Origin of the sequence: Xanthomonas bromi (genome assembly GCF_900092025.1) — a bacterium.
Lineage (GTDB): Bacteria > Pseudomonadota > Gammaproteobacteria > Xanthomonadales > Xanthomonadaceae > Xanthomonas > Xanthomonas bromi.
The window spans coordinates 1-57352 of the sequence record NZ_FLTX01000003.1 but is presented as its reverse complement, the minus strand read 5'-3'; the positions used below and the strand labels follow the sequence as shown (position 1 = coordinate 57352).

The following is a 57352-nucleotide window of genomic DNA, read 5'->3' as shown; positions in this document are numbered from 1 at the left end:
TCGCGTGCGTTGCCAGAATTCCAAGTCGAATCGGCATGCAGCGCGGTTCAGTAGCACAGCCGAACAGGCCGCGACATGCGCGTTGCTCAGCTTCGTGATTGGCGCCATCGGCATCTTCTCTGACGCGATGGTCCAAGCGCGTCCCAGTGCGACTTTACCGGCGACCCTCCCACTGATTGATCGATCACTCCTGCAGCGAAAGCTGTCACAGCTGCTTACGGCCTCCAATTCGCGTTGCGCTCCCAAAACGCCACGCTTTGCCGGTATGCATCGCGGTTCAGCGGCGTGCCCGAGCCGCCCTCTTCCACACCCAAAGCATTGCGCAACATGGTGATCGGCGCCATCGGAATTTCGTCCGGCTCTGCGGTGTAGAGACACCCCACTACGCCCCAGTCCGCATCGATGGGCGTGCCCTCCTTGGCCAGTTGATCGCGGCTGTAGAGGATGGGCAGCAGATACGCGGCCACGGGTGGCGCGACACCTTCGAACCACCGCACCAGCACGGCTAATTCCTGCGTACTGCGCGCCTCGTAGCCGGAACGCAGCAGGTGCCGGTTGTCATCGGTGATGGGGATCGTAAGGCAGCGGGTCGAGGTCCAGTTGCGATGCACATGCAACTGGCAAAACGGTGCGTAGCCCTCGATCACGCGTCGCGGCGCCTCGTCGTTGAGCCGCTGAATGAACTGCTCGGGCGTACAGTCCTGGATGGCATTGCGACGGCCATCGCGCGGGAACAGGCGGGTGCGGGCGAACCGGGTCAAGACGATCGACATGAGCGGGATAGGCGGCGACAAAGAGTGTCAGGGTAGCGCGCAGGCTGGTGCGCGACTACGTTGCGCAACAACGCATCCCCTACGCGGCGACTAGGCCGGCGCAGGCAATTAGAGCGGCTAACAGAACGTAGCGAGCGGTGGTCAGGTGGGTGCGGACGGCGCGGAGGAACCGGAGTGTACAAGTGATACATGCCGATTCCGAGCACCGGCCGCGCCCGCCTGGCGGCCGCGCAGTAGTTTTGTTAGATGCTCTTAGTCGAAATCGGGTTCCTGCAGGCAGGGAACGCTTGCCAACGACGTGCGAGTCCGCATCACGGCGCGGTGTCGCGCGCACGACAAGGGGAGATCCGTATACCGATCTTCCAATGACCTCGCGCCTCGGCGCTACCAGATCAAATCGTCCGGCACCTTGAATTGGCTGTAATACTCGTCGTCGCTGTCGGCCGCTGCCGGTGCGCTGTTGCGGCCGTGATCGAGCACCACGGTATCGGCATCGCGGCTGTAGACCTTCTCGGCCGCAGCGCGCGGAATCAGCTCGAAGCCCTCGCCGTGACGCACGATCACCAGCGCGCCGCTGGCCAACTGGCTGCGCAGCGTTGGGTTCACCAGCACGCTGCGGATGAGGTTGCCATCGTTGAAACGGTAGTCGATCTCGCCTTCGCGCTTGACCTTGTTGGTCTCCACGATCTGCCGCACCTGTGCCAGTACCTCCTGCCGGCGTAACTGCACGTTGCGCTCTTCGGCCAGCGCACGATCGCGCTCGGCACGCTCGGTCTGCAAGCGCGCTGCATCGACTTTGTCCGCATCCGCCGGCGGCACCGCCGCCCCCTTGGCATGGCGCTGTTTGACCTGTTCGCGCGCCACCTTGTCCACCTGGGCTTTTTTCACCAGGCCGGCCTTGAGCAGCTGTTCTTGCAATGGATTGCGCATCGGGAGGCTTGGCTGTGGACGGGCGGCTAGTTTAACGCGGCCGGCGCCATGCCCCGTCGCGGCCTGGCCGAGCCGCGGGTATCGCCGTTTGTCCAAGTTCCGGGCAGGCACCTGCCCAGGCAGCGGCACTGCCCTTATCATGCGTCACTTTTGCACAATTCAAGGACGAATGATGATCATCCGGGGATCGGGCGGCGACCTGATTGCGTTGGGCGCAGCCGACAACGCGCATTGCGACCAGTGCGCGCAGCAGCGTAGCTTTCGCAACGTGCTGCATTATCGCTACGCGCACCTGTGGTACCTCTTCGGCTGGGTCACCAAGAAGCGATACTTGCGGGTGTGCGACGGCTGCAATCACACCACGGTGTTGGAGACCAAGACATTCGAGGCCAGCCGCGGCAAGCCGCCCATTCCTGCCTACCGCCGTTTCGGTGGGATGGTGCTGCTCGGCCTGATTGCGGTTGTGGCGATATTCGGCGCCTACAGCGCCTCGCAGACCTCCAAGCGCGATGACGTCTGGCTTGCACAACCTGCGCAAGGCGACCTGTATACCGTGGACCTGCAGACGCTGGCGCCCGGGGCGTATGGCGAACACGCTTACGGCGTGGTGCGGGTGGAGCGCGTGAGCGGCGAGACCGTGACATTGGCACTGCCGAACAAGGGTTACGACAAGTGGAAAGGCGCCGAGCGCGATGCTGGCGGCAGCAACGCGAAGCAACCTGCCTACTACACAGATGAGCGTATCGAGATGCCACTGGCCAGACTGAACACGCTGCATGCCAGCGCCTGATCGACAGCCTGCTCGGGGACACCGCTGCATTCAAGCGGATGGTGCAGGCACTGGCCAACAATGGCGTAGAAACCTATGCCGACATTGTGTTCAACCATATGGCCAACGAAGCGGCCTCGCGCTCGGACCTCAACTATCCCGGCAGCGCGGTACTGTCGCAATACGCCGCACATCCTGGCCGTTACGATTCGCTACGCCTGTTCGGCACGCTGCAGTCCAACTTCTTGAGCGCCCGCGATTTCGGCCCGGCGCAGCGCATCAGCAACTACACTGACGCCTATCAGGTGCGCACTTACCGCATTTGCGGCGGTGGCAGCGACCCAGGCTTGCCGGATCTGGTCGGCAACGCATGGGTGGTGCGGCAGCAGCGCGCCTATCTGCAGGCGCTCAAGGAGATCGGCGTAACCGGCTTCCGTGTGGATGCTGCCAAGCACATGAGCTTCGATCATCTCAATCGTGTCTTCGATGCCGGCATCCGCTCGGGTGTGTATGTATTTGGCGAGGTGATCACCGGTGGCGGCACCGGGAACGGTGAGTACGATCAGTTCCTGGCGCCTTATCTGCACTCCACACCGCATGCGGCCTACGACTTTCCGCTCTTCAATGCAGTGCGTAACGCGTTCGCCGTTGGCGTCAGCATGCAGCAGCTGGTGGACCCGGCGGCGTCCGGGCAGGCATTGCCGGGCAATCGCGCCGTGACCTTTGCGGTCACACACGATATCCCCAACAACGCTGGCCTACGCATACCTGGTCGGTCGCAACGGCGGCATGCCGATGATCTATACCGACAACAACGAAAGCGGCGACAACCGCTGGGTCAATGCGTATGTGCGCGACGATCTGCGCCGCATGATCGGCTTCCACACTGGCGTGCAGGGCACCGACATGCAGGTCTTGTCGTCCAGCGCCCGCCACATCCTGTTCCGTCGCGGCAGCCTGGGCATCGTGGGCATCAACAAGTGCGGCAACCCGGTCACCACCACCGTGGGAATGCACAACAGCACGTTGTGCTGGAATGCCGATGACGTGGACGCGTTGGGCTCCGGCAACGTGGTGCGCATTTCCAGCGGGTCCTACACCTTCACCCTGCCCGCGCGCGCTGCGCGCATGTGGCGCCGCTGAGCAATCTCCGGTGCATGGCGATGCCACCGTGCACGACTGTTTTATCGAATCACAAAGTGATTTGAAGCAGCTTGAGACACTGCGGTGCGCCACTGCGGTACACGCATGACACGCCCCCCGACGCGATCAAGCGTGCGGGGGCTTTTTTCTCTATAGCCACGATGCTGATTGACTGCAGCAAGCGTTACATAGCGTATCGCGCACACGTCTGCTCAGATCGATGGGCCACCGCCAGGGACTGTCGTCGGCGCGTACTGGAGTTCGACAAAAGACAGCGAGCGACAGCGCGCCATACCAGCACGCCCAACGCTACTTCACAGAGATAGGGCAGCTGGCTGCAGAACACGGCATGCAGCCAGTCCTATTCAACGCTTAGCCAAGCGGAGGATCGAACTACCAGGCGAACGGTGCGGTGACCTTGCGAGCGCCGAGCATGAACGCATCTGCCACATGCACGAACGGTGCGACATCCACGTCCGAGGTGCCGGCGCGTACCAATTGCACGAAGCGCGCGTACAAGCCGTCGTATTCGCCGGAGCCGGGTAGCGGGTGCTGCTGCCCATCGATGCACAGCTTGGCACCACCTTCGCTGAGCATGAGCATGCCCGCGGTGGTCTCCACCTCGATATCCCAGCGCTGGTGGCCGGTCTGCAGGAAGTCGAATTCGGCCGTGACCGGCACCCCCGCGGTATCGACGAACGCGAGCCTGGCATACAGCGGTGCCTGACGGTTATCCGGGGTATGCAGCTCGGCCTCGCGCAGCGCGAAGCTGCGCGGCAGCAGATGGGTGACGATGGAAAGTGCATTGATGCCGGGGTCGAACACACCCATGCCACCTGGTTCGAGAATCCAGTCCTGGCCCGGATGCCAATGGCGGATGTCTTCCTTCCATGTGATGTGCGCGCGCACGATCTGCTTGTCGGCCAGCCATGCGCGGGCAGGCTCCACACCGGCAGCGCAGCGCGAATGCCAGCTGGTGAACAGGCTGCGTTGCGCACGCTGCGCCACGCCCTGCAGATCGTGGATCTCGGCAAGCGTGGCGGCCGGCGGCTTTTCCAGAAACACATGGCGGCCAGCTGCCAACGCGGTCTGCGCCAACGCATGCCGCCCGACCGGTGGCGTGCACAATGCCACCGCTTCGATTTCCGGCTGCGCAGCAAAGGCTTCTTCCAGCGTGTGATAGGCCGGCACACCGTCGACCGTGCCGTGCCGGCTTACGGTGGCCACCAGCTGCACATCGTCGCGCGCAGCGATGGTGGGCACGTGCTGGTCGCGGGCAATCTTGCCGATGCCGACAAGGGCAATGCGCAATGCGTCTGGATGCTTCATCGAAACCTTCGTGTTGATAGGAGGTGGCAACCGGCGCGAACGGCTACTCACGCACACTGCGTTGCCAGCGCTGCAGCGGCGCGGTGCGTTAGCGCACGCGACGGCGCAGTGTACGGCCAGCGTGAGGCCCACCGCGAGACATCGCTCCTGCTTGTTTTGCTATACCTGCCTGCCAGTCGCTGCGTTCGAACCGGCTCACCTGCGCCACGAAGTAACGCGCAGAGACTGCGGGCGTGCTCAGCGCGGCGGCAGCGCGTGGCGACACTCGACCACAACGGGATAGACCCGTTTTGCAGCCTGCGATTGACGCCAGCGCATGCAGACCAGCATCGCGGCCGGCACGCCGATGTGCCGTTGCCACTGCAGGCTGCATTGATGTTGCATCACGTTTCGCTGGGCGTTCACGCGATCGAGGCATCTGCCGCATTTTACGATGCAACCCTGGGTGCGCTGGGCGATGTCCGGTGTGGTTCGATCTGGAGCCAGGCACGCTCGACCAGGCGGTCGGCTATGGCAGGCCCGGCGGCGAAGATTGCCTGGCATTGAAGCAACGTCGGGCCGTGCAGCGCGCCCCTGGGGCCGGCTTCCATCTTGCATTTGCCGCCGCCAATGCGTCAGCCGTGGACGCCTTCCACCGTGCCGCGCTCCAGCACGGGGGGCGCTGTAATGGCGCTCCCGGATTGCGACCCGCATATGGAGATGACGATTACGCTGCGTTCGTCCTCGACCCCGACGGGCACCACATCGAAGCGGTGGTCGATCACACGCCACCACGCTAGCGGCCACTGCCGCGTGCGTGGCGTTGGGGTCCCAATGGTCCGGGCCGTCGCGACGGCAAGCGCGGCGATACACACCCCAAAAACAGCAAAAGAAGTGAGACAGACGCGCCCCCGCAGATGCAGTGTGCGCGTGTTCCAAACACGCGATCGCCGACACACAGGGGGTCCGTATCAGCGGCCCGGCATGCGTTCGCACTCGCGGGCCACTGAGCGGGCGCCATCACATCTCCAGCACCACCTTGCCCAGATGACTGCCCTGTTCCAGATACCGGTGGGCTGCGGCGGCATCAGTCAGTGCGAAGCGCTTGTCGAGCAGCACACGCAGCTTGCCCTGTTCGATCCACGGCCACACCACGCGCTCCACTTCCGCGGCCAGGCGGGCTTTTTCATCGGCATTGCGTGGGCGTAGCGTCGAGCCGGTGATCACCGCCTGCTTGCGCATCAGCAACGGAATCGGCACCTCGATGTTCGCACCAGCTTGCGAGGCGATGTAGACGATGCGTCCGCGCGGATTGAGCGCTTCCAAGGTGTCGGCGAAGACCGCAGCGCCCACCATGTCGAGCGCGACGTCCACACCACCGTGCGCCTTGGCCACCGCGACAAACGAGTCGCTGGTGGAATCGATCGCTACATCGGCACCCAACTCGCGCGCCTGCGCGGCCTTGCTGGGCGAGCGTGCAGTGGCCAGCACGTGCGCGCCTGCCGCCTTGGCCATCTGGATCGCCGTGACGCCGATGCCCGAGGTCGCGCCGTGCAACAACAGCCACTCGCCCGCGGCGAGCCGGCCGTGTTCGAACAGGTTGGCGTAAGCGGTGAACATGGTTTCCGGCAAGGCCGCGGCATGCACCAACTCCATGCCGGCAGGAATCGGCAGCACGTGCCGCGCATCGACGACGGCGTATTGCGCATAACCGCCCCCGCCTAGCAGCGCGCAAACACGGTCTCCGACGTTCCAACGACCCGCTGGCTCGACGATCTCGCCGGCGATTTCCAGCCCCAGCGTTTCCGGTGCACCAGGCGGCGGCGGGTAGTGCCCGGCGCGTTGCAGCAGATCGGGCCGATTGATGCCGGCCGCGTGCACGCGGATCAGCACCTGCCCGGGCGCAGGACGCGGGCGCGGTTGCTCGGTGGCGTACAGCGCATCGGCGTCGCCCTTGCCACCGCGGATGGCGATGGCAGTCATCGTGGTATCGCTCATGAAGGCGCTCCGTGGAAAGTGCGCCCAGTGTAGGCGTGCACACGTCAACGCTTGGCGCAGACGCAGCTCAGGTCTACTTGCTGGCGTTGCCATCGCAGCGGCAGGCGAACGCGGGTGTGTCGCTGCGTAGAACTGCGCCGCAGTGCTGCAGCGTGTGCGAACGCGGGAATGCGCCAATGGACGCACTGTCGTCGTCGACAGCATCGCCAAGATTCATGCGAGCAAGCGGATGGCCGCTTCGGCACCATGCATCCGGGATGGGGATGTCATCGACGTAGCCTTCGTCGAATCGAGCGCCGCTAGCAACGGATCGCGAACAGTGATCAGGTGACTAACGACTGCATGCCTGAAACGGGAATGCAGGCGTGCTGCAAGCTCCTTCGCAACGTGTTGCCGTCCACGCTGGGCTGCTCGGCCAGCGCAAGCGCAAGGTCGTTGACGCTGCGCGCTAACCTGACCCAGAGGCGGTTCAAGGATTCGGCGATGACTTGCAGTGCCTTGCTTGCCTGTCACACCCCGACTGACTGGCGCGAGAAGCCTGACGCCAGCGTTCGATCGACACCAGTGCCTGCGTCCTGCGCCATTGCACCGAGCGCGTGGCAGGTGACGCACCTGAGCGACGCGCCGCTTCAGCAACGTCGAACCAGAACACGCTGCGATTGCTGCAAGCAATCCCAACCAGGCAAATGCTGCACGTTCGCCCGCATCACAGTGTCCCGGCATATGCTGGCGTCCCGCAGGCCACCAGGACTCGCCATGCAACGGCCATGGAGTGTGCGCGTCATCGCCATCTGCCTGCTCGCACTGTCCGCGAGCACGTCCGCACACGCGGCGCGGGTCCGCATTACGCAGGAGGCAGACGGGTACCGCCTGTTGGCGGATGGCACACCCTTTGTGATCAAGGGCGCCGGCCTGGGCAATGGCAGCATGGAAGCGCTGGCCGCACGCGGCGGCAACGCATTGCGTACCTGGCGCGTGGACCCGGACCCGCAACGCCAGCGCGCATTGCTCGATCGCGCGCAGCATAACGGCTTGAAAGTGGCGGTCGGCATTGAAGTGGGCAACCAGCGGCATGGCTTCGATTACAACGATGCAACTGCGGTGAAGCGGCAGCTGCAGCGCGTCCTTGCGCAGGTGCGGCAATCGGCAACGCACCCGGCGGTGTTGATGTGGGTGGTCGGCAACGAGCTCAATCTGGAGTCCACCAATCCCAAGGTCTGGAACGCGGTCGGCGAGATCGCCGCGGCCATCCATGCCATCGATCCGGATCATCCGGTCACCACCACCCTGGCCGGCTTCGACAAACACCTGATCGACCAACTCAAGACGCGCGCACCGGCACTGGATCTGATCGCCGTACAGCTTTACGGCGATATTGCAGCGCTGCCGCAGAAGCTGCGCGACAGCCAGTGGCGCGGCCCGTACATCGTCACCGAGTGGGGGCCTACCGGCCATTGGGAATCGCCGACCACCGCTTGGGGCGCACCGATCGAGGACGACAGCACGCGCAAGGCGCTGTTGCTGGAACAGCGCTACCGCAGCGACATCGCCAGCGACACCCGTCAGGGGCTGGGATCGTTCGTGTTTCTGTGGGGCGACAAGCAGGAGCGCACGCCCACCTGGTATGGCCTGTTCCTGCCCTCGGGCGAAGCCACGCCCAGCGTGGACACCTTGCAACTGCTGTGGACCGGGCATTGGCCGGCCACGCGTGCGCCTGTGGTCTCGGCGCTTACGCTGGCCGGCCAACGCGCGACCGGCAGCGTGCGTCTTCGCCCGGGCCAGACCGTCACTGCGAGCGTTCACGCCACTGGCGCATCCTGCTGCGCTACGACTGGCATGTCCGCACGGAAAGCACCGCACGCAGCATCGGCGGCGACCCCGAGGCGTTACCAGCCCTGGTGAATGCCGCGCTTGAGCCGAACCGCGCCGCTGGTGAGCGCGACGGCGCAAGTGGCATGGGCAACGAGGTGCGCCTGATTGCGCCACCACCGGGCACCTACCGCGTGTTTGTGGAGGTCCGCGACGACGCGGGCCGCGCCGGCTATGCCAACCTGCCGTTCCGCGTCCTGCCGCCGGATCCGGCATCGGTACCGCGCGAATCGGACCTGCCGCAACCCAATATGCATTCATCGCGATGAAGCGATATTATGCCGACACGCTCTGCCGGACCCACCGCGATGACGCATCTCAGTTTCGAGTTCTACCCGCCCAAGACCGATGACCAGCGCGCGCAATTGGACCGCACCGCAGCCAGGTTGAAGGGCTACGCGCCGGAGTATGTGTCGTGCACCTTCGGCGCCGGCGGCTCCACGCTCAGCTACACCTCCGAAACGGTGCGCCAGCTCAAGCAGAAGCACGGTTTCGAAGCCGCCCCGCATCTGTCCTGCGTCGGTGGCAGCCGCCAGGAGATCCGCGAGCTGCTCGAGCAGTATCGCGCGATCGGCTGTACCCGCATCGTGGCGCTGCGTGGCGACCTGCCCTCGGGCATGGGCCATCCGGGCGACCTACGCTATGCCTCGGACCTGATCGCCTTCATCCGCGCAGAGCACGGCGATGCGTTCCGGATCGAGGTCGGTGCGTATCCGGAAACCCATCCGCAGGCGGCCGACGCATTAAGCGATCTGCGTTACTTCAAGGCCAAGGTCGATGCCGGCGCCGATGCGGCGATTACGCAGTATTTTTATAACGCCGATGCCTATTTTCATTTCCGCGATGCGGTACAGCGCATGGGCGTGGAGATCCCGATCATTCCCGGCATCATGCCGATCTCCAACTTCTCGCAACTGCGGCGCTTTTCCGAACAATGCGGTGCCGAGATTCCGCGCTGGATCGGCAGGAAGATGCAGGCCTACGGCGACGATGCCGATGCGGTCCGCGCCTTCGGTGCCGAAGTGGTGGCCGCACTGTGCGAGCGCCTGATCGCAGGCGGCGCGCCGGCATTGCACTTGTACACGCTCAATCTTGCCAAACCGACCACGCAGGTACTGCAGCTGCTTGGACGCTGAGAGCTAGCTTCGGAGTGCCGTGTGCGCTTGGAGGGGGAAGACGGACGTGCACGGGTGGCCGGCCTTGCACCACCCGCACGTCGCGCAGCACTGCGTCGGTCTTGATTGGCAACGCGGGCTGACGACGTTGACTGCGTCATCGCCGGCCGTCGCACCGCGCCAGCGCGCACGCACGTTTGTCGCCCGCTCACGCGCGCCCGGCTACGCTGCGCCGATGCCTCGCCTTCTGCCCCTGCTGTTAGTGCTCTGCGTCTGTCCCGCCGCGCGCGTGCAGGCGCAGGACATCCACCGCTGCGTCTCGCCGGACGGGCAGACCATGTTCACCGACCGGCGCTGCGAGGACGTCGAAGCGGCAAGCCGCCCGCCGCCCGCCATCCCCCCGCAGGGCAATACCGACCTGTCTCGCTACGGCTGCCCGCGCCGGCTGAGTGAACTGGTGTCGTTACTGCAATTGGCGGTGGACAGCCGCGACGTCAACCGCCTGTCCAGCGTGTATCTATGGAGCGGCCAATCCGATGCCGCCGCCAATCAGGTGCTGAGCCGTCTGGAAGCCATCGTGCAGCGCCCATTGCTGGATATCGTGCCGATGTATCCGCAAAGCGACACCCCAACGTGGGACGCCGACACCCCCGCCCCCGCGCCGCAGCTGGCGGACGGCGCCACCGATGCACCACTTGCCACCCCACCCAGCCGCCCGCGCCCCTGGGGACTCCGGCTGGAACAGAACCTCGCCAGCGGCGCGCCCGCGCGCAGCGTGCTGCGGCTGCGCCGGCAATACAACTGTTTTTGGGTGACGTTCTAGCGCCGCATGCGCGGCATCGGGCCGGACAAGATCGCCGCAGGATGATCCAACACCACCACCATCTGTGTGGTCACTGCGGCCACAGCGAGCGGATCGCGGCGATTCCCTGCGCGCCATGCGACCGCGACTCGCGCACATCCTCGATCTGCATGCCGCCGAGCGCGTAGATCGGCAGCGAGACCTGTTCGCGCAGTGTTTCGAACCCCTCCCATCCGATGGGTGGGGCGCCCGGATGCGACGCGGTGGCCTGCACCGGGCCCAGCACCGCGAAGTCGCAGCCGATCCGTTGTGCGTGGCGCAAGTCCTCCAGCCCGTGACATGAGGCAGCGACCAGTTGCTCCGGCGGCAATGGCCGCTGCTGCAAGCCGGCCAATTGCTCTGCCCCCAGATGCACGCCGATGCCAAGTTCGCTGGCCAGCGCAATATCGCGATTGAGCAGCAGTTGCGCACGCGTGCGGCCACGCAGACGCATGACCTGCTGCAACAGCGCCTGCCACCGCGCAGGCGCGATGTGCCGCGCGCGCAGCTGGATCCGCGTGATCCCGTTCTGCAATGCGAGCTCCAGGCCTTCCAGCCAGCGCGCGTCATCCTCCGGTTCGGGCGTGATCAAGTAACGGTCGGGCTGGCGCAGCACCCCCACCACCGGCACGTCGGCAGGCGGCATCGAGTAGCGGGCCAACTTGTCTGCTGCGACCCAGGTCATGGCCTGGCCTTCGCGGCCACGCGGGCTGCCTTTCCAGGCGGTGATGTGACGCACTTCCAGGCGCAGCCGCTTGTCTGGATACAGCTGGGGCACATCCATGACCCAATCGCCCACCTGTGCCTCGATGCCCAGTTCTTCGTTGAGTTCGCGTACCAGTGCCTGTTCGGAGGTTTCGCCAGGTTCGCGCTTGCCGCCCGGGAATTCCCACAGGCCAGGCATGTCGCGGGTTTCGGTACGGCGGGTGAGCAGGATGCGTCCGCGGGGGTCGGTGATCACGCCGGCGACGACGTGGATGGATCTCAGAGAATCAGGCATGGCACAAGAGTGCCGCGAGTGAGCCGTTCAGCGCAATCGCTTGAGGCTGGGATTGGGGATTGGGGATTGGGGATTCGTCAAAGCGCGGCATGCGTGCTTCTGCCAATCCCGAATTCCCAATCTCCAATCCCGGCCCTACAGCGGATGCCCGATGCGCCAGAGCACGCCGCTGGGATCGTGCAGGGTGAAATCGCGTGCGCCCCATGGACGATCTTCCGGCACGCTGCAGCTCACCCCGAATTGCTCGTCCATGCCGGTGTCGTGCACGTGCTGCCACCAGCCATCGGCATCGTCCACCCACAGGTGCAGCATCAGGTTCTCGGCCAATGCGCGCAGATAGAAATCCTGCAGCAGAAACGCGCAGTGCGTGCCATGCCGGAAACAGGTCACATTACCCACCTCGTCCTCCTGCACGAAGCCCAGCGCGCGATAGAACCGCTGCGACAGCGCATAGTCGCGTGCAGGCACGAACACCTTCAATTGCTGGCTGGACAGCCGTGCCATGACTGCACTCCCACAGGATGTGGATCAAGCATACGCCCCGCCGTGGCGGAGGCGGAGGCGGAGGCGGAGGCGGAGAAGCTTGCCTGCAATGGGCAAAGTTGGCGTCCGCGCGCGATGGACAGGCGTGTAGTGAACCTGCCGAACCGAGGCCCACCGAAAGAACGCTTATCGCGCTGGTCGAACTTTCTGGCGGCTATGCCGCAGTTGCCAGACATTGCCTGGCGACGATGCAAACCAAGTCGCTGCCGGGGAGTTGGCAAAAAGTGGGAGATCCCGGCGGGGCATTGCACCCAGTCGCGGAGACTCCATGCCTGAGCATCAGCAGTTCCAACGAAATCCCCCCGAATGCAAAGCCCCCCTTGGTAAGAGGGGCGCGCCGAAGGCGCGGGGGATCGGAAGCGAGGACCCGTGCACCCAGCGTCCGCTGCGCGGACGCTGGGTGGGCAGCCCGCCAAGCGGGCTGCCCACGGTCAGCTCAGCTGAGCTGACCGTGACAGTGCTTGTACTTCTTGCCGCTGCCACACGGGCAGGGATCGTTGCGACCCACCTTGGGCTCGTCGCGAGTCACCTGCGAGACCGGCACCGGCGCGTTGCCGCCCTGCATCTGCTCCACTTCCTCGTCGGCGCCGTAGCCGCCCGCCTCCTGGTGCTGGAACTGCGAGGCCATCAAGCGCGCCTGCGCCTGAAGACGTTCCTGCTCTTCCAGTTCGGCCACTTCTTCTTCGCTGCGGATGCGCACGCGCGCCAGCAAATTGATCACCTCGCGCTTGACGTTTTCCAGCATCTCGGAAAACAGCTCGAAGGCTTCCTTCTTGTATTCCTGCTTGGGCTGCTTCTGCGCGTAACCACGCAGATAGATACCCTGGCGCAGGTAATCCATCTTGGCCAGATGCTCCTTCCAACCCTGATCGAGCACGGTCAGCATCACGTGCTTTTCCAGCGCACGCATGGTGTCGTTGCCCACTGCCGCTTCCTTCTCGGCAAAGTGCGCATCCACCGCGGCCTGCACCTTGGCGGCAATCTGTTCGGCGTCCAACTCTTCCTGCGTGCGCGCCATTTCGCGCAGCGCCAGCGGCATGCCCAGCTCCGATTCCAGCGTGGCTTCCAGGCCCTGCAGGTCCCACTGCTCGTCCACCGAATTGGGCGGCACGAAGCGGGCGACCAGGTCGTAGATCACATCGCCGCGGATGCCGTCGACGTTGTCCTTCACCGATTCGGCGTCCAGCAACTCGTCGCGCTGGGCGTAGATCACCTTGCGCTGATCGTTGTTGACGTCGTCGAAATCCAGCAGGTTCTTGCGGATGTCGAAGTTGTGCGCTTCCACCTTGCGCTGCGCCTTTTCGATCTGCCGGCTGACCAGGCGATCTTCGATGACGTCGTCTTCCTTCATGCCCATCATGCGCATCGCCTTCTGCACCCAATCGGAGGCGAAGATGCGCATCAGATTGTCTTCCAGCGACAGGTAGAAGCGCGAGGAACCCGGGTCGCCCTGACGACCGGCGCGGCCACGCAGCTGGTTGTCGATACGCCGCGATTCGTGACGCTCGGTCCCGATGATGTGCAGGCCGCCAGCGGCCTTGACTGCGTCATGACGACGCTGCCACTCGGCCTTGGCAGCGGAGCGCTGCTCATCGCTGATGTCTTCGCCCATGCCATGCAGTTCGGTTTCCAGCGAACCGCCCAGCACGATGTCGGTCCCGCGACCGGCCATGTTGGTGGCGATGGTCACCGCGCCCGGCTGGCCGGCGTTGGCCACGATGGTCGCTTCGCGCTCGTGCTGCTTGGCGTTGAGCACTTCGTGCTTCACCCCGGCCTTGCGCAGGTGCTCGGAGAGCATCTCCGAAGTCTCGATCGAGGTGGTCCCCACCAGCACCGGCTGACCGCGCTTGGCGCAATCTTCGATGTCGGCCAGCACCGCATTGAACTTGCCCTTGCGGTTGAGGAACACCTGGTCCGGGTGGTCCTTGCGCACGGTCGGGCGGTTGGTCGGAATCACCACCACCTCCAGACCATAGATGCTCTGGAATTCGTAGGCTTCGGTATCGGCCGTACCGGTCATGCCGGACAGCTTCTTGTACATGCGGAACAGGTTCTGGAAGGTGATGCTGGCCAGCGTCTGGTTCTCGCGCTGCACCGGCACGCCTTCCTTCGCTTCGACCGCCTGATGCAGACCGTCGGACCAGCGCCGCCCGGTCAGGGTGCGGCCGGTGAATTCGTCCACGATCACCACTTCGCCATCGCGCACGATGTAATCCACATCGCGCTGATAGATCGCGTGCGCACGCAGCGCAGCATTGAGGTGATGCACCACGCTCAGGTTCTGCGCGGCGTACAGGCCGTCTTCGGCGTTTTCCAAGATGCCGGCCTGCATCAGCAGTTCTTCGGCGTGGCCCATGCCCGCCTCGGACAGATGCACCTGCTTGCCCTTCTCGTCGACCCAGAAATCGCCCTCGGCCTCTTCGCTTTCCTGCTTGGTCAGCTGTGGCACGATGCGGTTGACGCGGATGTACAGCTCCGGCGATTCATCGGCCGGTCCGGAAATGATCAGCGGGGTGCGCGCTTCGTCGATCAGGATCGAGTCGACTTCGTCGACGATCGCGTAATGCAGATTGCGCTGATAACGGTCGGCGCGCGACAGCGCCATGTTGTCGCGCAGGTAATCGAAGCCAAACTCGTTATTGGTGCCGTAGGTGATGTCGCTGCCGTAGGCCTCGCGCTTGTCACTGTGCGGCATGCCCGGATACACCACGCCCACGCTCAGGCCCAGCCAGTTGTACAACTTGCCCATCTGCGCGGCGTCGCGGCGCGCCAGGTAGTCGTTGACCGTGACCACATGCACGCCCTCGCCCTGCAGCGCGTTGAGGTACACCGGCAGCGTGGCCACCAGGGTCTTGCCTTCGCCGGTGCGCATCTCGGCGATCTTGCCCAGATGCAACACCATGCCGCCGATCAGCTGCACGTCGTAATGACGCATGCCCAGCACGCGGCGGCTGGCCTCGCGGCACACCGCAAAGGCCTCGGGAAGGATCTTGTCCAGGGACTCGCCGGCGGCAAGCCGCTGCTTGAACTCCGGGGTCTTGGCTTGCAGCTCGGCGTCGGAGAGCTTCTCGATCGTCGGCTCCAGCGCATTGATCTGGGCGACGAGGCGGGTGAGCTGGCGCAGCTGGCGTTCGTTACGACTGCCAAAGACACGGGTAAGCAGACTGTTGATCATTGAAGAAACCGGTTGAAAAGGAACGGTTTGACCGACGCCGGTCCCAAGACCCGACCGCCGTAAACGAAACAGGGCGCACTGCGCCCTGTCATGGCAACCCTTATTGTAGCTTGGGGCGAGCCTTCACGAATCAAGCACCTCCGACGGAGCGTGCCTTGCCTTCGTCAACCGCGCCCTCGGCGCCCCACCGGCGTGTTGGTGTCGCCCAGGAATTTGCGCGGATTGACCACGCGCCCGTTCGCCCACACCTCGAAATGCACGTGCGCACCGGTGGAACGACCGCTGGAACCTGCCCTGGCCACCTGCTGACCGGCACGCACCAGATCGCCCACCTTCACCACCAGCCGCGAGTTGTGCGCGTAGCGGGTGACATAGCCATTGCCGTGGTCCACTTCGACCACGTTGCCGTAACCACCACGTATACCGGCGTAGCTGACCACGCCATCGGCCACCGACAGCACCGGGTCGCCCACATTGGCATGGAAGTCCACGCCCTTGTGGAAGGCCGAACCACCGTCGAACGGATCGGCGCGACCGCCAAAGCCGGAGGTGATGTAGGTATTGCGGATCGGCATCCGCGAGGGCACCGAGTTCTGCTCCAGCTGATGATCGAACATCAGCGACGCCAGCACGTTCAGTTGCTGACCGGAGGCGGAGAACTGCTGTTCGACTTGCCCTAGCGTCTGCTTGAGGTCTTTCACCGGCATGTCGCTGACCGGCTCATCGCCGCCACCCACGCCGACCGGCGCGTCGAAATCGAACTCGCCGTCCTTCAACTTACCCATTTCGGTCAGACGCTCGCCCAATGCATTGAGGCGGGTGGCCTGCGCCTGCAGTTCGCCCAGACGGGCGGCCAGTGCATTGACCTGCGCCTGCGAGGCGCGCTGCGCCTGGGCCAGCTCGGCCTGCTGCTGCGCAATCTTGGCCTGCAGCGCGGAATTGGTCACCATGCCGGTGGCGGTGCTTGCACCGACGCCGATCAGCATGCCCAGGCCCAGAACCGCACCAAGCACCACCATCGGCCGATCCGCCGCAAAACCCTGGAACTGTCGGGCCACACGCTGCGCCCGGGTCTGTCGAGATTTGATTACAACTTTTTTCAACGCCATATGAGTGTCATGTCCAAGCCCAAGTCCAACGCACGCAACCCTTCCGCTCCGCAGCAGGCCATCGAGGCCGCGCTGGGGGAAAAGGCTGGCGACCCCTTGCGCCGAGCCTTGTGGCTCGATGCGCTGGACCGGCAGTTGCGCCCCCTGTTACCGCCTCATCTGGCCACCCGTTGCCGGCTGGCGAATGTCCGAGGCGAACAGCTCGTTTTTCTGGTGGATTCGCCGGTCTGGCACGCCAAGGTGCGGCTTGCCGAAACCCAAATCCTGGATGCCGCCCGATCCGTCGGACTGAAAGCCACCACAGTGACCGTCAAGACCGCATCCGCCCCGCTGCATTCCCCAACGCAGCAGAACCGCGAGCGTCCCAAACCCGTGTCCGAGGCGACGCACAAAGGCTTGCGAGACGCATTGGCTTCCCTGCAGGACGTCTTACCGACCAAGCGATAAGGTCATCGCCGCTCCTCCGGAGCGACCGTCGGTGCGTGAATGGGCTGCGAAGACCACGCACGACCCGACGCATCCTAGCGGGCATGCCGCCCCCAGGAGTTAGGGAAGTCTTAAATAAGTGTTAAGAATGACCCAAAAATTCGATGGGATTCACACTTCGGCCGCCAACTAGGGCATTCCCTGACACTATGCGTAGACAGGGCTGGCGTAAGTGACCGGCGGTTGCTCGGTGCCTTCCGGGAAGCTGACCCATTCCCAGGCGGCCTGGTCGGCCAACAGCGCACGCACCAGCTTGTTGTTGAGGGCGTGTCCGGATTTGAAGCCTTCGTAGGCACCCAGGATGGCGCCGCCGGCCAGATACAGGTCGCCGATGGCGTCCAGAATCTTGTGCCGCACGAATTCGTTGGTGTAGCGCAAGCCGTCCTCGTTGAGCACACGGAACTCATCCAGCACGATGGCGTTGTCCATCGACCCGCCCAGGCCCAGATTGCGCTCACGCATGTACTCGAGGTCGCGCATGAAACCGAAGGTGCGCGCGCGCGAGATTTCCTTGACGTACGCCGAGGTGGAGAACTCGATTTCCTGGCGCGATTGCTTGGCCGGGATCATCGGGTGATCGAATTCGATGGTGAAGCCGAGCTTGTAGCCTTGGTACGGCTCGAAGCGCGCCACCTTGTCGCCCTCGCGCACTTCCACCGTCTGCTTGATCCGGATGAAGCGCTTGGGCTTGCTCTGTTCGACGATGCCTGCCGATTGCAGCAGGAACACGAACGGACCGGACGAGCCATCCATGATCGGCAACTCGGCCGAGGACAGTTCGACGATGACATTGTCCACACCCAAGCCCGCCAATGCGGACATCAGATGTTCGACGGTCTGGATCTTGGCACCGTTGCAGGTCAGACCGGTACACAGCGTGGTCTCGGTGACCAGTTCCGCATCGGCGGGGACTTCGACGATCGGTTCCAGGTCCACACGCCGGAACACCACGCCATGATCTACCGGAGCCGGTCTGAGCGTCATGTACACCTTGTCGCCGCTGTGCAGGCCGACGCCGGTGGCGCGAATGGTGTTCTTGAGGGTGCGTTGCTGGGTCATATGCGAAGTCTGGATGAACAATGCAGACAGACGCTGAACCGGCTGTCTAATCCGTTGAGATTATCCGAATTTTAACAAGTCGCGCGTGACGGGAATTGTCATCGCCCGGTCACGTTATGACAAAAGCTGCCGGATCGGCACCGATCCGGCAGAAATGACATGACACGGCATGGCGACCCGAAGCGGACTTCGGGGCAGGACGGGCTGCGTCACCTTAGCGACGCAGCCGCCGACCCTCAGTCGGCCTGGCGGCGCAGGAACGCCGGGATGTCCAGGTAATCGTTGGGCAGGTCTGCCGCCGGCGCAGAAGAGCCGCCGCTGGTATGGTTGCCAGCGCTGCTGCCGGCCGAGTCGCTGCTCGGACGACGCAGGCCCAGGCCCATGCTGCCGCCGACGGCCTTGGACACCGCATCGCCGCTGCTGATGTCGAAGTCGCCGAATTCCGGCTGGCCGGTGGTGGCATTGCGCACCAGCTTGATCGGCGCGCGCTGGTCCGGACGCTGGGTCTGGCGGGCAACCGCACGGTTCAGGCCGGTGGCGACCACGGTCACGCGTACTTCGTCCTGCATGTCCGGGTCCAGCACGGTGCCGACGACCACGGTGGCATCTTCGGAGGCAAACGCTTCGATGGTGCGGCCGATCTCGTCGAACTCGGCCATGGTGAAGTCCGGGCCGGCGGTGATGTTGACCAGGATGCCGTTGGCACCGGCCAGATTCACATCGTCCAGCAGCGGGTTCTGGATGGCGGCTTCTGCAGCGGCCTGCGCGCGATCGTCGCCGCGTGCCGAGCCGGTGCCCATCATGGCCAGACCCATTTCCGACATCACGGTGCGCACGTCGGCAAAGTCGACGTTGATCAGGCCTGGACGCACGATCAGATCGGCGATGCCCTGCACGGCGCCCTGCAGCACGTCGTTGGCAGCGCGGAACGCCTGGATCATGGTGGCGTTGCGGCCGAGCACGGTGATCAGCTTTTCATTGGGAATGGTGATCAGCGAGTCGCAATGCTGGCTCAGTTCCTCGATGCCCTTCAGCGCCACCTGCATGCGGCGACGACCTTCGAACGGGAACGGTTTGGTGACCACGGCCACGGTCAGGATGCCCATTTCCTTGGCCAACTGCGCAACGACCGGTGCCGCGCCGGTACCGGTGCCGCCGCCCATGCCGGCAGTGATGAACACCATGTCCGCCCCCTGCAGCGCATCCATGATGCGCTCGCGGTCTTCCAGCGCGGCCTGACGGCCGACTTCCGGATTGGCGCCCGCGCCCAGGCCCTTGGTGACGTTGGTGCCGAGCTGCAGCTGCAGCTTGGCGCCGCAGTTCTTGATCGCCTGCGAGTCGGTGTTGGCGGTGATGAATTCCACGCCATCGACGTTGGTGTTGACCATGTGCGCAACCGCGTTGCCGCCGCCGCCGCCGACGCCAACGACCTTGATGACCGCGTTGGGAGCCATTTTTTCAATCAGTTCGAAATGTGCCATGTCAGTGTCCTCTTTAGATGCCGTGAATGGGGAGTCGGGAATGGGGAATCGGATTGCTCCGTTCGCCAGCCCAACACCCGCATGTCGGCGAATGTTGTTGTTTGAATGCCGGGAATGGGGAATTGGGAATGGGGAATCGCAACAACGAAACACCTTCACTCCAACCACTGTTTCCTCGGCGGAACCACAAAAAAACTACGCCCTGCCCGCTCTCACCGCTCTCCACTCAACCCTGCTGCAACCGCTTTAGCTTTTGCTTCAACCGATTCTCGAATCCCGATTCCCGATTCAAAATTCGCCGCGATACCAATTCTTCAATTTCTTGAACAAATTTCCTGCGCGTCCGGTCGGGATCGACGGGCGACGCGGATGTTCGATCTGGCTGCCCATCAGCAACAGGCCCACGCCAGAGGCATGTACCGGGTTACCGACGACTTCACCCAGGCCGGTGACGTGCTGCGGAATGCCCACGCGCACCGGCATTTGCAGCATTTCTTCAGCCAGTTCCACCACGCCTTCCATCTTCGACGCACCGCCGGTGAGCACCATGCCGGCGCGCACCATTTCTTCGAAACCGGAACGGCGCAGTTCGGCCTGCACCATTTCAAAAATTTCTTCGTACCGTCCCTGCACCGCCTGCGCGAGCGCGTGGCGCGGCATGCGGCGCGGCGGGCGATCGCCCACCGACGGCACCTGGATGCTTTCTTCGGCGGTGGCCAGCTGCGCCAGTGCGCAGGCGTAGCGCACCTTGATCTGCTCGGCTTCCGGCGTCGGCGTGCGCAGCATGTGTGCGATGTCGTTGGTGACATGATCGCCGGCGATCGGCAGCGAGGCGGTGTGGCAGATCGCGCCCTGCACATACACCGCCAGATCGGTAGTGCCGGCGCCGATATCCACCAGCACCACGCCCAGCTCGCGCTCGTCGGCGGTCAACACGGCAACCGACGACGCGAGCGACGACAGCACCAGGTCGTCCACCTGCAGACCGCACTTCTGCACGCACTTGGTGATGTTGGCGGCGGCCGACTGCGCGCACACCACCAGATGCGCATGCACCTCCAGACGTACGCCGGTCATGCCGACCGGGTTACGGATGCCTTCCTGCGAATCGTCCAGCACGTACTCGCGCGGAATCGCGTGCAGGATGCGCTGATCGGCGGGAATGGCCACGGCCTTGGCCGCGTCGAGTACGCGCTCCAGATCGCTCCAGGTCACTTCACCATCGCGGATCGGCACGATGCCCGGCGAATTCTTGCACTGCACGTGATTGCCGGAAATCGAGGCATACACCGAGCGGATCTCGCAGCCGGCCATCAGCTCGGCTTCTTCCACCGCGCGCTGGATCGACTGCACGGTGGATTCGATATCCACCACCACACCACGCTTGAGACCGCGCGATTCGTGCGAACCGATACCGATCACTTCGATCGGATTGCCGGGCGAGTACTCGCCGACCAGCGCAACGACCTTGGAGGTGCCGATGTCCAGTCCAACGATGAGGGATTTGTCGCCTTTGCGATTCATGTCTTAAAGCCGGGAATAGCGAATGGGGAATGGGAAATGGTCAACAGCGGTGCACGAATGCGGGGAGAATTGAGAACAAGCGCGTGAGGCACAGCATGCGATGCCTGCTTGGGCTTCTTCTCCATTCCCGATTCCCCATTCTCCATTCGCCGTTCAACGGTAAATCCGTTGGTGTAGCGCAAGTCGGCACGAGCGATCGGGCGCTGCGGGTCGGCCAGCTGCGGCAGCACGCGCGCGAAGCGCTGCAGGCGGGCGCGGGCGTCGTCGCGGCCGATCACGATCTGCACGCCGTTGCTCAGGCCCAGCGACCAGCTGCCGCGCGCGTCCATTTCCAGACGCTCCACATCCAGCCCGGTCGGCGCGAACAGCGCGCGCGATTCGTTGTATAGCGCCACCACGTCCTGGGTCTTGCTGTCCGGCCCACCCAGCTGCGGCAACTTGAAATCCTTCAACAGCGGCGGCGTACGGAACAGCCGACCCTGCTCGGACAGCATGCGGTCGGTGCCCCAGCGCGCGAACGGCTTGTGCTCGGTCACATGCACTTCCAGCACGTCCGGCCAGCGCTTGCGCACCTGCGCGCTTTCCACCCACGGCAACCGCGCGATGGCGTCCTGCGCCTGCTGCAACTTCACCGCGAAAAAGCCTGCACGCGCATACGGCAACACCACCGCGCGCAACTCTTCGGCAGGCACCCGCTTGAAGTCGCCGGACACCCGCAGCGTCGCCAGCGGCCAGCGCTCGGCACCGACCCAACCATTAAGCACAGCCACCACCGGCAGCGCGACCAACGCCAGCGCCAGCAACCAGGCCAGGATGCGCAGGGTGGCGTTCATGCGCGCGCTCCGCGCACGGGAATGGGGAATCGGGAATAGGGAATCGTCAACAGCGGCGCACGGCCCGCTGTCGCTTTTGCGATTCCCAATTCCCGATTCCCGATTCCCGGCTTCACAGCGTCTGCTCCAGTACGCGCCAGACCAGTTCGTCGAATTCGATGCCGAGCTGGCGCGCCGCCTTGGGTACCAGCGAGTGGCTGGTCATGCCCGGGGCGGTGTTCACTTCCAGCAGATACAGCTGGCCAGTGGTGCCGTCGCGCATCACGTCCACGCGGCCCCAGCCGCGGCAGCCGGCCGCACGGAAGGCGTCGAGGGCGAGCTGGCGGATCTGCGCTTCGGCCTCCCCATCCAGGCCGGGGCACAGATATTGGGTGTCCTCGGCGATGTACTTGGCGTTGTAGTCGTACCACTGGCCTTTGGGCACGATGCGGATCGACGGCAGCGCGATGTCACCGAGCACGGCCACGGTCAGTTCGTCGCCTTCGATCAATTGCTCCATCAACAGCGCGCCGTCGTAGCGGGCAGCCAGGGTCACCGCTTCTTCGAGCTGCGCCTGATCGAACACCCGGCTGACGCCGACGCTGGAGCCTTCATTGGCAGGCTTGACGATGACCGGTAACCCGATCTGTCGTGCAGCGGCATGGATGTCCTCGGCGCTCGCACCAGCGGCCAGCCGCGCGTAACGCGGCGTCGACAGGCCCAGCGACAACCACACCTGCTTGGTGCGGATCTTGTCCATGCTCAGCGCCGAGCCCAGCACATTCGAGCCGGTATATGGGACGCCGAAGGCGTCCATCAGGCCCTGCACAATGCCGTCTTCGCCGCCGCCGTTATGTCCGTGCAACACGTTGAACACACGATCGAACTGCTGTGCGACCAATGCCTTGGCCAGGGCCGGAATGCCATCGACCGGCTGTGCATCGACGCCGCGCGCGCGCAGCGCTTCCAGCACGTTGCTGCCGGAATTCAACGACACCTCGCGCTCGGACGAGGTGCCGCCGAGCAGCACGGCGACGCGGCCAAAGGCGGCCGGTTCGCTGGTGCGCGCAGTGGCGATGACCGCACTCATGCCTGCTCTCCGACGAACCCGTGATTGATGATGTGCTGGGCCACGTAACCGATATCGCCGGCGCCCATCATCAACAGCAGGTCGCCGTCCTGCAGCACGTCCGGCAACACTTCGGCAAGGCCGGCGATCTGGCCGACAACCACCGGTTCGGTGCGGCCGCGCGCACGGATGGCGCGCGCCAGTGCACGCGAATCGGCACCCGGAATCGGCGCTTCGCCGGCCGGGTAGACCTCGCTCAGCACCAACGCGTCGACGGTGCTGAGCACCGCGGCGAAGGCGTCGAACTGATCGCGGGTACGGCTATAGCGGTGCGGCTGAAAAGCCACGACCAGGCGCTTGTCCGGCCAGCCGCCACGGGCGGCGGCGAACACCGCTTCGAGCTCGCGTGGGTGATGACCGTAATCGTCGACCACCCGCACACGTGCGCCGGTGCTGGTGACGACTTCGCCCAGATCGTTGAAACGACGGCCGATGCCGGCGAAGTTTTCCAGCGCGCGCGCAATGGTCTGCGGCTCCACGCCGAGCTGCCAGCCGATCGCGGCAGCGGCCAGTGCGTTGAGCACGTTGTGACGGCCCGGCAAGGCCAGCGTCACCGGCGTGGTGCTGCCTTCGGGCAGGCGCAGGGTGAAGCGCATGCGCGGGCCGTCCTGCACCACATCTTCGGCGCGCACGTCGGCGTTCTCGCTCATGCCGTAGCTCATCACGTGACGCGGCGTCTTGCCGGCCAGTGCAGCCACTTCCGGGTCGTCGATACACAGCAGCGCCAGGCCGTAGAACGGCAGTCGTTGCAGGAATTCGGCGAATGCCGCCTGCACGCGTGCGAAGTCGTTGCCGTAGTTTTCCAGGTGATCCGAATCGATGTTGGTGATCACCGCCATCAACGGATTCAGGCGCAGAAAGCTGCCATCGCTCTCGTCGGCTTCGGCCACCAGCCATTGGCCACCACCGAGCTTGGCGTTGGCACCGGCGGCCAGCAACTGCCCACCGATGACGAAGGTCGGATCCAGGCCGCCTTCGCTCAATACCGCGGCCGCCAGACTGGTGGTGGTGGTCTTGCCATGCGTGCCCGCCACCGCGATGCCGCGACGGAAGCGCATCAGCTCGGCCAGCATCGCGGCGCGCGGCATGATCGGAATGCGCTGGCTGCGCGCTTCCATCAGCTCGGGGTTGTCTTCGCGAATCGCGCTGGACACCACCACGCAATCGGTGCCGAGCACATTGGCCGCCGAATGCCCACGCATCACGCGCGCACCCAGCTTGGCCAGGCGGCGCGTGGCCGCGTTGTCGGCGTTGTCGGAACCGGAGACCTCATAGCCCAGCGTCAGCATCACCTCGGCAATGCCGCTCATGCCGGTGCCGCCGATACCGACGAAATGCACACGCGGGAACGCGCGCACCAGATCGCCACTATCCTGCAGACGGCGGATCACGCGGCACCTCCTGCGGAGATGCAAATCGGGAACTGGGAATCGGGAATCGTGTGGAGCGGAGCGCCAGCGGCAACGGATGCTTGGTCGGTGCGCTTGTCTGCGTGCTTCAATGTATGGTCCTGCAAGTGTTCTGAGCTCTGCCCATTCCCCATTCCCGATTCACCACTCCCGGCCTCCTGAAGAATGATGTCGGCGATACGCTCGGCAGCATCCGGCTTGGCCAGGGTGCGCGCGGCGTTGGCCATCGACAGACGGCGGACCGGGTCGCTGAGCAAGGTCTGCAAGACCTGCTGCAGACGCACCGCAACGGTGTCGTCCTGCTTGAGCAGTACAGCGGCGTCAGCACCGACCAGGTATTCCGCATTGCGGGTTTGGTGGTCGTCGACGGCGGCGGCGAACGGCACCAGCACGCTGCCGATCCCGGCGGCGCATAGCTCGGCCAACGTGGACGCGCCGGCGCGGCACACGACCAGATCGGCCCACGCATAGGCGGCGGCCATGTCGGCGATGAAGGGTTCGACGCTGGCATTGACGCTCGCCTGTGCATACGCCGCTTCGGCTTCGGCACGCAGCTTTTCGCCGCACTGATGGCGAACCTCGACATCCGAATGACCGAGTGCGGCCAGCGCTGCCGGCACCGCCTGATTCAATACGCGCGCGCCCTGGCTTCCGCCCAGCACCAGCACGCGCACCGGGCCGGTGCGACCGACCAAACGGTCCGCTGGCGCAGGCAGTGCAGCGATTTCTGCGCGCACCGGATTGCCCACCGCTTCTTCGCCAGCGAAACTGCCCGGAAATCCGGTCAGCACGCGGCGCGCGAAACGCGACAACACCTTATTGGTCATGCCGGGGGCGCGATTTTGTTCGTGCACGAGCAGCGGCGCACCGAGCAAGCGCGCAGCCAGGCCGCCCGGACCGGCCGCAAAGCCACCAAAACTGATCACTGCGCGCGGCTGGCGCTTGCGCAGGACGAAGCCGGCAGCGCGCACCGCGCGCATCACCCGCAGCGGCGCACCGAGCAACTTCACCACCCCTTTGCCGCGCAGGCCGCTGATGGCCAACGTATCGAGCGGAATATCGTGCTGCGGCACCAGACGGGTCTCCATTGCGCCATCGGCACCCAGCCAGGTCACCGGCACGCCGCGCGCACGCAGCACCTTGGCCACGGCCAGACCGGGGAAGATATGCCCACCGGTGCCGCCGGCCAGAATCATCACTGGCCGATTCCCCGCAGATGGATGTGCGGGCTTTTGCGAGAAGTGCGCATGACGGCTGCTCATGCAATCCTCCCGAAGGTCGGTTCCACACGCGGCTGCATCCGGCTGGTACCACGCAGGAACTCAGACGCAGGCGTCGAAGTCACCGGTGCTGCAGCGACAGGCGCAGGGTTGGGTGCGGCGGCAACAGGGGGGCGCGGCGGTTTGCGCGACGGCGCGTATGCTGGCGGCACCGACTCGACCACCGGTTCCGCCGGCTCAGCCGACGGCGCGGCCGCGCCCTGCGGCGACAACTTGCTGCGCAGCCGTTCGGCGCGATCCATCTCGTAGGACACCCGCAGCAGCAGGCCCATCGCCACGCACGTCATCAGTACCGACGAGCCGCCCGAAGAAATCAGCGGCAGGGTCAGGCCCTTGGTCGGCAGGATGCCCAGATTCACGCCCACCGAGACGAAACTCTGCAGGCTGATCCACAAACCGATGCCGAAAGCGATGTAGCCGGAGAAGTGGCGCTTCATTTCCACGCAGCGCATGCCCAGCCAGAACGCACGGCCGACCAGCAGTGCGTACAGCGAGATCACCCCGCACACGCCGACGAAGCCGAGCTCCTCGGCGATCACCGAAAAGATGAAGTCGGTATGCGCTTCCGGCAGGTAGTTGAGCTTCTGCACCGAGGCGCCCAGGCCCGCGCCGGTCCACTGGCCGCGGCCGACTGCCATCAAGGCGTTGGACAGCTGGTAGCCGGAGCCAAGCTGGTCGGCCCACGGGTCCAGGAACGAGGTGATGCGACGCAACCGGTACGGCTCCAGGATCGCGATGAAGGCGAAGATCGGCAACCCGATCACGATCGGCATCGACATGCGCGGCAGGTTCACCCCACCCAGCACCAGCATGCCGGCGGTGATCGCCAGCAACAGCGTGGACGAGCCGAAGTCCGGCTGCATCAGCAACAGGCCGACCAGCGCGATCGCCACGCCAAGCGGCTTGAGCATCGCCGGCCAGGTTGCGTTGACCTCGTCGCGGAAACGCACCAGATAGCTGGACAGCCACACGATGTAGAGCACCTTGACCGCTTCCACGGTCTGGAATTTCGACACACCCAGGTTGATCCAGCGCTTGGCGCCGTTGACGCTGCTGCCCAGCCCCGGCACGAACACCACGATCAGCAGGCCGAAGCACGCCAGCAGCAACACCTGGTTGTATTGCTCGATGGTCTTGAGTTCGGTGCGCATCGCCCAGAACGCCAGACCAATGCCGATACCCAGGAACAACAAGTGGCGGGTGAGGTAATAGAACGGATTGTCGGACAGCTCGATCGAGCTGGACGCCACCATCACCACCCCCAGCGAGGCGAGCGTGGCCGCAGCCCCGAGCAGCCACGGGTCGTAGCAGCCGCCGATGGCGTCCAGTCGTGTGGCTTGGCGGGACATGTCATTCATCAGCGCACCTTCAACGTGGCAAGGCCGATCAGCACCAGCACCACCGAAATGATCCAGAAGCGCACGATCACCCGCGGCTCCGGCCAACCCTTGAGCTCGAAATGGTGATGGATCGGCGCCATGCGGAACACGCGCTTGCCGGTCATCTTGAAGCTGGCCACCTGGATCATCACCGACAGCGTTTCGATGACGAACACGCCGCCCATGATCACCAACACCAGTTCCTGACGCACGATCACCGCGATGGTGCCGAGCACCGCGCCCAGCGACAGCGCGCCGATGTCGCCCATGAACACCATGGCCGGGTAGGTGTTGAACCACAGAAAGCCCAACCCTGCCCCTGCAATCGCCGAGCAGATGATGATCAACTCGCCAGCGCCGGGAATCAGCGGGATTTTCAGGTAGTCGGCAAACACCACGTTGCCCGAGGCATACGCGAACACGCCCAACGCGCAGGCCACCAGCACGGTCGGCATGATGGCCAAACCATCCAGCCCATCGGTGAGGTTGACGGCGTTGGAGAAGCCCACGATCCAGAAGTAGGCGATCACCACGAAGCTCACGCCGGCCAGCGGCAGCGCGATCGACTTGAACATCGGGATGTAGAAGGTGATCGCCGCCGGGACGTCGGCGGTGTAGTACAGAAACAGGCCAGCGGCCAGGCCGAGAATCGACTGCAGCAGATACTTCCAGCGCGACTTCAGACCGTTGGGATCGCGACGCACGATCTTGATCCAGTCGTCGTACCAACCGATCGCACCGAAGCAGATCATCACCGCCAGCACCAACCACACGTAGCGGTTACGCAGATCGCCCCACAGCAGCACCGACAAGGTGACGGTGAGCAGGATCAGCGAACCACCCATGGTCGGCGTGCCGGCCTTGGAAAAATGCGTTTGCGGGCCGTCCTGACGGATCGGCTGACCGCCCTTGAACTGGGCCAGCTTGCGGATCACCGCAGGCCCCATCCACAACGACAGGAACAGCGCGGTCAGCGCAGCCAAAATGCCGCGGAAGGTCAAATAGTTGAACAGCCCGAACAGGCTCTCCAGTTGCTGCAGCCAACGGGCCAGCTCAAGCAGCATGGGATGCGCCCTCCGCCGATCCGAGCAACGCGGTGACGACGCGATCCATCGCGCTGCCGCGCGAGCCCTTCACCAGGATCGTGATGGAGACGGCACCCGAGAGAGCGGCCGTTGACGGCGATTGCTGTTGGTGAATCACTGCATGTTCCTGCGTATTTCCTGATGCGTGTTGCTGCGTTTGCGTTTCTCCGCCGACGGCAGCGACCAGATCGGCTTGCAAGGCATCGATCAACGCGGCATGCGTTGCGAACACGCGGCCACCTTCGCCAAATGCCTGCGCCGCGGCGGCGCTGAGTTCGCCCAGCGCGTACAGCCGTTGCAGCTTGGCCGCGCGGGCGCGACGCCCGGCAGCGGCATTCAGTGCCGCGCCTTCGGCGCCGAGTTCGCGCATATCACCGAGCACCAGCCAGCCTTCGCCCGGCGCAGCGGCCAAGGCGTCGATGGCCGCATCCAGCGAGCCCGGATTGGCGTTGTAGCTGTCGTCGATCAGCACCGCGCCGTTCGGCAAGGCGTGTGCGATCTGCCGGCCGGCCACCGGGTGCGCCTGCGCCAGACCGGCCGCGATCACCGGCAAGGCGATGCCGGCACCGAGTGCAAGGCCGGTTGCCGCCAGGGCGTTGAGCACGTTATGACGGCCCGGCAACGGCAGCGCAATCTGCGCCTCGCCCTGCGGGGTCACCAGCGTGAACTGTGCAGCGCCCGCCTGCAGTTGCAGCTGACGGGCACTGATCTCCGCATTGATCTGCAAGCCGTAGCGCAACATGCGACGCCCCTGCACCGGCTGAGCCTGCAACTGCTGCTCGAACCACATGCCGAAGGCGTCGTCGGCATTGATCACCGCCACACCATCGGCGGGTAGCGCGGCGTAGATGGCGCCCTTGGTCTGTGCGACGCCGAGCAGGCTACCCAAGCGTTCCAGATGGGCGGGCGCGATATTGTTGACCAGCGCGACATGCGGTTGCGCGATATCGGTCAGATAGGCGATATCGCCCGGCTTGCCGGCGCCCATTTCGTAGATCGCAAAGTCCGCATCGTCGGGCGCGGCAATCACGGCCAGCGGCAGACCGATCTCGTTGTTGCGGTTGCCCGGCGTGGCGTACACGGTGGTGCCATCCACGCGCCCGGCTTCCTGCAGGATCGACAGCAGCAGCGCCTTGACGCTGGTCTTGCCGTTGGAACCGGTCAGCGCAATCACGCGCGTGGCGCGGTCGCGCTGCATGCCGGTGGCGATGCGTGCCAACGCCAGCTCTGTATTGTCCACCACCACCTGCGGCACGCTCAGCGCCGGCAGCAGGCGATCCACCAGTACACCGCTGGCACCGCGCGCAACTGCGTCGGCGGCAAAGTCGTGCCCGTCGAAACGCTCGCCGCGCAGCGCGATATACAGGCTGCCGTTGGCAAGCGTGCGGGTATCGTTGCCGACGGCATCGATCATGGCGTCGTCGCCATGCAGCTCGCCGCCGGCCCAATGGGCAATCAACGACAGTGGAGTGAGCTTCATGGGCGCACTCCCAACACGGTGCGCGGCAGCAGCGCCTGCGCCGCGACGATGGCGTCGTCGAAGGCATGCCGCACGCCGGCAACGTCCTGGTACGGCTCGTGTCCCTTGCCGGCGATCAACACGATGTCGGACGCACTGGCCATGCCGATCGCCTGATGGATCGCGGCGGCGCGGTCGCGCTGCACGATGGCGGCATCCGGGCGCGCGAAGCCGCGCAGGATATCGGCCACGATCGCATCGCCATCTTCGCCACGCGGGTTGTCGTCGGTGACGATCGACACGTCGGCAGCGAGCTCGGCAATCGCCGCCATCTGCGGCCGCTTGCCGGTATCGCGTTCGCCGCCGCAGCCGAACACGCAAATCAGCCGGTCCTGCGCATGCGAGCGCAGGCTGGTCAGCGCCTGTTCCAGCGCATCGGGCGTATGTGCGTAATCGACCACCACCAACGGTGCGCCATGGGCGCCGCCGAGGCGGTTCATGCGGCCATGGATCGGCTGCAATTGAGCAAGCACGGTGGCGATCTGCGCAGCTGCGATGTCCATCGCCCACAACGCGCCGGCCACGGCCAGCAGGTTGTCCACGTTGAAGCGGCCCAGCAGCGGCGAATGCACCGGATGCACTTCGCCCTGGATATTCAGTGCGAAATTGATGCCGTTGTGATCCAGCTGCAACGCCTGTGCGCTCACGCTGGCGTCGGCCTGCGCGCGCGAGCTCACGCCGATCGCGCGCAGCGCGGGGTCGAGCGAAGCGAACAGCGTGCGGCCGAAGGCATCGTCCAGATTCACCACCGCCGCTTTCAACCCGGCGCGGGTGAACAGCTTGGCCTTCGCGGCGCCGTATTGCGCCATGTCGCCGTGGTAATCGAGATGATCGCGGGTGAGATTGGTGAACACGGCCACGTCGAAATGCACCGCATCCACGCGGCCCTGATCGAGCGCGTGCGAGCTGACTTCCATTGCCACCGCCTGCGCACCCTCATCGCGCAACTGCGCCAGCAACGCATGCGTCGGTAGCACCAGCGGCGTGGTGAACCCGGTCGGCACGGCGGCGCCATACAGACCGACGCCCAGGGTGCCGAGCGTGCCGGTGGGCGTCCCGAGCAACGTCAACGCCTGCGCCAGCAGTTGCACGGTGGAGGTCTTGCCGTTGGTCCCGGTGACGCCGACCATGCTCATCGCTTGCGACGGCTGGTCATGAAATTGATTGGCCAGCCCACCCAGGCGCGCATGCAAGCCGGGCACGGCAATCGCATCGGCCGGGACCGGCATACCGTCGGGCGCCGGGGGTTCGAACAAGACCGCCACTGCGCCAGCGGCGCGCGCCTGTTCGACAAAGCCCAGGCCGTGCGCACCGAACCCGGCGATCGCCACGAACGCATCGCCCGGGCGTACCGCACGGCTATCCATCACCAGACCAGACACCTGCACGTCGTGCGGCAGCGCCACATCCGGCAACAATTGCGAGAGCGCCATGCTGCGGCTCACTGGCGGCTCTCCTGCGACGGCGCAGGCTGCGCTGGCGTGGCAGCAGGCGCAGGTGCCAGTGCGGTTGGAATGCCGGCAGACACTTCGTCCACCGGGTCCGGCACCAGGGCCGGATCCATATCGGCCGGCTGCGGCTTGACCATGGGCTGACCAGTTTTACCGGCCGCCTGTGCAGCCAGCCACGATTGGATGTCGTCCGGCGGCACGTCCATCAAGCGCAGCGCGCCTTCCATCACGCGGTGGAACACCGGCGCCGACACCAGGCCGCCGTAATACACCTTGCCCTGCGGATCGTTGATCACGATGACGGTGGCAAAGCGCGGGCGCGTGGCCGGCACCAGGCCGGCGAACAGCGCGTTGTAATGCCCGCGCTCGTAGCCGTTGGCGCCATTCTTGCGCGCGGTACCGGTCTTGCCGGCCACGTGATACCCCAGAATCGCCGCGCCTTTGGCGCCGCCCTGGGTGACCACGGTTTCCATCATGTCGATGACCTGCCGCGCGACTTCCGGCGTGATCACCTGACGGGTTTCGTTGTGCTGGCCGCGCACGAAGGTCGGCGGGGTGAGCTTGCCGCCGTTGCCGAGCGTGGCGTATGCCTGCGCAATCTGCAGCGGTGTCACCGACAGGCCGTAGCCGTAGGACATCGTGGTCTTGGACGGACCGCTCCAGCGTGCCGGCTGCAACACCACGCCGGCCGATTCACCAGGGAATCCGCTATGCGGCGCGCTGCCGTAACCGAAATTGCGGATCGACTGATAAAAGGTCTGGTCCGGCACCTTCGCTGCGATCTTGGCCGCGCCGATGTTCGAGCTGCGGGTGATCACGCCGGTGACGTTGAGCACGCCGTTGTTGCGCGGCACATCGCGAATGGTGAAGCGCCCCACCGACATATAGCCGGGGTTGGTGTCGATGATGGTGTCCTTGGTCACCACGCCGGCCGTCAGCGCGGTGGCCACGGTCAGCGGCTTCATCGTCGAACCCGGCTCGACCAGATCGGTGACCGCACGGTTGCGGCGCGCCGACGGATTGATGCCGGTCACCGAATTCGGGTTGTAGGTGGGCAGGTTGACCATCGCCAGCACTTCGCCGGTGGCCACATCCATCACCACCATCGAACCGCCAGCCGCGTTGTTTTCGACCAAGGCGTTACGCAGTTCCTTGTAAGCCAGGAACTGGATGCGGCGGTCGATGCTCAGCGTCAGGTCCTTGCCCGGCTGCGCGGGGCGCACCAGATCGACGCTTTCCACGATCGCACCGCGCGCATCGCGCACCACCTTCTTGGAACCCGGCTTGCCGCGCAGCCATTCGTCGAACGCCAGTTCCAGACCTTCCTGGCCGCGGTCGTCGATATTGGTGAAGCCCAGCACGTGGGCCATCGCCTCGCCTTGCGGATAGAAGCGACGGAACTCGCGCTGCGAGAACACGCCAGGAATCTTCAGATCCACGATCGCATGTGCCTTGTCCGGATTGATCCGGCGCTGCAGGTACATGAATTCCTTGCCCGCCTTCTGCGCGAGCTTGGCGTTCAAGTCGTCCAGCGGCTGCCCGAGCGCCTTGGCCAGCTCGGGAATGCGGTCGGGGTTGCGCAGCAGTTCCTGTGGATTGACCCAGATCGATTCCACCGGCGTGGACACCGCCAGCGGCTCGCCGTTGCGGTCGGTGATCATGCCGCGCGAGGTGGCGATGGGCAGTTCGCGCAAGTAACGCGCTTCGCCCTGACGCTGGTAGAAATCGCGATTGACCAGCTGCACGAACGCCGCACGCCCGATCAGCGTGACCGAGCACAGGCCCAGCGCGATGCCGACCAGGGTCAGGCGACCACGCAGATTGAAATTGCTACGAGCGCGGTTGCGGCCGGCTTTCATGGCGCACCTCCGTGTGCGCCACCCTGCGGGCGGCTACGCCGTGCAAAACGGCTGTCCTGCCGTTTTGTCATGGGCGCAACGCATCCGTGTGCGCCAACCTGCCGGCCGCTACGCCGTGCAAAACGGCTGTCCTGCCGTTTTGTCATGGCGGCACTTTCGTGGGCGCCAGCCTGCGGGCGGCTGCACTGTGCAAAGCAGCTGTCGTCCCACTTAGTCATGGGCGCACCACCACGATGTCGTTGGTCTCCGGGAACTTCATCCCGATGCGCGCACGCGCGACCTGATCGACACGATTGCTTTCCGCCCACGTGGCCTGCTCCAGCTGCAGCCGGCCGAATTCGATGTTCAATTCGTCGCGCGTGTGTTCGAGCTTGGACAACTGCACGAACAGCTTGCGATGCATGTGACGCATGTACACGACACCGATCGCCGAGGCGATGCTGCAAGCGAGCAGCACGATGAGCAGCAGGCGGCTCATGCAGCGTCTCCGTTCGGAGACGCCGGGAATCGGGAATCGGGAGTCGGGAATCGGGGGGCAGCAGTGCTGTTGCCTTTGCCCATTCCCGATTCCCCATTCCCCATTCCCAGCTTTTCAGCCACCCGCAACACCGCGCTGCGGGCGCGCGGGTTGATGTTCAACTCGGCGTCGTCGGCCTTGATCGCACCGGTCACCAGTTGCAGCGTCGGCACGAACGGCTGGGCTTCGGGCAGGCGGCGGTTGCTCGGCGGGGCCTTGGCGTAGCGGGCCATGAATTGTTTCACGATGCGGTCTTCCAGCGAATGGAAGCTGATCACCGCCAGGCGGCCGCCCGGCTTGAGCGCGCCCAGGGCGGCGTCCAGTCCGGCGTCCAGATCGTCCAATTCGCGATTGATATAGATGCGGATCGCCTGAAAGCTGCGCGTGGCCGGATGGGTCTTGCTGTCGCCGCGCGGCATTACCGAGGCGATCAAATCGGCCAGTTGGGCAGTGCGCAGCAAGGGCTGCTCGACGCGACGCGCCACGATGGCCCGCGCAATACGGCGGCTTTGGCGTTCTTCGCCATAGGTCCACAGCACATCGGCGATCTCGCGATCGCTGGCGTGCGCCAGCCACTCGGCCGCGCTCTGGCCGCTGTCCGGGTCCATGCGCATGTCCAGCGGGCCGTCCTTGCCGAAACTGAAACCGCGGCCGGCCACATCCAGCTGCGGCGAAGACACGCCCAGATCCAGCAGGATGCCGTCGACGGTCGCCGCCGCGACCACCTGGCCGAGCGTGGCGAAACTGCCGCGATAGATGGACACGCGCGTATCGCCACCGAACGTCTGTTCGGCCACCGCGATCGCTTCAGGGTCCTTGTCCATCACCAGCAGTCGACCTCCCGGGCCAAGGTGTTTCAGCACGCCGCGTGCGTGTCCGCCACGCCCGAACGTGCCATCGAGATAGGTTCCGTTTTCGGTCACTTGCAGGCCATCCAGAACCTGCGTGTACAGCACCGGCACATGGGCCGCCGGCGGCTGCGACACCGGGTGACCGGGCTGCGCTTCACCGCGCATCCGGGCACCCCGGCTCACAACCTGAGATCGAGCAATTCATCGCCCAGATCCCCGTCAGACAATGTCTGCTGGATCAGTGCGCGATGTGCCTGCTCGCTCCAGAGTTCGAATTTGTCGCCCATGCCCAGCAGCACGGCTTTCTTCTCGATGCCCACCGCATTGCGGTGGCTGGCCGGGATGCTCAGACGGCCATTGGAGTCCAGCTCGAGCACGGCCGAAGAGCCCACCAATTTTTGCTGCAGCGTGCGGATCACGCGCTGGGTATTGGGCTTGGACATCACGTCGTCGCGCACCCGCTCCCACTCCTTTTCCGCGTACAGCCACAGGCATCCGGCTTCGAACGGGTTGTAGGTGAGGACCAGACGGTTGCCGCTCACACGCGTGACGAGGTCGCGGTATGCGGTTGGCACCGCCATCCGCCCCTTGTCGTCCACCGTGATGGCAGTCTCGCCCTGAAACACCGAATGCAACCTCGAAATACCCGCTGGGGGATCATTGAACCACGAAAAACCACAAAACACCTGGTTTTCCCTCCGATGCCCACCTTAGCAGTGCGTCAAAGGTTGTCAACAGTTTTCAAGGTCGCAAATCGCCAGTTGCATCAATGAGTTGCAGCACTCTTTAGAGACTTGTTCAAAGGTTATCCACAAGTTGCTGTTTCGTCTCAGATTTTGAGATTGAACGGGAATTCAGGGGCGTGAAGGCCATGTAAACCCGACCACTGTCTCACTTCACATTGCGCCAGCTGCAGGTCTCAACTGCGCAAACAGGCGACAATTCCCGGCATGTGCCTGGTCGCTCTTGCCTGGAAAGCCCACCCGCGCTGGCGTCTGCTGATGGCCGGCAACCGCGATGAATTCCACGACCGCCCTACCGCGGCGCTGGCGCACTGGGCTGCACCCGCCGACAACGTGCTGGCAGGCCGCGACCTGCGCTCCGGCGGCAGTTGGGTTGGCCTGGGCCAGGATGGCCGCGCCGCGGTGGTCACCAATGTGCGCGACCCACTCGCCACCGCCTCGGGCCGCTCGCGCGGGTGTCTGATTGCGGACTACCTGTCGGGAAGCCTGGGAGCCGCCGGTTACGCCCACGATCTGGTCAGCGCCGGGCACGCGTTCCCGCCGTTCAATCTGCTGCTGTGCGACGCAGACCGCTGCGAGCACCTGAGCAACCACCCGCCGCTGGCGCGCCAGCTGGAGCCGGGGATCCACGGTATGTCCAACGGCCCGTTGGACGTGCCCTGGCCAAAGACGCGCGCGTTGACCGACGCCCTGCACGTCTGGTGCGCCCACGACAGCAACGACCTGCAACCGCTGTGGACCGCTCTGGGCAACCACGCCATCGCGCCGGACACCTCGCTGCCCCAGACCGGCGTGGACCTGCCCACCGAACGCCTGCTCTCCGCCGCCTTCATCAACGGAACCGGCTACGGCACCCGCGCCAGCACCATCGTGGCGGTGGACTACCAGGGCCATGGCTTCATCCACGAACGCCGCTTCGGCCCGAACGGAATCTTCCACGGCGAGACCCGTCTGGAAATCCCCGGGACGCGTTGACAATCCAAAATCATGCGCATAACGTGCGCATAACCGGGGAGCCACCGCATGAACCGCTACTACGATGTTTCTGCGCAGAAGAAGCCGCTGAATCTGACCATCAACGCCGACCTGGCCTCGCAAGCCCGCGCGATGACCGGCAATCTGTCGGCGAAGGTGGAAGAGTTGCTGGCCGAATACGTCACCAAGGAACGCGACAGCCACAGCGCAAGAGCGCTTGAGCTGCAACGCGCTGCGAGCGAATGGAAGACCTTCACCGAGGCGCACGGCTCCTTCGCCGACGAGTTCTCCACCCTATGACCGACCAGTTCGATGTCTATGCCAATGTCGGCCAGAACAAGAACATCCCGTACGTGGTTGTCGTTCAGTCGAAAATTTTCGACGCTTCACCACGCCGCGTCGTCATCCCCCTGGTCCGAAAGTCCAAGCACTCCCCGACCCCATCCCGCTTCACCCCAGAACTCACCGTCGCCGGCCACAGCGTCATCCTGCAACCGCTGGAAATGACCTCCGTACCGCTGGCAGTCCTCAGCAAACCAGCCGACACATTGAAGGACCAGGGCCAGATCATCATCGACGCCCTGGACGAGCTATTCACCCGATCGTTTGGCTAGGGCAGTAAGCGGCTGCAGTCCATTCGAGTCGCCACCGGCGTTGCGAGATGCGTGCCCCCATCCGCCCTTCGGGCACCTTCCCCCGCAAGCGGTGGAAGGGAGTCGATCGCGTAGCGAGAGTCCCTCGACCAACCGTCTAGCTGCAAGCCCCCTTGAGTCAAGGGGGCGCGGCGACAGCCGCGGGGTTCTGGCATGCCCGGAGCGGGACCCGCGTTTTGTACCGCCGTAGGCGGTACGAAGCGTGGGCGCCTTGTTCGGGCCTACGCCCAAACAAGGCGGCGGAGCCGGCCGATAAGCCGGGTTCTGTCGTGGACAGTCATTCGTCTAGGCGCTACGTCACCGCAGCGCTCAAGCAACCTACCCGGATCCAGCGCGGGCCACGCCAATGGATCCCTATTTGGTCTTGCTCCAGGTGGGGTTTGCCGTGCCGGTCCGTTACCGGACTCGCGGTGCGCTCTTACCGCACCATTTCACCCTTACCGGCCCCTCGCCACCCCTCTGCGGCCTCCGAGCGCACTTGGCGATGCGATGCATCGCTGGCACGTTTCAGTGGCGGCAGAGGGGTGACGAGGGACGTAGGCGGTATCTTTCTGTTGCACTTTCCGTCGGCTTGCGCCGCCCAGGCGTTACCTGGCACCTTGCCCTATGGAGCCCGGACTTTCCTCGGCACTCTTGCGAGTGACGCGACTGTCTGGCCGACTCCGCCGGGACGCACTATACGCTATTGCCAGACCACGCCCCGCCCATGGCTGTCTTCGGCGTACAGCACCACACGTTCGAACTGATGAGCGAACGACCATCCCGCCGCCTCGGCTGGCATCGCGAGCTGCGCGTGCGAAGGCACCATGGGGCAATAAATCAGCAACGCGACAGCAGCCGCATGCGCGCGATATCCCTCAATCTTCGTGTGCTTTTGCAGGATGCATTTCGACACCTGCAACTGAGTGAGTGCGGGCACGTCAAAGACGCCGCCTCCGAACACGTCCGCTTGCGTAGCGGGCCAAAGCTGCATATGGCTCAAAAAATCAGGGAGCCCTTTCCTGATGACCTGATTGCCTTCGATCAGCCTCGACTGCCCGGACAACAGATGCTCCACCTGTTCAATTGCGTCGGGAAGCTTCGGGAGCGGCTGATCCGTAAACCCAAGACTGATCTGTACGCCAGGCAGAAGCCGTGCCAATCGCGGCTTCAGCGATACCAGTAATTTTTCACGCGCCCGAGCGAGCGCCTTTCCATCCGGACGCAGAAGTTGGGTGATCTCGACTGCATAAGTTGAGCCATCAGCAATGCGAAAACGGATGTCTGCAGCAGGCTCTTTGGGCTGCTCTAGCTCGCCGATCGGCATCGGAAATGCATCCGGCCAGATCGTCGAGACATACTGGAACTGACGCAGCTCCAGCGCCTTCTTTTTGTCTTCGGCAGTTGCTGCGTCAGCCATTGCCGCCATACAACGCCTTACGCGGCGCACCGGTCAGCTCGGCGGCCAGCTTGGCGGCGGTGGACGGCGGCAGGTGTTCGGCGAGCTTGGCGTAGGCGCGGCGGCCTTCGGCCAGCTGGCCGTCGGCGGCGTCGGCGGCGCCCTGCACCATCACCACGAACTCGCCCTTGCGCTGGTTGTCGTCGGCTTCGACCTGGGCCTGCAGCTGCGCCAGGCTGCCGTCGAGCACGGTTTCGAACAGTTTGGTCAGCTCGCGGGCGATCACTGCCGGGCGCTCGTCGCCGAAGGCCAGGCGCAGGTCGGCCAGCGATTCGACGATGCGATGGGAAGATTCGTAGAACACCAGGGTGCGGGTCTCGCCGGCCAGGTGCGCCAGGCGCTCGCGGCGGGCGGCGCTCTTGGCCGGCAGGAAGCCTTCGAAGCCGAAGCGGTCGCTGGGCAGGCCGGCCACGCTGAGCGCGGCAATCGCCGCGCAGGCGCCGGGCACGGGGCTGACCTTGATGCCGGCCGCGCGGGCGGCGCGCACCAGCTTGAAACCCGGGTCGCTGACCAGCGGGGTGCCGGCGTCGCTGACGATGGCCAGCGACTCGCCCTCGCGCAGGCGCGCCACGATGCGCTCGGACATGGCCTCTTCGTTGTGGTCGTGCAGGGCCAGCAGCGGGCGATCGATGCCGAAATGGCTGAGCAACTGGCGGGTGTGGCGGGTGTCTTCGGCGCAGATCGCGGCCACGCCACGCAACACCTCCTGCGCGCGCGGCGACAGGTCGGCCAGGTTGCCGATCGGCGTGGCGACCACGTGCAGGGTTCCAGGGGACGTCATCAGCGGTTTTCCGGGGGCAAAGAGTAGAATCGTAGCGGTTTTCCACGGACCGCCCTGGCGGCCCCTGTCCAATGGATCTGAAAATGAACAAGCATGTTGCAAGGATCTCCACCCTTTCGCTGATGGTGATGTTGGCCGCCGGTTGCGCCACCAGCAGCGTCACACCGACCGCCTCGCCTACGCAGAGCGCGGCGCTGGCGCTGCTGGACCAGGGCAAGCCGCGCGAAGCCGCGCAGCAGCTGGAAGCCGAAGCCGCCAGTGCCAGCGGTGCGCAGCGCAGCCGGTTGCTAGCGGCCGCCGCCTTTGGCTGGCACGACGCCGGCGACGATGCGCGTGCCCGCACGTTGGTGGCGCAGGTCAACGCGCGCCAACTGAGCGGCGAGGAGCGCACCCGCTTCGGGCTACTCACCGGCGAGTTGGCGGTGATCGACAAGCAGGGCACGCAGGCATTGCAGGCGCTGGGCGACAGCCCGCATGGGCTCCCCCAGCCGCTGCAGACGCGCTGGCTGGTCGCCCGCGCCGCCGCGCTGGAAGCCACCGGCGACCTGTTCGGCGCCGCGGAGGCGCGGGCGCGCGCCGATGCCAGCCTGACCGGCACCGCGCGCAGCGAGAACCAGCGCGCCATCGTGCGTCTGCTGGCCGCGCTGGACGACGCTACCCTGAAGGGCCGCACCGCCGCATTGCCGGCCGGCGACCCGCTGTACAACTTCGCCGGGCGTGCATTGATCAGCCGCGGCCTGGGGCTGCCGCGCGCCTTCGAGCGCGATGCGCAGTGGGGCTTCGACACCAGCAAGCGGCCGCCGGCCGAGCGCGACGGCTATCGCCCGCCGGTCAAGCTGGGCGTGCTGTTGCCGCTCACCGGCAACCTGGCCACCGCCTCGGCGCCGGTGCGCGATGGCCTGCTGGCCGGCTATTACGGCGAAACGCGCCGCCGCCCGGAAGTGCAGTTCTTCGACACCGCCGGCACTGCCGCCGGTGCCAATGCCGCCTACGACAAGGCCGTGGGTGCCGGGGTGGATTACGTGGTCGGCCCATTGGGGCGCGACGAAGTCAGCGCGTTGTTCGCGCGCGGTCAGCTGGCGGTGCCGGTGCTGGCACTCAACCGTCCCACCGACAACAAGGCCCCGCCCAGCGGCAGCGCCGGGTTCTCGCTGGCGCCGGAAGACGACGGCATCATGGCCGCCGAATATCTGCTTTCGCGCGAACGCCGCAACGTGCTGATCGTCGGCACCAGCGACGACAACGGCAAGCGCACCATCAAGGCCTTCCGCGACCGCTTCACCGAACGCGGCGGCACGGTGGCCGGCAGCATCAGCGTTGCCGATGCGCCGGGCGACATCAGCGCGCAGCTGCGCAATTACGGCACCGCCGATGCGGTGTTCCTCGCGGTGCGCGGCAACACCGCACGCGCGCTGGCCCCGCAGCTGGCACTGGCCGGATTCGCCGGCAAGTCGCGTGTGGGCACCTCGCAATTGGTGGCCGGCACCGGCAAGGTCGAAGACGACCTGGCGCTGGATGGCATCGTCTACCCGAGCGAAACCTGGACCGCCCTGGGCGTGTCCGGCCTGCCGGCGGTCAGCCAGGTGGCCAGCACCATGCCCAGCGCGCGCGGCCCGGCCGCACGCCTGTTCGCGTTCGGCTACGACGCCTGGAAGATCAGTGCGTATCTGGAAAAACTCGCCACCGGGACCGATGGCGGCCTGCGCGGTGCGACCGGCACCTTGCACCTGGATGGTTTCGGCAATGTGCTGCGCACGCCGGCCTGGTCCACCTTCAACGGTGGCCGCCCGACTCCGATCGCCGACGGCCGCTGAGGGATGCCGGCGTCGCGTCAGCAGCGCGGTGCGGCGGTCGAAGCGGCCGCACGCGCGTTGCTGGAGCAGGCCGGGCTGCGGCTTGTGGTCGGCAATGCCAACTACCGTAGCGGCGAACTCGATCTGGTCATGCGCGATGCGCAATCGCTGGTGTTTGTGGAAGTACGTTACCGGCGCGACGACCGCTTCGGCGGCGGCGCGGCATCGGTGGACCGGCGCAAGCGCCGCAAACTGGTGCTGGCCGCGCAATTGTTTCTTGGCGCTCACCCCGCACTGGCGTCGCTACCGTGTCGCTTCGATGTGGTCGATGCCAGCGGCGAACCGCCGGTATTGCACTGGATCCGCGACGCGTTCCGCGCCGACGACTGCTGACCGCCACCGACGCTCATACCGACGTTCCGATGCCAACCATCATGACCCACGCTGCCGTGCCGCTGGCGCTCTGGTGCGCCAGTGAACGCGGCCGCATCTCGCCGCGCCTGCTCGCTGCTGGCTGTGCGGCGGCGATGTTGCCGGATGCCGATGTGCTGGCGTTCGCACTGCAGATTCCCGACGCCGATGCGTTCGGCCATCGCGGTGCCAGCCACTCGTTGCTGTTCGCCACGGTGATCGCGCTGCTGGGCAATGTTGCGCATCGCCTGTTGCGTGCGGACGCACTGCAGGCAGCAGCGTTCCTGTTCGTTTGTGTCGCATCGCATCCGCTGCTGGATGCGATGACCTCCGGCGGCCTGGGCGTTGCACTGGCGTGGCCTTGGAGCGAGGCACGCGGGTTCGCCCCGTGGCGGCCGATCCGCGTGTCGCCCTTCGCCAATGGTTTCTTCAACGCGCGCGGCCTGACCACGCTGCTCTCCGAGCTGCGCTGGGTCTGGTTGCCGCTCACCGCCGCAGTGCTGGGATGGAAATGCATCCAGCGCGCCGCACCACAGGATCACCCGCAATGACCGATGTACTTCCCGCCGCACTGACCGAGCTGTTGTCCGCGCGCCTCGGTGCCGATGGCTGGTTGACCGGCGACGATGCGCGCCGCCGGTATGGCGAAGACGATTCCCGCCGCTGGGCACTGCCTGCTGCCGTTGCCTTGCCGCGCGATACCGATGAGGTGGTGGCGATCGTGCAGGCCTGCCGTGCGCACGGCGTGCCGATCGTGGCGCGCGGCGCCGGCACCGGCACCACCGGCGCGGCAGTGCCGTTTTCCGGCGGCGTGGTGGTGTCGATGGCACGCATGAATCGCATCGTTGCGCTGCGCCCGGAAGACCGCTGCGCAGTGGTGCAGCCGGGCCTGCTCAATGGCGACCTGCAACAGGCGCTGCAGCCGCATGGATTGTTCTGGCCACCGGATCCGTCCAGTGCGGAGATCTGCAGTATCGGCGGCAATTTATCCACCAATGCCGGCGGCCCGCGCGCGGTGAAATACGGCGCTACCCGCGACAACGTCCTTGGCCTGGTGGCAGTGACCGGCACCGGCGATGTCATCCGCTGCGGCGGCGCTTACACCAAAAATTCCACCGGCTACGACCTCACGCATCTGTTGGTCGGCAGCGAAGGCACCCTGGCGATCATCGTCGAAGCGACCTTGAAGCTGACCCCACGTGCGATCGCACAAGCCGGTTTGCGCGCGCTGTATCGCGATGCATCAAGCGCGGCCGCGGCCGTGTCGCGGGTGATGGCGCAGCCCACCACGCCGACCATGCTGGAATTCATGGATGCCAGCGCGATTGCACTACTGCGCCGCAACGGCAGCGATGTGCCCGACGCCGGCGCAATGCTGTTGATCGAAGCCGACGGCGATCACGACACCCTACCCTATGCCTTGCAGGCGCTGCATGACGCGGCCGATGGCGAGGGCGTGTTGAGTCTGGACATCGCCGCAGACGGCAGTGCGCGCGACAAGTTATGGGCCGCGCGCCGCGCCCTGTCGCCGGCCTTGCGTACCATCAAGCCCGGCAAGATCAACGAAGACGTGGTGGTACCGGTCTCGCGCATTCCCGAACTGATGGCCGGCGTGGAAGCGCTCGCCACGGAATTCGCACTGCCCATCGTCGCCTTCGGCCACGCCGGCAACGGCAACCTGCACGTCAACATCATGTACGACCCGGCCGATGCCGACGAAGACGCACGCGCACATGCAGCGCTGCCACGTCTGTTTACGCTGGTGCTGGCGCTGGAAGGCACGCTCTCCGGCGAACATGGTATCGGCGTGGCCAAGCGCGATTTCATGACCCAGGCCTTCAACCCGGCCACGCTGGCCGCGATGCGTGCGATCAAGGCCGCACTTGACCCGGATGGGATCTTGAATCCGGGCAAACTGCTGCCGCCTGCATGAGTAAATGATGAGCACCCTTCATTACATAATCTCACCGTCATAGCGCGGCAGCCACTTGATTAAATCAGGCTTATATGGATAGCTTGATCATCCAAATCAGGCAAGTAGGGCGGATCTCGAATGATCACGGTAAAAAAGCAACCAGAGAGACTTTCCGCGATCTATGGAAGAATCACACGCCTATGGTTGGGAATATTATTACTATCGGCATTGACTGGCTGCCCATCGCCAGATGTCAACGCCGCCGCTCAAGACAAGTCAGTGACGCCATCAAAGGTCAAGATAGATTGCTCACGCGTTGCTGCAGCCAAAGATAGAGAAGCCTGTTTGTTGGCATTACCGGCAAAGGAGTGCGAAGCATTAGGCTCCTCCTGCCTTGCACTGCAGCAAGCACGTACCATCAACGACGAAATGGCTGCAGCCGAGAAAAAGATCATCAGCAAGGCACGGGCAAGTTACGCCAGCTACACCGCCGACGACCCAGCGTATCTCAATGACCTCGAAAAGGACTTCTCGGCATCCGCCAATGCTTGGCGAACGTATCGCGACACCTATTGCCAAGCCGAGCCGTTGGTGCAGGGAATGTCTCGTAACGAGCAGGATGCGCTATCGGCAGCATGCAAGATGAGCATCACACGCTCACGTATCGAGCAACTGGAGCAACTCGCAAAATCCATCCCATAGGGTCCAGTCATGGCACAGAATTATAGATACGATGCGCTCAGCCGTCAGAGCTTCGAAGTTCTTGCTTACAACGCTGTTGGACGTGCCAGCGAAGTAAATCTCGGTGCTGCATACGCCTTACAACACAGCACGGGAAACTCAGGCTGGTCGGTAGGCATCATGCAATGGGACTTCGGCCAACCTGGGCGCGGTGAAGCTGCGGCGGAGATGCTTCGGCGTTATTCGGAGTGGGCGCCAACCGACCAACGCTTCACCCAAACATAGCAGACAGACCTGTTACGTCGACTACAGACACACGGCCAAGTGGGTAACGACCTTTCAGCTAGAGAGCAGGATCGTCTCAACGAATTTCTCAGGTCTGATGACGGGCGCATCTTTGTGCAAGACCTGAATGTTCAGCAGGTAGAGCGCAAATGGCAGGCCGTGGGACAGCCTTTGTCAGAAATAGGATGGCTGCGGGATCTCAACGGGACACACCCGGACGAAGCCGCTGAGATCGTTGCTGTCACCAGCAAACTTTACAACCAGAATCAGGCGCGTGGAGCGTTGCTTGTCGAAACGCTGCAGCAGTCCGCGGGCATGACGTCCGACGGCGTGCGCGAGTGGATCGGAAACCAAGGAATCGACGGATTGAATCCCGCAGCTCGCGCCGCGATCACATCTGGGCGCGATGCGACAGTCAAGGGCGTTAGCCTCGTCAACGCGTTGGAACTTGGAAACGAACCAGGCAGCGGAGAGTGGAGGACCCAGGTCAGGGATGCCAACAACCCGGCCTTGGCCAGAGGATTCAACAGCGAACCCAGCTTGCAGCTTTTCGACGCCATGTTGCGCGATCCAGTAAATGGGGCGCGCATTCTTGGAAGGATGGATGCCGAAACAGCTGGACCGCCGCTAGTGATTACCGGTGTAAACGAACTTGCCAGAGCTGAAATCTCTCAGGTTAGAGTTGATCGTCAAGGCCACTTATCGGTGACTGATCCCTCCGGGGAAATGCACACCTGGGATGGCAGATCTTGGGCTTCAGCACTGGAACGAACCGACCCCATCTACCACCAGGGAGCCCACCCTTTTGGGCCACCTGCACTACTGACCCTCGATTCGCCAGCCTTGCCGCCAATATTCGCGCAATGCGTAGAACGCGTTCATGCATTGGACCAATCATTGGGGAGATCACCAGATGAACGCAGCGATCGGGCGGCGGCATGTCTGGCGACCGAGGCAATGGCAAACGGTCTCACACGTGTGGATCACGTAATGCTCAGCACGGCCACGCCATCACTGCAGGCTGGACATCATTTCTTCGCAGTACAGGGCAGTCCTAGCAACCCTGCGCACATGCGAGCTCATGTGGAAACCGAGGTGGCGATCAATACCCCGATCGAAGTGTCGGTCCAGCGTGGTCTGGACCTCCAACAAGAACAGTTAACTCAGCAGCAGAAAATACAACTGGAGCAAACACAGGAACCGCAACACCAGGGACCGGTGATCGGATAGATTGTGACACGAGTCTGGTGTTGCCCGAGCTGCTCGCCAATCCATTCGCAACCACTTGCCTGGCGGGTGCACTTCTACCGAATGAAGGTAATCCAACCTGCAGGCTATCGAGCTCAGCGCGCCACGCCGATAAACCGCAGCCCCACGCCCGGTTCGGTGACGATGTAATGCGGGTCGGCGGCATCGTCGTGCAGCTTCTGGCGCAGTTTGCCGACCAGGATGCGCAGGTAGTGGGTGTCTTCTTCGTGGGTGGGACCCCACACTTCGCGCAGCAATTGCGGCTGGGTGACCACGCGACCGGCATGCTTGAGCAGCAGCGCGAGCAAGGCGTATTCCTTGCGGCTCAGCGGCACGGCTTCGCCGTTGAGGGTGACTTCGCGCAGGCCCAGGTGGATATGCAGGCGGCCGTCGTCGAATACGCTTTCTTCCACCGTGCTCCCGGCGCCCGCCTGACGCAGCAGCGAGCGGATGCGGGCCATCAATTCCTGCACGCCGAAGGGTTTGGTGACGTAATCGTTGGCGCCGGCATCGAGCGCGGCGACCTTCTCGGTTTCGCCGGCGCGCACGGTGAGCATGATCACCGGCACGTTGGACCACTGGCGGATCTCGCGCAGCACTTCGTGGCCGTCGCGGTCGGGCAGCCCGATGTCCAGCACCACCAGTTCGGCGCCCTGCCCGGCCAGCATGGCCAGACCCTCTTCCGCGGTGCCGGCCTGCAGCACGCGGTAGCCCTGCGCACGCAGGCTGATGTCGAGAAAACGGCGGATCTGCGGTTCGTCGTCGACGATCAGCACACGGGCGGGCGGGATGGCAGTGAGGTCAGTCGGCATCGGGGCGAGGTGGCGCGGCGGGAACGAGCAGTGGCAGCGTAATGCGGATTGTGGTGCCGTGACCATCCGCGCCTGCCAATGCTTGCACGCTACCGCCGTGCGCGCCGATCATGCCCTGGCAGATGGCCAGGCCCAACCCGGTGCCGTTGCGCCCACGGTCGCCGCGCTCCACGCTGTAGAACATGTCGAAGATGCGCGCGCGCTCGTCTTCGGGAATGCCCGGGCCCTGGTCGCCGATGTCGATCTGCAGCGCGCCGGCACGCAGCTGCGCGTGCACGGTCACCGCCGCGTCGGCGGGTGAAAATTTCGCCGCATTTTCCAGCACGTTGAAGATGGCTTGTTCGACCAGCGCCGGGTGCACCCAGATCGCCGGCAGGTCGGCCGCCAGGTCCAGTTGCAGGCGCACCTCCGGCTGGTAGCGCTGCAGGCGGCGCGTGGCCGAGCCGAGCAATTCGTCCACGCCGATCCAGTCGCGATTCAAGGTCAGCCCGGTGTGGCCGAGCCGGGTCATATCGAGCAGGTTCTGGATGTAGCGATCGAGCCGCTCGCCTTCGAGCTGGATGGTGTCGAGCAGGCTGTGGCGGTCGTGCGCGTCCATCGCATCGCCGTAGCTGGCCAGACTACTGGCCGAGCCGATCATCGAGGCCAGCGGCGAGCGCAGATCGTGCGAGACCGACGACAACAGCGCCGAACGCAGGCGCTCGGTTTCGCCGCTGACGCGCGCGCCTTCCAGATCGGCGACCAGGCGCGTGCGCAACGCGGCCTGCCCAATGTCTTCCACCATCGCTTCAGCCAGGCGGCGTTGTTCCAGACCGGGCCGTTGCACGCCTTGGCGAAAGCGCAGCGCGGCCACGCCCAGGGTGCCGCGCTCGTGGCGTACCGGCAGGCACCACCACTGCGCCCCGGCCAAGGTATCGGTGAAGCGGCCGGCCGGCTGACCGTGCCGCTGGGTCCAGTCGGCGGCGCTGCGATCGAGTGCACCGAAGCTGGTAGGAGCATCGCTTTCACGTTGCTCCAGGCGCAGCCAGACGTCAGCATCCAGCGCGGTGGTCAGCGCGCGACGGCCGGCTTCCAGTACCTGACCGAGATCGGCAGCGGTGCTGAGCTGGCGAGCCAGCGCCTGCAAGGCGTTGGCGTGCGCATTGGCCGCGCGCAAGGCCAATACCTGGCTGCGCAGGCGGGAGGCCAGCCGGCCGGCAACCAGCGCGGCGAGCAGGAACATGCACACCGTCACCACGCCCTGGCGCGCGCTGATCTGCAAGGTGAAACGCGGTTCGATGAAGAAGAAGTTGTAGGCGACAAAACTCAGCAACGCGGCGACCACCGCAGCGGCCATGCGCGTGCGCGAGGCCACCAGCACCACCGCGACGATGAACACCATCGACAGGTCGTCGATGTCGGTCCAGCGTTGCAGCAACCACGCCACACCCACCGCACCGGCCGCGGCGATCGCAGCGAACGCCATGTCGTACCGCTGCAGCCACTGGCGCGGGTGGCGCCAGCGCTGGCGCGCACGTGCGCGCGCATCGGCGGAGCTGACGATGACCAGTTCGTAATGCGCGCCACGCTGCAGCAACTGCTGGGTCAGGGTGCGATTGAACATGCGCGCCAGCGGACGTTCGCGGGTGCGCCCCAGCACCAGGGTGGAGATGCCATTTTGCGAAGCGAAATCCAGCAAGGCATCGGCGACGTTGGTACCGTGCAGCAGTGCGGTGTCGCCCCCCAACCGGCGCGTCAAGGCGAACGCGCGGTCGATTTCCAGCTGCCAGGCGGCATCGGTGACGGTGCGGGTCTGCACGGTGACCACCGTCCATGGTGCATCGCGCCGCTCCGACAAGCGCCGCGCCACGCGCACCAGATAATCCGAGCTGCCACGACCATCGATGGCGACCACGACGCGGCGCCGCAACGCGGCGGTGCCGGGCAAGCCGCGCGCGGCCTGGGTGTCGCGCAGATCGCTGTCGACGCGATCGGCGGCGGTCTGCATCGCCAGCTCGCGTAGCGCGGTGAGGTTGGATGGCGAGAAAAACGCCTGCAACGCCTGCGTGGCCTGCTCGGGCAGATACACCTTGCCCTGCTGCAGGCGCTCGATCAGTTCGCGTGGCGGCAGATCCACCAGCACGATGTCGCGCAGGCGGTCGAAGACGGCGTCGGGCACGGTCTCGGACACGCGCACGCCGGTGATGCGCAGCACGATGTCGTTGAGACTTTCCAGGTGCTGGATGTTGACCGTGGTGTAGACATCGATGCCGGCATCGAGCAACTCCACAATGTCCTGCCAGCGCCGCTCGTGGCGACTGCCCGGCACGTTGCGGTGGGCCAGTTCGTCGATCAAGGCCAGCCGCGGTTTGCGTGCCAGCAGCGCATCCAGATCGAGTTCTTCCAGCATGCGGCCCTGGTAACTCACGCGGGCGCGCGGTAGCAGCGGCAATCCCTCCAGCAACGCAGCGGTTTCACTGCGCCCGTGCGTTTCCACCACGCCGGCGACCACATCCATGCCCTGTCGCAGGCGCTCGCGCGCCCGCGACAACATGGCGTAGGTCTTGCCCACCCCGGGTGCGGCACCCAGGAAGACCGTCAACCGCCCACCGTGTTCGCGCTGTAATTCGCCAATCAAGGCATCGGCTTGCTGGGTGCGGGCGTCGGACATTGGAATGGGGAATGGATGGGGAATGGCAAAGCCTACAGCTGCCCAACGATCCTAGTGCTTTTGCTTCACCCCATTCCCGATTCCCGCCTCCCCAGTCCCGGCCTTGTCCAGCGCCAGGTTCAGGGCGAGCACGTTGACCCGCGGCTGTCCAAACAGTCCGAACTGCGGGGCTTCGGTCGCAGCCTGCACCAATGCTGCAACGCGTTGCTCCGGCCAGCCGCGTGCGGCGGCCACGCGGCGGATCTGCACCTGTGCGCCGGCAGGACTCAGATGCGGGTCCAGGCCGCTGCCGGATTGCGTCAGCAACTCGCCCGGCACCGCGTCCGGCGCAATGCCGTCGCGCGCTGCCACTTGTGTGCGCGCGGCAGCGATACGGGCCAGCAGATCAGGATTGGAGCGTGCCTGGTTGCTGCCCGAAGCGGCGGTGAGGTCGTACTTGGCCGCCGAAGGACGCGGCTGGAAATAGCGCGCATCGGTAAACGGCTGGGCAACCAACGCCGAGCCGACGACGCGTGCATCGACACGCAACAGCGAGCCGTTGGCCTGTTCGGAGAACAGCGCACCGGTGATGCCGGTGGCGATCAGCGAATAGGACAAGCCCAGGCCGAGCAGAATGAACACCGCGAGCATCAGCGAACCGCGCAGGGCACCGTCGTCGCGTAACGGCAAGGAAGAAGACATGGACATGTTCCCGGAAGTAGAAAGGTGCTTCACACGCAACTCAGGCGCCGAAGACGGCGACCAGCGCCAGATCGATCACTTTGATCGCAGCGAACGGCAGCAACACGCCACCCACGCCGTAGATCAGCATGTTTCGGCGCAACAACGCCGTGGCGCTGGAAGGACGGAAACGCACGCCGCGCAACGCCAGCGGAATCAATGCCGGAATGATCAACGCATTGAAGATCAACGCCGCCAGTACCGCGTGGCGCGGGCTGGAGAGCTGCATCACGTTGAGCGCGGCCATCGACGGGATCGCAGCAGCAAACAGCGCCGGCAGGATCGCGAAATACTTGGAAACGTCGTTGGCCAACGAGAACGTGGTCAAGGCGCCGCGCGTGATCAGCTGCTGCTTGCCCACTTCCACCACCGCCAGCAGCTTGGCCGGATCCGAATCCAGATCGACCATGTTGCCGGCTTCCTTGGCGGCCTGGGTACCGGAGTTCATCGCCAGGCCCACGTCGGCCTGTGCGAGCGCCGGGGCGTCGTTGGTGCCGTCGCCGACCATCGCCACCAGCCGTCCGCCAGCCTGCTCGGCACGGATGCGTGCCAGCTTGTCTTCCGGGCGGGCCTGGGCGATGTAGTCGTCCACGCCGGCTTCGGCGGCAATGGCAGCCGCGGTGAGCGGGTTGTCGCCGGTGATCATCACCGTCTTGATGCCCATCGCACGCAGCAGCGCAAATTTTTCCTTGATGCCCTGCTTGACCACGTCGCTCAACTCGACCACACCGAGCACATGGCGGCCTTCGGCCACCACCAGCGGCGTGGCACCGCCACGCGCGACTTCTTCGATGCGACCCTGCAATTCCGGTGACACCGTCGCGCCCATGCCCTGCACATACGCCACGATCGAATCGCCGGCGCCCTTGCGGATGCTGCGCCCGCCAAGATCCACACCGGACATGCGCGTCTGTGCGGTGAACGCGATGAAATGCGCACCCTCCCCCTCCACTGCAACCGCGCCTTGCTGGCGCGCCAGCTTGACGATGGATTTACCTTCCGGCGTCGGGTCGGCCAGCGAGGCGAGCATGGCCGCATCGCGCAGCTGTGCGCGGTCGACGCCAGCCAGCGGATGGAATGCAGTGGCCTGGCGGTCGCCGTAGGTGATCGTGCCGGTCTTGTCGAGCAGCAGTACATCCACGTCGCCAGCCACTTCCACTGCCTTGCCGGATTTGGCCAGCACATTGGCCGACAGCGCGCGGTTCATGCCGGCAATACCGATCGCCGGCAATAGCCCGCCGATGGTGGTCGGGATCAGGCACACCAGCAGCGCAATCAGCAACAGCGGGTCCAACGAGACACCGACAAAGCCCGCGATCGCCGGCAGCGACGCCACCACGATCAGGAAGGTCAGCGTCATCGCGGCCAGCAACAAGGTCAGCGCGATTTCGTTCGGCGTCTTCTGTCGGTTGGCGCCTTCCACCAACGCAATCATGCGATCGAGGAAGCTGTGCCCCGGCTCGGCGGTGACCTTGAACACGATCTCGTCGGAGAGCACGCGCGTGCCACCGATGACGCCGCTACGGTCGGTACCGGCCTCGCGCAACACCGGTGCCGATTCGCCGGTCACCGCTGCCTCGTTGATGGTGGCAACACCCCGCACGATCTCGCCATCGGCCGGCACGAATTCGCCTTCGGACACCATGACGTAATCGCCCGGACGCAGCTCTGCTGCCGGCACGCGGGTTTCGCGGCCACCAAGTGCGGTTTCCACCCGGCGTGCCACCAGGTCCTTGCGTGCACGCCGCAACGAAGCAGCCTGGCCGCGGCCACGCGCTTCGGCAATGGCTTCGGCAAAGTTGCCGAACAACACGGTGACGAACAGAATCGCCGTCACCGCCCAGCCGAAGCCGGCATGCGCATGCCCGCTGGCCGTGATTACCGCCGCCAGCAAGGTGCCGCCCATCACCACCGCCATCACCGGGCTGCGCAGCAGATGCCGCGGCGCCAACTTGCCGAAGGCGGCGCGCATTGCCGCAACCAGCACGGCGGTATCGAACAACGCTGCGTCACCGCGCTCGCGTTTTTCAGTCGTATCGATCGTAGACATTGCTCAAAACTCTCAGGACGCCGCCAGGGCGAGGTGTTCAGCGATAGGACCCAGCACCAGTGCCGGCATGAACTGCAGCACGGTCAGCACCAGCACGATCGCCATCAGGGTCAGCGCAAAGGTGGGCGTTTCGACCTGCAGGCTGCCGGCCGACTCAGGCGCACGCCGCTTCACTGCCATGCGCGCAGCCACCATCAACGGCAGGATCAACGCCGGATAGCGCCCCAGCACCAGCACCAACGAGCAGCTCAGATTCCACCAGTACGTGGCATCGCCCAGACCTTCGAAACCCGAACCGTTATTGGAAAACGCTGAGGTGTACTCGTAGAACACCTGGCTGATGCCGTGGAAACCGGGGTTGGAATTGGCGGTAAATGCCGGCAATGCCAGCGCCGCAGCGGTAAAGCCCAGCACCACCAACGGCTGCAGCAGGATCAACAACGCCAGCAACTGCACTTCGCGCGATTCGATCTTGCGGCCGAACAACTCCGGCGTGCGTCCGGTCATCAAACCGGCCAGGAACACGCTCAGCAACAGATACACCACAAACTGCTGCAAGCCGCAGCCGATACCACCCCAGACGGCATTGATCAGCATGTTGACCAGGGTCACCAGGCCGCTCAACGGCGCCAAGGAATCGTGCATCGCGTTGACCGAGCCATTGGAGGTCTGCGTGGTCAACGCCGCCCACAACGCAGAGGCATCCGCACCGATACGCACTTCCTTGCCTTCCATCAGTGCCGGCGAGTTCGCGCTGGCCGAATGCGCTTCGGACCACATCAACAACGCGGTGGACGCGGCCGACATCGTCAACATGGTGCCGAACACCAACGCAGTGAGTCGCTTGCGTCCGGTCAGATAGCCGACCATGAACACCAAGCTCATCGGCAATAACACGATGGCCAAGGTTTCCAGAAAATTGCTCAATGGCGTGGGGTTTTCCAGCGCGACCGAACTATTGGGGCCGTACCAGCCACCGCCGTTGGTGCCGAGCTGTTTCACCGCCACCATCGCCGCAACCGGGCCCACTGGAATGGTCTGCTTGGACATGCCGGCACTGCTATCCAACGGTGCAGCGGTCGCCGCGCCATGCAATGTCGACGGCACACCCTGCCAGCCAAGCAAGACGGTCCATAGCAGGCACAGCGGCAACAACACGCGCACGCTGGAGCGGATCACGTCGGCCCAGTAATTGCCGACGTCTGCTTCAGGCAGGGCTTCCAGGCCCGAACCCGTGTGGTGGCGTCCCTGATGCGACGGTTCCGACGTCGACACGTCGGTCCCGGACGTCGTGTCCGATGTAAGTGCAGCATCCGACGCCTGTTTGGCAGCGCGGCCACCGAACAACGCACGCAGCGTCGCAACCGCCAGTGCCAACCCCATCATCGGCGTTACCACCTGCAGGCCGACGATGCCGGTCATCTGCGCCAGATACGACAATTGCGCCTGGCCGGAGTAATGCTGCTGATTGGTGTTGGTGACGAACGACACCATGGTGTGCAGCGCGGTATCCCAGCGCATGTTCGGGATGGCGTCCGGATTGAACGGCAGCCACGCTTGGGTCATGAACACTACCCAGGTCAGCAAGCCAACGATCAGGTTGCTCAGCAAAAATGCCCCGCTGTACCCACGCCACGACATGCCCTGCTGCGGGCGCGTGCCGAGCAAGGCGTACAACGGCCGTTCGATCCAGCCGAACAACGCATCGCCACGCATCGGTGCGCCGCGCATCACGGCGGCCAGATAACGGCCCAGAGGCCACGCCAGCACGATGGCCAGCGCGTACACAAGAAAAGTTTCAGTCATTGGAGCGCACTCGGATCAGAAGTCTTCAGGCCGCAGCACCACGTACAGCAGGTACGCAGCGGCAACGAGTACGGCCACGCCGCACAACAGGGACAACCAGGCAGGCATATCAGCTACTCCCCGAGACGTGCGCACGACGGCGCGATGGATGCGATGTGCAACGGCGCAGGCAGCGTGTGCGTGCCAACATGGCAACGCGCTGCCGCACCGGGCGAGAAGCGCCGATGGAGCAGACAAGTGAAGGAATGCATCGGGATCGTCCACGGCGGAACCGCTCCGCCAACGTGCGCAGTCTCTGCCTGGGCTGCGTAAAGTCGCTATGGACCTGAATTAGCCGCCACGTAAATTCCGCATAAAATGCGCAGGCCAGCCCTGCGTCTTGACCAGAGAGCCCGCCGGGCGCTCCTGCGGTTGGCATGCCTCACTGCGCTGGCCTGGCGGCGCGCAGATGGCGCCGACGCCTTGGCGCCGCGCCAGACCGGGATGGCGCCGGGCATGCGCGTCCGCTTGTGTGACCAGACCACACTTAACCAAACAGCGCTCACATGTCCATGTACCTGCGCGACACAGTCGCAAGCATCATGCTGGCCGTGGCGGTCGCGTCATCGCATCTGGCGATGAGTTCAGCGGCCTGGTTCGGGATCGCCGCAGCCTGCGCACGGACGGCGGCAATGACCGGCATCTGCTCGCTCGGGAAGAGGCTCCCCGCCGCTGCAAGCACATCCAGGCTACACAGATAACGCACCGCGGCAGGCTGGTGCGGCAACGCCTCGGCCAACCGCCTCAACACCGCAGCGCCACTCTCTGTGCTGTCCAAGGCGTGCACGGCCCGCGTCAATTCCCTGAAGGCAGCCTGGCGCAATCCCGGATTGGGCAGTCTGTTCAACAAGGCCACCAAGTGAGTCAAGGCTTCGGCTCCATCGCCGGAACGCGCTAGGTGCTCGGCAAGCTGCGCATACGCCTGCTGGAATCGGTGAATCGGCCCCAATACGACAAGATGCAGTCGTAGGGTCACCTCTGCCAGCAGGCGGGGGCCGGTCTGAAGCGCGGCAGCCTCGGTTATCGCGAGGTTGACTGCCTCCTCTGGCAGCTGTCTGATCGTCGATGCCAGCAAATTAAACGGAAGTGCTCCGCCGATGCCTCCGGCAGCGCCACCCTGGGCCGGAGCCACAGCGCCTTGCGCCGCCGGCTCACCATCACCTTGTACGCCCGCTGCATCAGCCTCTGCTATTGCCCCCATGTGGCCACCGTGCGCTGCTCCGGCAGCAGCCTGCAGCGCTTGCCTTCGCGTGGCAATCAAACTGGGCAAGATTGCATGGAAGGCGAGCGCGCGCAGGTCCTCGGGCAAGCATCCCAGGTCATCCGTCAAGCGCGCCAGCACGCGAAATGCCATATCCCCGGAATAGCGGGTGGCGTGATTCAACACCGCGGTAAACGCCTCAAATCGCTGCGCCTGCGGCAATGATGGAATCCGCGCCGCAAGCCTTCCGTATTCGCGCAATATCTGCTCGCTGCGATCCTCATCGTCATAGCGGGTGGCGTGATTCAGCACCGCGGTAAACGCCTCAAATCGCTGCGCCTGCGGCAATGATGGAATCCGCGTCGCAAGCCTTCCGTATCCACGCAATATCTGCTCGCTGCGATCCTCATCGTCCGGGTAGGGGAAATGCGTCACTTCGTCCAGGGCGACACGCATGCTTTCTGCATCATGGACGGCCCCGAACTCCAAGCTCGGGTCATAACGCGGACGCGCGGTCAGGAACGCTCGCACATCCCTGGTGTCTTCCGCCATCTGCCGCGAGACGCTACCCAGGCGCACGAGGCTGCGTGGTCCACACCGCTGCACAACATCGCGGCGTAGATCACTCGGCAGCGCAGAAAGTCCGTCGAAGGTCTCGGCATGCTGGGGTGGCACTGTGCCTGGGTCGAGGACTCCTTGGCTCGCCGAAGCCTGTGACGTCTCCTGCGTTTGGCTGGTTGACGCCACAGCGTGCGGCAGACCGGTTCGGTTGATCGGCATCTCGGGTCTCCTGCGGTGTGCCGCAGCAGCGGCATCGAGTTAGGCTTCGTACGTACTTTCCCGAAAGCGATCTGGTGTCTGCGCGCACTACCAGAAATCGCGTTCGCCTGCGCGAACGCGACGTGGCCGGTGCAGATGCGGATTCGGCGAATAGTGTGCCAACCGCCGCTTTTCGCCAGTACCGCGGCGGACGACCTGGCATCGATGCAGATGCGGCGTGCTGCCCTACCGCAGCGGCACGTTCAACACCGACGGTGCTGCAACTGGCGAGGTGAATGTCACCGTGCCACCGCCGTCGCTGGCATCGGTATAGCGCGCGTCGCGGGTGTCGATCACCAGGACCAGCCGCTGCCCTGCCGGAATCTCGGTTGCCGCCGCCTGCAATGGCCAGTCCAGGGTGACGGCGCGCCCTGGTGTGGCATTGCACAGCGAGTAAGGTGCGTGCGTGATCAGTTGCGCCATGCCCAAGCCATCCATGCGGTACAGATACGCAAACAGACTTACCTTCGATTGACTGGGGACCACCGTCACACGCAGCGACGGGCTACCCGCCAGGCGTCGCGCACTATTCGATGGCGAGCCCACCCACACTGCGGCACCGGCGCGGTTGACCAGCGGAATGGAGGTGCTCACCGGCACGCCAATGCCCTGCAGCAATCCACTGACCAGCACCACGCCGGAATCGGCCAGGGTCGGCACGTCGGTGGCGATACGCGATTGCCATCCGCTCGCCGTCCCGCCGGTCAGCCCACCGGTCGGGCTGAGCGCCCCTGCTGGTGCGGAGAGGCCAAACTGCGTGGTGGCCTGTTGGACCGACGCCCAATCCGGATAGTCCAGCCATTGCCCGGCACGAGGCGACAGCCGCACCGGCGCTTCTGCATCCACCCCGTTGCGGAGTTGCTTGAGATGGCGATCGAACCAGCGCGTGGTCGCGGTATATATCTCGTTGGGCAAGCCCAAGGCGCCGGGCAGCTCCGTGGTGGCGTGATCGCCCTGGCTGAGCAACAGTTGTTTCGGGCCACGCAACTGGTTGAAGAACGCAATGGTCTGGTTCGGCGGGAACAACCCGTCGTTGAACGCATGACCCAGCAGCACGGCGGTGCCACGTGCGTTGAGCGCAGCCACGTCGGTGGCAGGGCTGCGCGACGCGGCTTGCGGCAGGAAGCCCTGCACCGCGCCGTCGTAATCGCCTTGCGCCACGCGTGCGCCGATCTGGCTCAGGTCCGGCCCGGCCCGGCCGGTCAGCGCGCCTGCGCCCACCAACAGCCCGACGCCTTGCTGGCTGACCGTGCGATTGGAATATAGCGAGGCTTCCAGATCGGCCCAGCCACTGAGCGCGGCCACCGCCTTGATGCGCGGGTCGCGCTCGGCGGCCAGCAGGCTGATGCCTGCCCCGTACGAAATGCCCGACGCGCCGATCGCATTCGGATTGGCCGGCGTATGCGCCAGTGCCCAGTCGATCACCGCGCTGACGTCTTCCACCGTGTCCGGCCCGGCAATATCGACCTGCCCGGCCGAATCCCAGAACCCGCGCGAGGTATAGCTGACGACCACGTAGCCCTCGCTGGCCAAGTGGTTGGCGCGTCCCAGATATTCCAGATTCGGCAACGACCAGCTGGCCGGCATCACGATCAGTGGAAACGGCCCGGCGCCTTGTCCCTGCGGCACCAGCACCAAGGCGCCCATCTGCGCGCCGTCCCAGCCGGGGATGCGTTCATCGCTCTTGCTGAAAGCACCCGCCACCGCCGGCGCCGAGGCCACCAGCAACGCCAGTGCGGCGATGCTCCCAATCCAACGTTTGCTCATGCTGCTGTCTCCACGCAAAGCCGGGCCGGGATGGCCCAGCGGCCATTGCCATGCATCCGTGGTTCGGGGGGGAGAACACCAGGCGAACGTACCAGACGGTACGGTATGGCTCAAGGGCCGGGATTCGGGATTCGGGATTCGGGATTCGGGA

The 57352-nt window shown here is 64.9% G+C and carries 46 protein-coding genes, 2 other RNA genes and 3 pseudogenes; 16 read left to right on the top strand and 35 right to left on the bottom strand.

What is annotated here, in order from left to right:
- Window positions 1-215: 215 nt before the first annotated feature.
- The 3 genes from XBLMG947_RS00655 to XBLMG947_RS00645 all read right to left on the bottom strand — a co-directional run bounded on the left by XBLMG947_RS00655 (window position 216) and on the right by XBLMG947_RS00645 (window position 1703).
- Window positions 216-773, bottom strand: coding sequence for a DUF3228 family protein (locus tag XBLMG947_RS00655; protein WP_065465931.1), 558 nt, complete (start codon window positions 771-773; stop codon window positions 216-218).
- 115 nt (window positions 774-888) lie between these two features.
- Window positions 889-964, bottom strand: a non-coding RNA gene (locus XBLMG947_RS00650) — sX9 sRNA.
- Window positions 965-1157: 193 nt separating this feature from the next.
- Window positions 1158-1703, bottom strand: a complete 546-nt coding sequence (locus XBLMG947_RS00645; RefSeq protein WP_065465930.1) for a DUF2058 domain-containing protein — start codon at window positions 1701-1703, stop codon at window positions 1158-1160.
- A 172-nt stretch (window positions 1704-1875) separates the two neighbouring features.
- On the opposite strand from XBLMG947_RS00645, the gene XBLMG947_RS00640 reads away from it, so the two are divergent.
- Window positions 1876-2493, top strand: a complete 618-nt coding sequence (locus XBLMG947_RS00640; protein WP_245228083.1) for a hypothetical protein — start codon at window positions 1876-1878, stop codon at window positions 2491-2493.
- A pseudogene (locus XBLMG947_RS00635) lies at window positions 2487-3615 on the top strand (alpha-amylase family protein); the annotation flags it as partial. The gene XBLMG947_RS00640 and the pseudogene XBLMG947_RS00635, both read left to right, overlap by 7 nt.
- 393 nt (window positions 3616-4008) lie before the next feature.
- On the opposite strand, the gene XBLMG947_RS00630 reads toward XBLMG947_RS00635, so the two are convergent.
- Complete coding sequence (locus XBLMG947_RS00630) at window positions 4009-4944, bottom strand: Gfo/Idh/MocA family protein (protein ID WP_065465928.1); 936 nt, start codon at window positions 4942-4944, stop codon at window positions 4009-4011.
- Window positions 4945-5319: 375 nt separating this feature from the next.
- Between XBLMG947_RS00630 and XBLMG947_RS00625 the strand changes: the two are divergent.
- A pseudogene (locus tag XBLMG947_RS00625) lies at window positions 5320-5723 on the top strand (VOC family protein).
- Between the two features lie 220 nt (window positions 5724-5943).
- Here the strand turns inward: XBLMG947_RS00625 and XBLMG947_RS00620 are convergent.
- Entirely contained in the window at window positions 5944-6921 is a 978-nt protein-coding gene (locus XBLMG947_RS00620) for an NAD(P)H-quinone oxidoreductase (protein ID WP_065465927.1), read from the bottom strand.
- A 756-nt stretch (window positions 6922-7677) separates the two neighbouring features.
- Here XBLMG947_RS00620 and XBLMG947_RS00615 point away from each other — a divergent pair.
- The 3 genes and pseudogenes from XBLMG947_RS00615 (at window position 7678) to XBLMG947_RS00605 (ending at window position 10728) form a co-directional block, all read left to right on the top strand.
- A pseudogene (locus XBLMG947_RS00615) lies at window positions 7678-9059 on the top strand (glycoside hydrolase family 2 TIM barrel-domain containing protein).
- Between the two features lie 39 nt (window positions 9060-9098).
- The gene (metF, locus tag XBLMG947_RS00610) at window positions 9099-9926 is read left to right on the top strand and encodes a methylenetetrahydrofolate reductase [NAD(P)H] (protein ID WP_065465926.1); all 828 of its coding nucleotides are present in this window, start codon (window positions 9099-9101) and stop codon (window positions 9924-9926) included.
- A 214-nt stretch (window positions 9927-10140) separates the two neighbouring features.
- Window positions 10141-10728: a hypothetical protein gene (locus tag XBLMG947_RS00605; protein WP_065466047.1), complete on the top strand. Its 588-nt coding sequence runs from the start codon at window positions 10141-10143 to the stop codon at window positions 10726-10728.
- 70 nt (window positions 10729-10798) lie between these two features.
- Here the strand turns inward: XBLMG947_RS00605 and XBLMG947_RS00600 are convergent, their stop codons facing one another.
- The 4 genes from XBLMG947_RS00600 to XBLMG947_RS00585 all read right to left on the bottom strand — a co-directional run bounded on the left by XBLMG947_RS00600 (window position 10799) and on the right by XBLMG947_RS00585 (window position 16573).
- Entirely contained in the window at window positions 10799-11746 is a 948-nt protein-coding gene (locus XBLMG947_RS00600) for a Nudix family hydrolase (protein ID WP_065465925.1), read from the bottom strand.
- A gap of 135 nt (window positions 11747-11881) precedes the next feature.
- Window positions 11882-12250, bottom strand: coding sequence for a VOC family protein (locus XBLMG947_RS00595; protein WP_065465924.1), 369 nt, complete (start codon window positions 12248-12250; stop codon window positions 11882-11884).
- 475 nt (window positions 12251-12725) lie between these two features.
- On the bottom strand, window positions 12726-15464 hold the full coding sequence (gene secA, locus XBLMG947_RS00590; RefSeq protein ID WP_065465923.1) for a preprotein translocase subunit SecA: 2739 nt from the start codon (window positions 15462-15464) through the stop codon (window positions 12726-12728).
- Window positions 15465-15628: 164 nt separating this feature from the next.
- Window positions 15629-16573 carry a M23 family metallopeptidase gene (locus tag XBLMG947_RS00585; protein WP_065465922.1) on the bottom strand — a complete coding sequence of 315 codons (945 nt, stop codon included), beginning with the start codon at window positions 16571-16573 and terminating at the stop codon, window positions 15629-15631.
- Here XBLMG947_RS00585 and XBLMG947_RS00580 point away from each other — a divergent pair, their 5' ends adjacent.
- Entirely contained in the window at window positions 16574-17020 is a 447-nt protein-coding gene (locus XBLMG947_RS00580) for a DciA family protein (RefSeq protein WP_083992774.1), read from the top strand.
- Window positions 17021-17206: 186 nt separating this feature from the next.
- On the opposite strand, the gene lpxC is transcribed toward XBLMG947_RS00580, so the two are convergent.
- From lpxC to mraZ, 15 genes are all read right to left on the bottom strand, one after another.
- The gene (lpxC, locus tag XBLMG947_RS00575; protein ID WP_065465921.1) at window positions 17207-18118 is read right to left on the bottom strand and encodes a UDP-3-O-acyl-N-acetylglucosamine deacetylase; all 912 of its coding nucleotides are present in this window, start codon (window positions 18116-18118) and stop codon (window positions 17207-17209) included.
- Between the two features lie 236 nt (window positions 18119-18354).
- On the bottom strand, window positions 18355-19599 hold the full coding sequence (gene ftsZ, locus XBLMG947_RS00570; protein ID WP_065465920.1) for a cell division protein FtsZ: 1245 nt from the start codon (window positions 19597-19599) through the stop codon (window positions 18355-18357).
- 288 nt (window positions 19600-19887) lie between these two features.
- Window positions 19888-21123: a cell division protein FtsA gene (gene ftsA, locus XBLMG947_RS00565; protein ID WP_065465919.1), complete on the bottom strand. Its 1236-nt coding sequence runs from the start codon at window positions 21121-21123 to the stop codon at window positions 19888-19890.
- The gene (locus XBLMG947_RS00560; RefSeq protein ID WP_065465918.1) at window positions 21120-21956 is read right to left on the bottom strand and encodes a cell division protein FtsQ/DivIB; all 837 of its coding nucleotides are present in this window, start codon (window positions 21954-21956) and stop codon (window positions 21120-21122) included. Before XBLMG947_RS00560 ends, ftsA begins: the two co-directional genes overlap by 4 nt.
- A 112-nt stretch (window positions 21957-22068) precedes the next feature.
- The gene (locus XBLMG947_RS00555; protein WP_065465917.1) at window positions 22069-23025 is read right to left on the bottom strand and encodes a D-alanine--D-alanine ligase; all 957 of its coding nucleotides are present in this window, start codon (window positions 23023-23025) and stop codon (window positions 22069-22071) included.
- Window positions 23022-24455, bottom strand: coding sequence for a UDP-N-acetylmuramate--L-alanine ligase (gene murC / locus XBLMG947_RS00550; RefSeq protein ID WP_065465916.1), 1434 nt, complete (start codon window positions 24453-24455; stop codon window positions 23022-23024). Before murC ends, XBLMG947_RS00555 begins: the two co-directional genes overlap by 4 nt.
- The gene (murG, locus tag XBLMG947_RS00545) at window positions 24452-25735 is read right to left on the bottom strand and encodes an undecaprenyldiphospho-muramoylpentapeptide beta-N-acetylglucosaminyltransferase (RefSeq protein WP_065465915.1); all 1284 of its coding nucleotides are present in this window, start codon (window positions 25733-25735) and stop codon (window positions 24452-24454) included. The genes murC and murG overlap by 4 nt, the downstream gene beginning before the upstream one ends.
- Window positions 25732-27111, bottom strand: a complete 1380-nt coding sequence (gene ftsW / locus XBLMG947_RS00540; protein WP_065465914.1) for a putative lipid II flippase FtsW — start codon at window positions 27109-27111, stop codon at window positions 25732-25734. The genes murG and ftsW overlap by 4 nt, the downstream gene beginning before the upstream one ends.
- A complete protein-coding gene (gene mraY / locus XBLMG947_RS00535) occupies window positions 27111-28196 on the bottom strand; it encodes a phospho-N-acetylmuramoyl-pentapeptide-transferase (protein WP_065465913.1) in 1086 nt (361 codons plus the stop codon). Before mraY ends, ftsW begins: the two co-directional genes overlap by 1 nt.
- Window positions 28186-29697 carry a UDP-N-acetylmuramoyl-tripeptide--D-alanyl-D-alanine ligase gene (locus tag XBLMG947_RS00530; RefSeq protein WP_065465912.1) on the bottom strand — a complete coding sequence of 504 codons (1512 nt, stop codon included), beginning with the start codon at window positions 29695-29697 and terminating at the stop codon, window positions 28186-28188. Before XBLMG947_RS00530 ends, mraY begins: the two co-directional genes overlap by 11 nt.
- Complete coding sequence (locus tag XBLMG947_RS00525) at window positions 29694-31169, bottom strand: UDP-N-acetylmuramoyl-L-alanyl-D-glutamate--2,6-diaminopimelate ligase (protein WP_065466045.1); 1476 nt, start codon at window positions 31167-31169, stop codon at window positions 29694-29696. The genes XBLMG947_RS00530 and XBLMG947_RS00525 overlap by 4 nt, the downstream gene beginning before the upstream one ends.
- 8 nt (window positions 31170-31177) lie before the next feature.
- Window positions 31178-33046, bottom strand: a complete 1869-nt coding sequence (locus XBLMG947_RS00520; protein WP_065465911.1) for a peptidoglycan D,D-transpeptidase FtsI family protein — start codon at window positions 33044-33046, stop codon at window positions 31178-31180.
- 214 nt (window positions 33047-33260) lie between these two features.
- Window positions 33261-33524: a cell division protein FtsL gene (gene ftsL / locus XBLMG947_RS00515; protein WP_005991913.1), complete on the bottom strand. Its 264-nt coding sequence runs from the start codon at window positions 33522-33524 to the stop codon at window positions 33261-33263.
- A complete protein-coding gene (rsmH, locus tag XBLMG947_RS00510) occupies window positions 33521-34579 on the bottom strand; it encodes a 16S rRNA (cytosine(1402)-N(4))-methyltransferase RsmH (protein ID WP_065465910.1) in 1059 nt (352 codons plus the stop codon). The genes ftsL and rsmH overlap by 4 nt, the downstream gene beginning before the upstream one ends.
- 14 nt (window positions 34580-34593) lie before the next feature.
- A complete protein-coding gene (mraZ, locus tag XBLMG947_RS00505; protein ID WP_083992772.1) occupies window positions 34594-35049 on the bottom strand; it encodes a division/cell wall cluster transcriptional repressor MraZ in 456 nt (151 codons plus the stop codon).
- Window positions 35050-35364: 315 nt separating this feature from the next.
- Here mraZ and XBLMG947_RS00500 point away from each other — a divergent pair, with 315 nt between their 5' ends.
- The 3 genes from XBLMG947_RS00500 to XBLMG947_RS00490 are packed head-to-tail and all read left to right on the top strand — an operon-like array spanning window position 35365 to window position 36746.
- Window positions 35365-36132: an NRDE family protein gene (locus XBLMG947_RS00500; protein ID WP_065465909.1), complete on the top strand. Its 768-nt coding sequence runs from the start codon at window positions 35365-35367 to the stop codon at window positions 36130-36132.
- 48 nt (window positions 36133-36180) lie between these two features.
- Window positions 36181-36432 carry a type II toxin-antitoxin system CcdA family antitoxin gene (locus XBLMG947_RS00495; protein WP_019299911.1) on the top strand — a complete coding sequence of 84 codons (252 nt, stop codon included), beginning with the start codon at window positions 36181-36183 and terminating at the stop codon, window positions 36430-36432.
- Entirely contained in the window at window positions 36429-36746 is a 318-nt protein-coding gene (locus tag XBLMG947_RS00490) for a CcdB family protein (RefSeq protein ID WP_065465908.1), read from the top strand. Before XBLMG947_RS00495 ends, XBLMG947_RS00490 begins: the two co-directional genes overlap by 4 nt.
- 276 nt (window positions 36747-37022) lie before the next feature.
- On the opposite strand, the gene rnpB is transcribed toward XBLMG947_RS00490, so the two are convergent.
- The 3 genes from rnpB to rsmI form a co-directional block, all read right to left on the bottom strand.
- An RNA gene (rnpB, locus tag XBLMG947_RS00485) (RNase P RNA component class A) lies at window positions 37023-37449 on the bottom strand.
- Window positions 37450-37467: 18 nt separating this feature from the next.
- A complete protein-coding gene (locus tag XBLMG947_RS00480) occupies window positions 37468-37686 on the bottom strand; it encodes a hypothetical protein (RefSeq protein WP_065466043.1) in 219 nt (72 codons plus the stop codon).
- Window positions 37687-38176: 490 nt separating this feature from the next.
- The gene (gene rsmI, locus XBLMG947_RS00470) at window positions 38177-39004 is read right to left on the bottom strand and encodes a 16S rRNA (cytidine(1402)-2'-O)-methyltransferase (protein ID WP_065465907.1); all 828 of its coding nucleotides are present in this window, start codon (window positions 39002-39004) and stop codon (window positions 38177-38179) included.
- 83 nt (window positions 39005-39087) lie between these two features.
- Here rsmI and XBLMG947_RS00465 point away from each other — a divergent pair, with 83 nt between their 5' ends.
- The 6 genes from XBLMG947_RS00465 to XBLMG947_RS23080 all read left to right on the top strand — a co-directional run bounded on the left by XBLMG947_RS00465 (window position 39088) and on the right by XBLMG947_RS23080 (window position 45319).
- Window positions 39088-40818, top strand: a complete 1731-nt coding sequence (locus XBLMG947_RS00465) for a penicillin-binding protein activator (protein ID WP_065466042.1) — start codon at window positions 39088-39090, stop codon at window positions 40816-40818.
- A 3-nt stretch (window positions 40819-40821) separates the two neighbouring features.
- Window positions 40822-41190: a YraN family protein gene (locus XBLMG947_RS00460; protein WP_065465906.1), complete on the top strand. Its 369-nt coding sequence runs from the start codon at window positions 40822-40824 to the stop codon at window positions 41188-41190.
- 29 nt (window positions 41191-41219) lie between these two features.
- Window positions 41220-41759 (top strand): metal-dependent hydrolase, encoded by a 540-nt coding sequence (locus XBLMG947_RS00455; protein WP_065465905.1) that lies wholly within the window; start codon window positions 41220-41222, stop codon window positions 41757-41759.
- The gene (locus XBLMG947_RS00450; RefSeq protein ID WP_065465904.1) at window positions 41756-43141 is read left to right on the top strand and encodes an FAD-binding oxidoreductase; all 1386 of its coding nucleotides are present in this window, start codon (window positions 41756-41758) and stop codon (window positions 43139-43141) included. The genes XBLMG947_RS00455 and XBLMG947_RS00450 overlap by 4 nt, the downstream gene beginning before the upstream one ends.
- A 120-nt stretch (window positions 43142-43261) precedes the next feature.
- Window positions 43262-43825 carry a lysozyme inhibitor LprI family protein gene (locus XBLMG947_RS23440; protein WP_245228082.1) on the top strand — a complete coding sequence of 188 codons (564 nt, stop codon included), beginning with the start codon at window positions 43262-43264 and terminating at the stop codon, window positions 43823-43825.
- 303 nt (window positions 43826-44128) lie between these two features.
- Complete coding sequence (locus XBLMG947_RS23080; protein ID WP_167351990.1) at window positions 44129-45319, top strand: XVIPCD domain-containing protein; 1191 nt, start codon at window positions 44129-44131, stop codon at window positions 45317-45319.
- A 113-nt stretch (window positions 45320-45432) separates the two neighbouring features.
- On the opposite strand, the gene XBLMG947_RS00435 is transcribed toward XBLMG947_RS23080, so the two are convergent.
- The 8 genes from XBLMG947_RS00435 to XBLMG947_RS00400 form a co-directional block, all read right to left on the bottom strand.
- Window positions 45433-46149: a response regulator gene (locus XBLMG947_RS00435; protein ID WP_065465902.1), complete on the bottom strand. Its 717-nt coding sequence runs from the start codon at window positions 46147-46149 to the stop codon at window positions 45433-45435.
- Window positions 46139-48799 (bottom strand): sensor histidine kinase, encoded by a 2661-nt coding sequence (locus XBLMG947_RS00430; RefSeq protein ID WP_065465901.1) that lies wholly within the window; start codon window positions 48797-48799, stop codon window positions 46139-46141. Before XBLMG947_RS00430 ends, XBLMG947_RS00435 begins: the two co-directional genes overlap by 11 nt.
- Before the next feature lie 51 nt (window positions 48800-48850).
- On the bottom strand, window positions 48851-49480 hold the full coding sequence (gene kdpC / locus XBLMG947_RS00425) for a potassium-transporting ATPase subunit KdpC (protein WP_065465900.1): 630 nt from the start codon (window positions 49478-49480) through the stop codon (window positions 48851-48853).
- A 40-nt stretch (window positions 49481-49520) separates the two neighbouring features.
- A complete protein-coding gene (kdpB, locus tag XBLMG947_RS00420) occupies window positions 49521-51569 on the bottom strand; it encodes a potassium-transporting ATPase subunit KdpB (protein WP_065465899.1) in 2049 nt (682 codons plus the stop codon).
- Between the two features lie 12 nt (window positions 51570-51581).
- Complete coding sequence (kdpA, locus tag XBLMG947_RS00415; protein WP_065465898.1) at window positions 51582-53375, bottom strand: potassium-transporting ATPase subunit KdpA; 1794 nt, start codon at window positions 53373-53375, stop codon at window positions 51582-51584.
- Between the two features lie 15 nt (window positions 53376-53390).
- Window positions 53391-53483, bottom strand: a complete 93-nt coding sequence (locus XBLMG947_RS00410; RefSeq protein WP_006452907.1) for a potassium-transporting ATPase subunit F — start codon at window positions 53481-53483, stop codon at window positions 53391-53393.
- Between the two features lie 433 nt (window positions 53484-53916).
- Window positions 53917-55395 carry a type III secretion system effector protein gene (locus tag XBLMG947_RS00405; protein ID WP_065465897.1) on the bottom strand — a complete coding sequence of 493 codons (1479 nt, stop codon included), beginning with the start codon at window positions 55393-55395 and terminating at the stop codon, window positions 53917-53919.
- A gap of 225 nt (window positions 55396-55620) precedes the next feature.
- A complete protein-coding gene (locus XBLMG947_RS00400) occupies window positions 55621-57201 on the bottom strand; it encodes a CocE/NonD family hydrolase (RefSeq protein ID WP_065465896.1) in 1581 nt (526 codons plus the stop codon).
- Between the last annotated feature and the right edge of the window lie 151 nt (window positions 57202-57352).

What these genes read in the sequence shown, in the direction of transcription:
- XBLMG947_RS00655 (WP_065465931.1), bottom strand. Translation starts at nt 773, where the DNA reads ATGTCGATCGTCTTGACCCGGTTCGCCCGCACCCGCCTGTTCCCGCGC.
- XBLMG947_RS00645 (WP_065465930.1), bottom strand. Translation starts at nt 1,703, where the DNA reads ATGCGCAATCCATTGCAAGAACAGCTGCTCAAGGCCGGCCTGGTGAAA.
- XBLMG947_RS00640 (WP_245228083.1), top strand. Translation starts at nt 1,876, where the DNA reads ATGATCATCCGGGGATCGGGCGGCGACCTGATTGCGTTGGGCGCAGCC.
- XBLMG947_RS00630 (WP_065465928.1), bottom strand. Translation starts at nt 4,944, where the DNA reads ATGAAGCATCCAGACGCATTGCGCATTGCCCTTGTCGGCATCGGCAAG.
- XBLMG947_RS00620 (WP_065465927.1), bottom strand. Translation starts at nt 6,921, where the DNA reads ATGAGCGATACCACGATGACTGCCATCGCCATCCGCGGTGGCAAGGGC.
- metF (WP_065465926.1), top strand. Translation starts at nt 9,099, where the DNA reads ATGACGCATCTCAGTTTCGAGTTCTACCCGCCCAAGACCGATGACCAG.
- XBLMG947_RS00605 (WP_065466047.1), top strand. Translation starts at nt 10,141, where the DNA reads ATGCCTCGCCTTCTGCCCCTGCTGTTAGTGCTCTGCGTCTGTCCCGCC.
- XBLMG947_RS00600 (WP_065465925.1), bottom strand. Translation starts at nt 11,746, where the DNA reads ATGCCTGATTCTCTGAGATCCATCCACGTCGTCGCCGGCGTGATCACC.
- XBLMG947_RS00595 (WP_065465924.1), bottom strand. Translation starts at nt 12,250, where the DNA reads ATGGCACGGCTGTCCAGCCAGCAATTGAAGGTGTTCGTGCCTGCACGC.
- secA (WP_065465923.1), bottom strand. Translation starts at nt 15,464, where the DNA reads ATGATCAACAGTCTGCTTACCCGTGTCTTTGGCAGTCGTAACGAACGC.
- XBLMG947_RS00585 (WP_065465922.1), bottom strand. Translation starts at nt 16,573, where the DNA reads ATGGCGTTGAAAAAAGTTGTAATCAAATCTCGACAGACCCGGGCGCAG.
- XBLMG947_RS00580 (WP_083992774.1), top strand. Translation starts at nt 16,574, where the DNA reads ATGAGTGTCATGTCCAAGCCCAAGTCCAACGCACGCAACCCTTCCGCT.
- lpxC (WP_065465921.1), bottom strand. Translation starts at nt 18,118, where the DNA reads ATGACCCAGCAACGCACCCTCAAGAACACCATTCGCGCCACCGGCGTC.
- ftsZ (WP_065465920.1), bottom strand. Translation starts at nt 19,599, where the DNA reads ATGGCACATTTCGAACTGATTGAAAAAATGGCTCCCAACGCGGTCATC.
- ftsA (WP_065465919.1), bottom strand. Translation starts at nt 21,123, where the DNA reads ATGAATCGCAAAGGCGACAAATCCCTCATCGTTGGACTGGACATCGGC.
- XBLMG947_RS00560 (WP_065465918.1), bottom strand. Translation starts at nt 21,956, where the DNA reads ATGAACGCCACCCTGCGCATCCTGGCCTGGTTGCTGGCGCTGGCGTTG.
- XBLMG947_RS00555 (WP_065465917.1), bottom strand. Translation starts at nt 23,025, where the DNA reads ATGAGTGCGGTCATCGCCACTGCGCGCACCAGCGAACCGGCCGCCTTT.
- murG (WP_065465915.1), bottom strand. Translation starts at nt 25,735, where the DNA reads ATGAGCAGCCGTCATGCGCACTTCTCGCAAAAGCCCGCACATCCATCT.
- ftsW (WP_065465914.1), bottom strand. Translation starts at nt 27,111, where the DNA reads ATGAATGACATGTCCCGCCAAGCCACACGACTGGACGCCATCGGCGGC.
- mraY (WP_065465913.1), bottom strand. Translation starts at nt 28,196, where the DNA reads ATGCTGCTTGAGCTGGCCCGTTGGCTGCAGCAACTGGAGAGCCTGTTC.
- XBLMG947_RS00530 (WP_065465912.1), bottom strand. Translation starts at nt 29,697, where the DNA reads ATGAAGCTCACTCCACTGTCGTTGATTGCCCATTGGGCCGGCGGCGAG.
- XBLMG947_RS00525 (WP_065466045.1), bottom strand. Translation starts at nt 31,169, where the DNA reads ATGGCGCTCTCGCAATTGTTGCCGGATGTGGCGCTGCCGCACGACGTG.
- XBLMG947_RS00520 (WP_065465911.1), bottom strand. Translation starts at nt 33,046, where the DNA reads ATGAAAGCCGGCCGCAACCGCGCTCGTAGCAATTTCAATCTGCGTGGT.
- ftsL (WP_005991913.1), bottom strand. Translation starts at nt 33,524, where the DNA reads ATGAGCCGCCTGCTGCTCATCGTGCTGCTCGCTTGCAGCATCGCCTCG.
- rsmH (WP_065465910.1), bottom strand. Translation starts at nt 34,579, where the DNA reads ATGCGCGGTGAAGCGCAGCCCGGTCACCCGGTGTCGCAGCCGCCGGCG.
- XBLMG947_RS00500 (WP_065465909.1), top strand. Translation starts at nt 35,365, where the DNA reads ATGTGCCTGGTCGCTCTTGCCTGGAAAGCCCACCCGCGCTGGCGTCTG.
- XBLMG947_RS00495 (WP_019299911.1), top strand. Translation starts at nt 36,181, where the DNA reads ATGAACCGCTACTACGATGTTTCTGCGCAGAAGAAGCCGCTGAATCTG.
- XBLMG947_RS00490 (WP_065465908.1), top strand. Translation starts at nt 36,429, where the DNA reads ATGACCGACCAGTTCGATGTCTATGCCAATGTCGGCCAGAACAAGAAC.
- rsmI (WP_065465907.1), bottom strand. Translation starts at nt 39,004, where the DNA reads ATGACGTCCCCTGGAACCCTGCACGTGGTCGCCACGCCGATCGGCAAC.
- XBLMG947_RS00465 (WP_065466042.1), top strand. Translation starts at nt 39,088, where the DNA reads ATGAACAAGCATGTTGCAAGGATCTCCACCCTTTCGCTGATGGTGATG.
- XBLMG947_RS00460 (WP_065465906.1), top strand. Translation starts at nt 40,822, where the DNA reads ATGCCGGCGTCGCGTCAGCAGCGCGGTGCGGCGGTCGAAGCGGCCGCA.
- XBLMG947_RS00455 (WP_065465905.1), top strand. Translation starts at nt 41,220, where the DNA reads ATGCCAACCATCATGACCCACGCTGCCGTGCCGCTGGCGCTCTGGTGC.
- XBLMG947_RS00450 (WP_065465904.1), top strand. Translation starts at nt 41,756, where the DNA reads ATGACCGATGTACTTCCCGCCGCACTGACCGAGCTGTTGTCCGCGCGC.
- XBLMG947_RS23440 (WP_245228082.1), top strand. Translation starts at nt 43,262, where the DNA reads ATGATCACGGTAAAAAAGCAACCAGAGAGACTTTCCGCGATCTATGGA.
- XBLMG947_RS00435 (WP_065465902.1), bottom strand. Translation starts at nt 46,149, where the DNA reads ATGCCGACTGACCTCACTGCCATCCCGCCCGCCCGTGTGCTGATCGTC.
- XBLMG947_RS00430 (WP_065465901.1), bottom strand. Translation starts at nt 48,799, where the DNA reads ATGTCCGACGCCCGCACCCAGCAAGCCGATGCCTTGATTGGCGAATTA.
- kdpC (WP_065465900.1), bottom strand. Translation starts at nt 49,480, where the DNA reads ATGTCTTCTTCCTTGCCGTTACGCGACGACGGTGCCCTGCGCGGTTCG.
- kdpB (WP_065465899.1), bottom strand. Translation starts at nt 51,569, where the DNA reads ATGTCTACGATCGATACGACTGAAAAACGCGAGCGCGGTGACGCAGCG.
- kdpA (WP_065465898.1), bottom strand. Translation starts at nt 53,375, where the DNA reads ATGACTGAAACTTTTCTTGTGTACGCGCTGGCCATCGTGCTGGCGTGG.
- XBLMG947_RS00410 (WP_006452907.1), bottom strand. Translation starts at nt 53,483, where the DNA reads ATGCCTGCCTGGTTGTCCCTGTTGTGCGGCGTGGCCGTACTCGTTGCC.
- XBLMG947_RS00405 (WP_065465897.1), bottom strand. Translation starts at nt 55,395, where the DNA reads ATGCCGATCAACCGAACCGGTCTGCCGCACGCTGTGGCGTCAACCAGC.
- XBLMG947_RS00400 (WP_065465896.1), bottom strand. Translation starts at nt 57,201, where the DNA reads ATGAGCAAACGTTGGATTGGGAGCATCGCCGCACTGGCGTTGCTGGTG.